Here is a 55,697-nt window from a genome sequence, read left to right on the forward strand (position 1 = left end):
GTCCTCGTCTCGATCAATACGACACCGAGAAAATGCCTCGGCTTCGTCACGCCTCTCCAAGCCATGCTCAAAGAACTTGGCAAAGACGTCCAAATCCGCTTCTCATGATCACGTTGCACTTCACCCTGGAATCCACCCAGGGCTCAAAAATATCGCGAGACTATACTCTTAAAGGATCGCCAGCCGAATTCCGTAGGCGACGACCGCAAGGATCGCGACGCTCGCAAACCAGTAGAATGCAAACCAGCTCAGGCGTTTTGCCAGAGGGCCCGCCGCCCTGTCTTCCTTTTGCCGGGACTCGGCGGAATTCAGACGTTCACTTTCAATGCGCGGCATCAGTGATATCCAGTGTCAGCCGAGACCTTCCCGCGGAACACCCAATAGGCATAGGCGGTGTAGATGAGGATGAGCGGGATCAGCACGCTCGCCCCAACGAGCAGGAATATCTGCGCGTTCTCGGGTGCCGCCGCATCGTAGATCGTCACGGTCGGCGGGATGATGAACGGCCAGAAGCAGATGCCAATGCCCACATAGCCCAGCACGAACAGCGAAAGCGCCGAGATGAAAGGCCGGATTTCGCCGCCTGTCAGCAGCGAATGGAACAGGCTGAAAGCCGCGAAGGCCGTGAAGAGCGGAACCGGCATCACGTAGAAGAATTCCGGCAGCGCGAACCAGCGCGCGAAGAACTCGTCCTCTAGGAACGGCATCCAGAGCGATACGCCGCCGATCGCACAGAGCGTGATGACCCCGAGGAGCAGCGCGTAACGCCGCGCGATGCTGGCGATCTCGCCTTCCGTCTTCATCACCAGCCAAGTGGCGCCGAGAAGCGCATAGCCGAAGACGACCGCAAGCCCGGTCGCGATCGAGAACGGCGTCAGCCAGTCCCACCAGCCGCCGGCATAGGCTCGTCCGTCGATCTCGATGCCCTGCACGAGCGTGCCCAGCGCGATGCCTTGCGAAAAGGCGGCGAAAAGCGATCCGATGAAGAACGAGACGTCCCAAAGCCAGCGGCCGCGATCGGTCTTGAAGCGGTATTCGAAGGCGACGCCGCGAAAAATGAGCGCGAGCAGCATGATGATGATCGGCGCATAGATCGCCGGCATGATGATCGCGTATGCGAGGGGAAAGACCGCGAAAAGTCCGCCGCCACCGAGGATCAGCCAGGTCTCGTTGCCGTCCCAGATCGGCGCGACGGAATTCATCGCGATGTCGCGATTGGTGCGGTTGCCGAGGAACGGGAAGAGGATGCCCGTGCCGAGATCGAACCCGTCGAGAATCACATAGGTGATGACGGCAAAGGCAATCAAAAAGGCCCAGATGACGGTGAGATCGACTGAATACATCGCTTGGTCTCCCTCACTCCGCCGGTGTGCCGGCCGGATCCGGCCCACGCTTGCCTTCAAGCGCCTGAACCGGGGTGACGCCCGCCGTTCGGATCGGCTGATGGGCCGGCTCATCGAGATCCCAGGGTGAGGGCTCCTTCGACATGAGCCGCAAGATATAGAAAGTCCCCGCACCGAACAGGATGAAATAGACGACGATGAAGGCGACGAGTGAAGTTCCCACCGCTTCGACCGCGACTGGCGACACGCTCTCGCTGGTGCGCAAAAGCCCATATACCGTGAAGGGCTGACGGCCGACTTCGGTGGTGATCCACCCGGCCAGCACCGCGACGAAGCCCATCGGGCCCATGAACACGCTTGCCCGTTGCAGCCAGGTGCTTTCGTAAAGCGTGCCTTTGTAGCGTGCCCAGAGGGACCAGAGCCCGATCCCCAGCATGGCGAAGCCGAGCCCTACCATCAGACGGAACGACCAGAAGACGATTCCGACATTTGGCCAGTCCTCACGCGGAAACGCGGAGAGGCCCTGCACTTCGCCGTCGAGAGAGTGTGTCAGGATGATCGAGCCGAGATAGGGAATGGAGACGCCGTGCCTCATTTCGCCGGCTTCCATATCGGGCATGCCGAACAGATAGAGCGGCATCGCGCCATCGGAATTCGTCTCGAAATGACCCTCCATGGCAGCGATCTTCGCCGGCTGATGCTCCAGCGTGTTCACGCCGTGCAGGTCTCCGGCCATGATCTGGATCGGCGTGACGATCGCCGCCATCCACATCGCCATGGAGAACATCGTTCGCGCGGCCGCATTGCTCCGGTTGCGCAGCAGGTGAAACGCCCCGACGCCGCCGACGATGAAGGCTGTCGTGAGATAGGCGGCGAGCACCATGTGGACGAGCCGGTAGGGGAAGGACGGATTGAAGACCGCCACCCACCAGTCGGTCGCGATGAACTGGCCGGCCTCGTTCATGCCGAAGCCTGCCGGCGTATGCATCCACGAGTTCACCGACAGAATCCAGAACGCCGATCCGAGCGTGCCGATCGCGACCACCCATGTCGCGATCAGGTGCAGCGTCGGCCCCACCTTCTTGCGCCCGAACAGCATGATGCCGAGGAAGCCGGCTTCCAGGAAGAAGGCGGACAGCACCTCGTAGGCCATAAGTGGCCCGAGGATCGGCCCGGTCTTGTCGGAAAAGACCGACCAGTTCGTGCCGAACTGGTAGCTCATGGTGATGCCCGAGACGACGCCCATGCCAAACGCAATCGCGAAGATCTTCACCCAGTAGCGGAAGATGTCCATGTAGACTTCCCGCTTGGTGATCGTGTGCAGGCTGAGCACCACGGCGAGGTAGGAGGCGAGGCCGATCGAGAAGGCCGGAAAAATGATGTGGAACGACACCGTGAAGGCGAACTGGATGCGGGCGAGGAGGACGGGGTCGAAACTTTCGAGCATGGCGATGGCATCGTATCCGGAGCTTAAGGGCCGGCGAAACACCTTTTGGGGCGTCGCACCGAACTGGAGATAGTTGCCCGAATGGCCGCAAACAGCCGCTTGCGACGATTTAGAACAAGGCCTTGTTTGACAGCATAGTCGGTTTTCAAGCCTTTCGCGCAAGCGGCCGGACATCTTGTCAGTACTGCTGATTGTCCACAGGTCTTGTCTGTGGAAAGCGCGCTCCGGGCGAGGCGAAATGGCAAGCAGATGCTACAAGGCTTGCGTCGCAGGCGTGGTTGGTGGACCCCGTATCGTCACTTCCTGACATGCGGAACGACGCATAAATCGGCACCATTCGACCGGCCCCTTCGGGACATCAAAACTGTCCCGAGGGGTCGTTTCGTTTGCGCGATGTCCAGTGCGCGGCAATCAGCTGTGGATGGAGACGCTGACGAGCCCGAACGCGACGCACTCTCGTGCTAGACGATTATGTGGCGGCGCCCGGCTTTGGGTGAGAGGTCGCCGATCTCCGCTTTCGTCCATCATGGAGCCTTCAGTCTCGTGACAGTCGCCGTCGATCTCGGAACCACGCATACCGGCGAACCGGCAGAGCTCGATCTAGAAGAGCTGTTGTCGACGCGGCTTCTGGTTCAGGGCAATTCGGGCTCCGGTAAATCCCACCTTCTGCGCCGCCTTCTGGAGCAAAGCGCGGGCTGGGTGCAGCAGGCGATCATCGATCCTGAGGGCGATTTCGTCACGCTGGCAGACCGCTACGGCCATGTCGTCGTCGACGCCAACCGCACGCCGAACGATCTGGCGCGAATCGCCAATCGTATCCGCCAGCATCGTGCATCCGTCGTTCTGACGCTGGAAGGCCTCGACGCCGATGTCCAGATGCAGTGCGCGGCGGCCTTTCTGAACGGTCTCTTCGAAGCCGACCGCGCCTACTGGTTTCCGATGCTGATCGCCGTCGACGAAGCCCATCTCTTTGCACCTGCTATGGCCGGCGAGCATTCCGAAGAAGCCCGCAGAGCCTCGCTCGGCGCGATGACCAACCTCATGTGCCGCGGCCGAAAGCGCGGGCTCGCCGGCGTCATCGCTACCCAGCGCCTCGCCAAGCTCGCCAAGAACGTCGCGGCGGAAGCGTCCAACTTCCTGATGGGCCGGACCTTCCTCGACATCGACATGCAGCGGGCGGCAGATCTCATCGGCATCGATCGGCGCGGCGCGGAACGCTTCCGTGATCTCGAAACCGGCAATTTCATCGCCCTCGGCCCCGCGCTCTTCCGCCGCCCGATCCCCATCCGCATCGGTACGGTTGAGACGGCCGCGCGCTCCGGTCGCCCGACGCTGATGCCGCTACCCGACGTCTCCCCGGACGATCTCGCCGATCTCGTGCTGACGACGCCCGAGCCCGAGCGCAATGCTGAGCGCGCTTCGATCCGACGCATCGAGAAACCCGCGCCGCAACCCGCCTCGGCCTGCGAGACGGAGCGTGTGGAGACGTCCGAGCTTCTCTCGCAGGTCATGTCGTCTGCCCCGGCGAATGATGCTGGTCCTCCGATCGACGACGATCCGAGAACGCCCGAGGAACGCGCCGAGGCCGTCGACACGATCTTTGCCGAAATGCTCGACGATCCCGACGCCGCCTTTCGGCCGGTTCCGATTCTCTATCAGGAGTTCCTCACCCATTGCCGTCTGAAGCGCCTGCGCGGGGCCGAGACGGATATGGGCGCCTTCCGCCGCCGGCTGTCGCTCGCCCGCGCCGGGATCGCCGGCGACGAGACGGACGGCGAATGGGCCGATGTGGTCGCGGTCTCGTCGGAGCTTCCCGAGGAAATGCAGGGCGTCTTCATGATGCTGGCGCGTGCCGCGCGAGACGAAGCCGAATGCCCGTCCGATGCCATGCTGGCCAAGGCCTATGGCAGCCATTCCCCTTCGCGCGGGCGATTTCTCCTCTCTTTCATGGAAGAGCGCGGCCTGATCACGGTCGAGAAGGATTTCCGTGGCAATCGGATCGTCGCGATCTCAGCCACCGGCTGGCGCACGAAACTGCCCGAAGTCACCCTCGACAGCATCGACGAAGCCCGCGCTCGCCGTGCCGCCCGGATGGCGCGAACGAGATAGAAGAGTCGGATTTTCGATAGGGCGATCCGAAACTCGACAAGCGAATTAAGGACCCCGCGCTTCGAACCAATAACATCGGATTTCATTCGCTAGATTGCGATGATAAGCGACTGCTGCAAGATTTTGACCGGGGAGATATCTCTCGAAATGGCTGAAATGCGCAGCTTCAATCTGGTTTTCGCGGTCGAGGATGAACGTTGGGTGCCTGCGCTTGGCAATCCAGAGGCATTGATTTGCGAAACATTGGATTGTGCAGCGCAAGCACTTGGCTTCTCCGGCGGTCTCGAAACTGAAGTATCCATTACGCTTTCTGACGACGATGCGGTGCGCGAGATCAATCGGGAGTGGCGCGGACAGGACAAGCCAACCAATGTCCTGTCCTTCCCGATGGTCGATCTTGAGCCCGGCGAACGCCCAGGTCCGCTCTTGGGCGATTTGATCCTCGCCTTCGAGACCTGCGAGCGGGAAGCTGCGAGCGAAGCTAAACCTTTTGTGAATCACGCCCGCCATCTTCTGGTCCACGGCTTCCTGCATTGTCTTGGTTACGATCACATCGAGGATGACGAAGCCGAAGAGATGGAAGCCCTCGAAACATCGATCCTTGCGGGCCTAGGTATCCCGGACCCATATGCCGTTGCGGATCATAGCCCTTCGCGCGATACTCGCGACGAGGGGGAGACCGGTGTTGCATGACGGCCGAGCCGCCACGGCGACGAAATGACACGACGATCAAACGAGAAATGAACACTTCAACGAATGCCACCGCGCAGTCCGGCGAAGCCGGCGATCGAGGCGGAGACGAGCACGCTGGGCCTCAAGCCGAACCGGCTTCGGGCGAAGACCGAAGTCGGCCGCAAGGCGAGGCGAAGAACCGCGACGGCTTCTTCTCCAACGTCTTGTGGCGATTTCGCCCGCGCATGCCCAAGCTCATGCGCGAGGATCTGACTCAGGCGCTCTCCCAGCCGAACGACGACGAGGACGGCACCGACAGCTTCTCGCCCGAAGAGCGGGCGATGCTCAACAACATTCTGGCTCTGCGCGAGGTTCGCGTCGAGGACATCATGGTGCCGCGCGCCGATATCCAGGCTGCCGACATCAACATGACCCTCGGCGATCTGATGAAGCTGTTCGAATCGAGCGGCCATTCGCGCATGCCGGTCTATGGTGAGAGCCTCGATGACCCGCGCGGCATGATTCACATCCGCGACGTCGTCGGCCACATCACCCGCGTCGCGCGGCCCGCACGCGGCCGCAATGGCGGCGGGCACGGCCGCTCCAACGGCAATGGGAACGGGGGCGGCGGCTCTACCGGCTCCGACAAGGACAAGAAGCCGAAATCCGGCCTCGACCTTCGCCAGATCAATCTCGCACGGACCGTCGAGAGCCTCGGTATCCTGCGCAAGGTCCTCTTCGTGCCGCCGTCCATGCCGGCCTCGGACCTGATGGCGCGTATGCAGGCGACGCGCACCCAGATGGCCCTCGTCATCGACGAATATGGCGGCACGGACGGTCTCGTCTCGCTGGAAGACGTCATCGAGATGGTCGTCGGCAATATCGAGGACGAGCACGACGACGAAGCGCCGATGATCCGCCAGGCGGGTGACGGCATCTACACCGCCGATGCCAGAGCAGGCCTCGACGAGGTGAAGGCAATGATCGGCGAGGATTTCGACGTTTCGGAATATGAGGAAGAGGCCGACACGATCGGCGGGCTTCTCTTCTCCGAGCTCGGCCGCGTGCCGACGCGCGGCGAGGTGGTGCAGGCCGTGCCCGGCTTCGAGTTCCAGGTGCTGGAGGCCGATCCGCGCCGCGTCAAACGGGTCCGTATCGTTCGCTTCCGCCAGGGCGAGAAGCGCCGGCGCATCGTCGAAGGTCTCGCAGTGGCCTCGTAATCACAGCCGACCGGTTTGTTTCGCAAAAGCTCATGCGCTTAAAGACGAACCCATCGTGGCGATTCATGCCATGGAGTGGGCCCATCGAGCGAAGCGGAAAATCCGGGTGAGAAAACGTGGCTAGTGCCGGCGCAATCGAAAGGCGGTCCCTGTTCGACCGTCTTGCGGGCCGATTGATCCTGGCGTCCGGATGGCGCCGGGCTCTGATCGCGCTGCTTGCAGGCGCGACCGCGACCGCTGCCCTCGCGCCCCTCGACTTCCCCTTTGCCGGCTTTATCGCCTTCCCGACCCTCGTCTGGCTGCTCGATGGTGTGGGCGTTGATGTCGAGGCGGGCCGCATTCGCCGTCTCGGCCAGCCCTTCTTGATCGGCTGGCTGTTCGGCTTTGGCTATTTTGTCGCCGGCCTCTGGTGGCTAGGCGCGGCACTGTTGGTGGACGCCGGCAGCTTCATCTGGTTTCTGCCGCTCGCGGTTCTGGGCCTTCCGGCGATCCTCGCGATGTTCTTCGGCCTCGCAGCCGTCCTCTCGCGTCTGTTCTGGTCGGATTCGGCCTGGCGCATTCTCGGGCTTGCCGCCTGTTTCGGCCTCGCCGAATGGCTGCGCTCCTTCGTTCTCACAGGCTTTCCGTGGAATGAGATCGGCTACATGGCGGCAAGCCACGCCGTTCTGATGCAGAGCGCCAGCGTGACCGGCATCGGCGGCCTCACGATCTTCGCCGTCTTCGTCTTCTCCGCCCCTGCCGTCCTCGTCGACCGTCACGGCCGCCTTCCTGTGATCGGGCTCGCAGTTCTAGCGGTTGTCGCCCATCTCGGCTACGGCGTCTGGCGGCTTGAGAGCAGTTCGACCGCATTCAACCAGACCGTCGCGCTGCAACTCGTTCAGCCGAACATCGTCCAGAGTCTCAAATGGGACCCGGAGATCGCCGATCAGAACTTCGACAAACTCATCGATATGACGCTGTCGAAGGAGGCTTCGCCCGGTTCGCCCGAGGGGAGGGGCGCCGGAAGCGAAAACGCACCGCGCCGGCTGATCATCTGGCCGGAAACCGCCTTTCCCTTTGTGCTGACCGACCGGCCGGACGCCATATCCCGCCTCGCCGACACCCTCGCATCCGGAGAAACGCTGATCGCGGGCGCGGCCCGCGTCGACCGCTCCGAAGAGGGGCGCCAGCGCGTCTACAATACGATCTATGTCATCGACGACGAGGGAACGATCAAGAACGCCAGCGACAAGGTGCACCTCGTTCCATTCGGCGAATACCTGCCATTCCAGGATCTTCTCGAATCTTGGGGCATCTCGAACCTCGTGAACATGCCGGGCGGCTTCTCCGCCGGCCCCATGCTGGAGCCCGTGCCGCTGGAGGATGCGCCGCCCTACCTGCCGCTCATCTGCTACGAAGTCATCTTTCCGTCTGAGATTAAAGTCGGCGAGCCTTCGCCGGGCTTCATACTCAACGTCACGAACGATGCCTGGTACGGCGAGACGCCCGGCCCATACCAGCATCTGCGCATGGCGAACGTCACGGCAGTTGCCCTCGGCCTGCCGCTCGTCAGAAGCGCCAATACCGGCATTTCCGTCGTCACCGACGCCTTCGGCCGCGAGATCGGCGGGCTCGGCCTCGGTGCTACCGGCAATCTCGTGGCGAGCCTTCCTTCGGATACGGTCACGACGCTCTACCGCTCCTATGGCGACCGGATATTCTTCGGGCTTCTCCTCGCATTCGCCGCTATCTCGATACTCGCGAGGCTGGCCCTGCGCTTTGGAAAACGCTAAGCGCTCTCTCCATGAAGGGCGGGACGCTTTGACGAGATTTGGATGCTGACGATCGCGGCAGAGGCCCTCATGGTCGGACGCGGCCGGACGGTGGCCGCCGGGCCACTGGATTTTGCTCTGTCGGCAGGCGAGGGGCTCGTCGTCACCGGTCCGAACGGCGCCGGCAAGTCGACCTTGTTGCGCACGCTTGCTGGCCTCCTTCACCCTCTCGGCGGCAAAATTGCCCTAGAAGGCGCGCTGGCCGCCGATGGCGAAAACGCCCGATCGATCGCGGAGATCGCCCATTATGTCGGCCATCGCAATGCAATGAAGCCGGGCATCTCGGTCGGCCGCAATCTCGATTTCTGGCGCAAGTCCCTGCGGCTCGGCGCCGATGGTCTCGCCAATGCGGATGCCCTTGGCGCCGTCGGCCTGCCGGACCTCACAGCGCTTCCCTTCGGCTATCTCTCGGCCGGTCAGCAGCGTCGGGCATCCCTCGCACGTCTCCTCGTCGCGCCCCGCGACGTATGGGTTCTCGACGAACCGACCGCCGCGCTGGACGCCGAGGCCCAGGATCTCTTCGGAAAGCTCATGGAGCGCCATCTCGCAGCAGGCGGCGTGGTCATCGCAGCCACTCATCAGCCGCTCGGCCTCGAAACCGCCAAGCGGCTCGATCTGGCGAAGGCCCAGAACGCAGCGACACCAGCCCAACCAACCGCGCTCACCGACGACGAACTCGCCGAAGCCGAGGGCTGGCTGTGAGAGCGCTCTCCGCCCTTTACGTCCGAGATCTGAGGCTCGCCATATCCGGCGGCGGCGGGGCGATGATCGGCGTCATCTTCTTTCTCGCCGTCATCGCGACAGTGCCCTTCGGCATCGGCCCCGACCTCAATCTTCTGTCGCGGATCGGCCCGGCCATCCTCTGGATTGGCGCGCTGCTCTCGACGCTCCTCACCCTCGACCGCTTGTTCCAGGCCGATCGAGACGACGGCACGCTCGATCTCCTCATCATGGGCCAGACGCCCATGCCTGCAGTTGTCTTCTTCAAATGCGCTGCGCTCTGGACCGCGAGTGGCCTGCCGCTCGTCGTCGCGGCACCCTTCCTTGGGCTGTTTCTGGCGATGGAACCGGACGCCATCGCGGCCGCCACCCTCACACTGCTCGTCGGAACGCCCGCCATCACCTTTATCGGCGCCGTCGGCGCGGCCGTCGCCGTCGCCCTCCCGCGCGGCGGGCTTTTAGTCTCGGTGCTGGTGCTGCCGCTCGCGATCCCCGTGCTGATCTTCGGTGTCTCGGCGAGCTATGGCGCGGTCAACGATCCCGACCCGTTCCTGCCGCCCTTCTTGATCCTCACCGCATTGACGCTCTTCTTCGGCACGCTCGGACCCGTCGCGGCCGGCGCTGCGCTTCGAGGGAGCGCCGATTGAGCGCTCAGTAGCGCCCGCGTCCGCCCATCTTCAGCACCCGCATGATGATGAAGATCGGCACGACGATTACCGCGCCGAGCAGGAAATAGGTGATGACATTGTCGATCGAGCCGAACGCGACGTCGACGATGCGGTTGAAGGCGTCGACGAACCAGTTGATCACGCTCCGTGGCGAGATCTCGAACCAGGAAAGCAGGAGCCCGACGAGGATCGACATGAGGATGAGGCGGATGCCGACGCCCAGAGGCGAGCCGCCGAGGAACCGTTCCAAACGGTAGGAAACGCGGCCGCGGCCATAGCGCGGGCTCTCGTCGTGTTCGGAAATGTCTCGCATCGGTCTCGCTTTGCTCATGCCGGTGTGGTTTGACGCTTCTCACGATATAGGGAATGGACTTGGCGAAATTCAGCCCGTCCGCCCGGTACGACTTTCAAATGCCGCGAAGACCGCCGATATGAAGCGGGAAACGCCTTTCAGACCGACGAGATTTATCCATGGCCGATCCCATCATCGAACGCGGTCCGAACAATCCCGCGAAGAAGGAGATGAACCCGCTCCTCAAATTCGCGCTGGAGCTGGGGCCGCTTCTGGTCTTCTTCTTCGCCAACAGCCGCGGCGAACAGCTGGCGGCGACCTTCCCGGCGCTCGAGGAGCTCGGCGGCCCGCTCTTCATCGCGACGGCGCTCTTCATGGCGGCGCTGGCGATCTCGCTCGGCGTCTCATACGCCATCCAGAAGACTCTGCCGATGATGCCGCTCATCTCGGGCGTCGTTGTCCTCGTGTTCGGTGGGCTCACGCTTTATTTGCAGGATGAGACCTTCATCAAGATGAAGCCGACCATCGTGAACGGCCTCTTCGCGGCGATCCTCCTCGGCGGCCTCCTCTTCGGCAAATCTTTGCTCGGCTACGTATTCGATCAGGCCTTCAAGCTGAATGCCGAAGGCTGGCACAAGCTCACGCTCAATTGGGGCCTGTTCTTCGTCTTCCTGGCCATCGTGAACGAGGTCGTCTGGCGCAACTTCTCGACCGATTTCTGGGTCGCCTTCAAGGTCTGGGCGACGATGCCCATCACGGTCGTCTTCATGCTCACCCAGTTCCCGCTGATCAAGAAGCATTCGCTGGAGCCGATCGGCGAGGGTAAGCAGTAGGCGCGCTCGATCGGGCAGCCGCCCGGTATTGCCAATCGCACCTGTCATTTCGATATCGGGGGTCAGTGATCGACTATTCGAGGACCCGACCCCATGGATATCCAGCGCCTTCTCTCAGATTTCCTCGGCAGCCAGACGCCGGGTTCGTCGCCCCGCCGCGATCCCTATCGCGCGGGTGATGTGCCGCGTGGCGGCGCCAGCTCGGGCGGCTCGCTGATCGATCAGGTCGGCGGTATGTTGCAGGGCAGGGGCGGTTCGATGGTGACAAGTGCCGTCGTCGGCGGTCTGGCCTCCCAGCTCTTCAAGAAGAAGCGCGCAAAATCCTTCGGCAGCAGTGCGCTGAAGCTCGGCGGCGCCGCGCTCGTCGCGGGCCTTGCCTACAAGGCCTACCAGAACTACCAGACGAAATCGGGTGCAACCGCATTGCCCGGCGCCGAGCCGGTGCGCAGCCTTCCCTCGACCCAGAGCCCGGACGAGGTGCCTGAGCCCCATGGCACCGCTTTCATGCCATCGGGAGAAGAGGACGATCGCGCCCGGCTCATGCTGTCCGCGATGATCGCCGCCGCCAAGGCCGACGGCTATATCGACGCCGAAGAGGAAAAGGCGATCTTCGGCAAGATCGACGACATGGATATGGCGAGCGACGAGAAGGCCCTCGTCATGGACGAACTCCGCCGCCCCAAAACTGTCGACGACCTCGCCGCCGAAGCGACGACCCCGGAAGTTGCTATGGAAATCTACACCGCATCCGTACTGGCGATCGACGCGGATCACCCGGCGGAGCGTGCCTATCTCGATCTGCTGGCGGCGCGGCTGAAACTGCCGGCCGAACTTGCGAGGGAGATCAGGCAGACGGCGGGTGCCGAGTAGCTGGCATCGGCAGGATTTGAGAGCGAGGTTGCGAATTCGGATTTAGCTACTTCAATCCGCGGCACAGCGCCCGGCATTGAGATTTCCGAAGAAGCATCGACTGTCACGAAAATTCTTGTACGGAAGTAAGCATTCCCGCATGTGATCTTATAAAGGCCGCGAACCGATCGCGCACCTCTTCGCCACCGACCGGCGTCGTACCGTATAGACGAACGGGTTCGTTGCAGAAGCCCACCGGCTCGTGGGCTTCAAGATCGTCGTGGCAGCCTTGAAGGCCTGGAAAAAGGGCGAGCTTCGCTTGCGGTGACTATCGTAGGCGTCTCATCAACCGGTGGTGTCTCGTACACCCCTGCAGTCGATGATCGTGCCGCCTGATACGCTCTTCACCCCAACTCCGCCGTAGCTTTACGGCCACGGCCTGCGACGGCTATGCTGCGTAGGCGAGGCGCTTCGCCTGGGTTGTTTTCTTGGAAAGCTCGAAACCGGCTACCTTGTCGCTGAGAATCCAGGCTTGTTCGGCAATACTCATGCTGGCGGCGGTGGACTCCTCGACCATTGCGGCGTTTTGCTGCGTCACCTGATCCATCTCGCGGATGGCCTGATTGATTTCCGTCAGTGCTGTCGACTGACTGCGAGCCGCTGAGACGATCGCGCCCATCTCTGTCTTCACAGACCCAATCTGCTCCAAGATGCCTTTCAGCGCAGCGTTGGTCTTTTCCGACATCTTTACTCCGTTTTCGACCTCTTCCTCCGAACGGCCAATCAATTCCTTAATCTCCTTGGCGGCGTTGGCGGAGCGCTGCGAAAGCTCACGTACTTCACTGGCGACGACGGCAAAACCCTTGCCGAACTCACCGGCTCGCGCCGCCTCGACACCGGCATTAAGAGCAAGAAGGTTGGTCTGGAATGCAATCTCGTCGATGACGGTTACGAAGCGCGCGACTTCTTGGGAAGAATCGGCGATGGCGCGAATGGCGGCTACGGTGCTGGCAACGATCTCGTTCGAGTCCTGGGTATAATCAGCGGTCTTGGCAACGATCGCTCCAACCCTTTCGGCGCGCTGCGAGCTTTCGTTCACAGTGTCCGAAACTTCGCTGAGAGCTGCGGCGGTCTCTTCGAGTGATGCCGCCTGTTGTTCCGTGCGGCGCGAAAGATCGTCTGCCGCAGTCTTCAACTCGTCGGTATTGCCGCGTAGCGATTGCGACACGTCGACGACGACGGCGAGAGCGCTATCGAGTGAGGCGAGCGAACGATTGAAATTGACCCGCAACGGTTCAAATAGCTCGGCGAATTTGGTCTCGATACGATAGCTGAGATTGCCTTTCGCGAGGTGCTGAAGGGCCGTGCCCAGTTCGTTGACGGCCAGCATGGAAGCAGCTTGCGTTTCTGCCCGCTCGGCCTCGGTCGCGGAGCGAAGCTGCTCGCGCTCTCTCACCCGCGTGGCTTCTTCCTCTCGCTCGCGGACTACCCGCTCCTCCGTCTGGACCACGAAGCCCTGAACGGCCCGCGCCATCTCGCCGATCTGGTCTTTCCGCGTAACGTCGACACCGTCCATCGACGTGTTGCCCTGAAGGAGAGCGCGCATACAGCCGGTAAGCGTCTGCAAAGGATTAGTAATGCTGCGGGCCAGTACGAAGGTCAGCACCGCGACCGCAATGCTCGTCAGCGCAACGATGATAGCAAGCTGAACGAAAGCCGAGTAGCTGGCGTTGCCCATTGCGACTGCCTTCGCGACGATGCGCACGATGGTCTCCTCGCCAAGGGCGTGAATAACGTCAATTCGGGCGGTTGTCTGCTCGAACCAGTCTTTTCCGTTGAGGGAAGAAAGATCCGCGCCGAGGCCGTTTTCTAGCAGACGCTCCCTTAGACCGTTTACTTGCGGCGTGACATTACCCAGCCTTGCAGAAACGTCTTCGGCCGTCTTCGGATCGATGCCGAGCTCGTAAAGTTCGAGCAGCCCGGCTTGGCGACCGCTCAGCTCAGCCATTCGGAAATAGGATTCCCTGGTAAAACGACCCGCCTCGATAATGCCGGCACCAAGCCCTCGCTCCTGGCCGGCGAACTCTTTCGCCATCAGCAAAAGCGAGTAATTCGTCAGCGAGGTGTCGAGCTCCGGCTCATCGACTCCTTGATAGAAAGACACCGCAAGCCCGCTAAGTCCGCTTACCAGGTTGGTATAAAATCCAAATGCCTCCTTGCCCGTCAGGGAAAAGGCGTCGATGCGTTCACGTATCTGCGAAATCTCATCGCGGAGCATGGGCTCGATCTTGGCCATGAGACGCGGCGCCTTCTCGTCGCCGATTCTGACAATGACATGATCGGTAGTCAGGAATTCGGCATGCACAGCATTCGTCGCCTGCCGGGCCTTCTGCATGGCTTCACCCATGCTGGCCCCACGGCTGCCAATGAAGCCTGCCGTCGTTCCTCGCTCGACTTGAAGCGTGTGGATCAATTTTCCAATGATCTCGAGCTCCGCAGTTGCATCGCGTACCGAGTTCATCTGCTGGTAACCGGCCCAGGAGCTGCGTACTTCCGATTGCGCAACGATCAAAAGAAGTGCGACGGGCAAAACCAGTGTTGCAAGCAGGCGAAGACCAACAGGGATGTCTTTCAGGCGCATCTTTTGTTCCGGGCATAGGCGATGAGAGCGGTCCGTTGTCAAAAGTGTATGCAGTTCCGCCTTATTTTCCGTTAATCTACGATGCCAATGACCGGCCAATAAACTTTCATTTGTCAGTATTCAGGGGCTCGTCCGCAGCCGCTCTTCGCCTGGCATCACGTTTCCGGTCTCGCCCGCCGGATTCGTAAACGGAACCGGCGGTGCCCCACCCTCAGCCTCGGCGTCGTGCCCGAGCGCCCAATGGACCGACGGAAAGGCGAGCTCGTCATAGGGGATATCTGCCGGCGAAAAGAGTTTCACCTCAAGGCTCTCAGGCCCCGGCGAATAGTCGGGCTGTGCAAGCCGCGCACGGTAGATCAGCTGCACCTGACTGATGCGCGGCACGGAATAGACCGCAAGCAGGCGCTCGATGTCGAGGGTGATGTTAGCCTCTTCCGAGGCCTCGCGGCGGGCGCCGTCCTCCGGCGCCTCGTTCAGCTCCAGATAGCCGGCCGGGATCGTCCAGAACCCTTTGCGCGGATTGATCGCTCGGCGGCAGAGCAGGATTTGCCCCTCGTGCCGCACCACCGAGCCGACCACGATCTTCGGATTTTCGTAGAGCACGAAGCCGCAATTGTCGCAGACATGGCGCGAGCGATCGTCGTCTTGCGGCACTGTCTGGGTGAAGGATATCTCGGTCATGGCCGATTAAATGGACGCGGAGCCGCGTTCGGAAACAGGCGCCGCATGAAATCTGGGGCGCCTGCGAGCCCTCATCCCTTCCGGTTGAAGAAGGCTTCAAACGCCTGCCGCGCTTCTTTCGAGACGAGGCGTTTGGCGAAGATCTCGATCTCTGCATCGATTCGCTCGATCACGTCGTTGCGATCGCCGCGGATGAGGCTCTTCGTCAGCTTCACCGCCTCGCGTGGCTTGGCCGCGATCGCCTTTGCCGCGGCAAAGGACGAGTCGTCTACATCCTCCTCCACGATCTCGGTCACGAAGCCGCATTCTCGGGCGAACTCCGCGTCGAAGGGACGTCCCATGGCGAGCATCTGGAAAGCGCGCTGATTGCCCATGAGGCGCGGCGCGATAAGGCTGGAGGCCGCCTCCGGCGTCAGGCCGAGATCGACGAACGGCGTCTTGAACTCGGATTTCGGGGTGGCGAGCACGAGGTCGCAATGAAACAGCATGGTGGTGCCGATCCCGATGGCAAGCCCATCGACGCCCGCGACAACCGGCTTCTCAGCCTTGGCGAGAGAATGCAGGAAGTCGCGAACCTCGGTCGGAAGCCCGCCGCCCTTGGCGATCTCCATGAAGTCGGCGAGATCGTTGCCCGCGCAGAACGCGCCGGGAGAGCCAACGAAGAGGATCGAGCCGATCGCATCGTCGGCTTCCGACACCTGTAGCGCCTCGGTCATCGTGCTGTACATCGATCGCGAAAGTGCGTTCTTCTTGTCCGGCCGGTTCATGCGGATGGTTTGGACGCCATCTGCAACGGTGGTCTCGATATGGTCGGTCATGCTGCCTCCAGTCCAAGCGCGATGCGGCCCGCTTCCAGGCTGTCCGCGCCCTGGCACACCTGCGCGGAAAGCCCCGGCGCTTCGGTGAGCAGGTTTTCGGCCATGAAGCGCGCCAACGCCGTGCGTCCACCTTCCGGATCGCCTGCGAGGGCACTTTTGACGAGATAGACGCCGCCGGCAGTGAGGCCGAAGAGCCGCAGATATGGTGTCGCACCGGCAAGCGCGGTCTCCGTCTCGCCTCGTGCGATCGCCTCGGAGAGGAAGCGCGTCGCGGCCTCCAACTCCCGCAAGGCCGCGTCTATCATCGAGGCGGAGCGACCGAAGTCCGGCAGGTTGCGGGCTTCCAGCGTCTCTAGCACGGAGCGCAGTTCGAGGATGTAGTTGGTCACGGCCCCGCCGCCCGAAAGCCCGATCTTGCGCATCACGAGATCGATCGCCTGGATGCCGTTCGTGCCCTCGTAGATCGGCGCGATGCGGGCATCGCGCAGGAGCTTCGCCGCGCCGGTCTCCTCCACATAGCCCATGCCGCCATGCACCTGAACGCCGAGCCCGGCTACATCAACTCCGACATCGGTGGAAAAGGCCTTTGCGACCGGCGTCAGCAGATCGACGCGATCCTTCCAGGATTTCATGGCTTCGGTATCGCCGGCTTTCGCGTAGTGCTTCGCCATGTCCCCGGCATGGCCGCAGGCATAGGAGATCGCGCGGGCGGCGCCGGTCAGCGCCTTCATGGTGAGAAGCATGCGCGTCACGTCCGGATGGTCGACGATCGGCGCCATCTCCCCTTTCGGCTCGGCGCCCTTTGCGAGACGCGTAGAGCGGCCCTGCCTGCGATCTCGGGCAAATTCCAATGCCTTCTGGGTGGCGGCTTCCGCGATCCCGACGCCCTGTATGCCGACCAGAAGGCGCGCATTGTTCATCATCGTGAACATGCAGGCGAGGCCCCGGTTCTCCTCGCCGATCAGCCAGCCGATGGCGCCGGCCTCGCCAGTCTCACCCTTGCCGTCTCCATAGATCATCGTGCAGGTCGGCGAGCCGTGAATGCCGAGCTTCTTTTCGAGCGCCGCGCAGAACACGTCGTTGCGAGCGCCGAGGCTACCGTCGTCGTTTACGAGGAATTTCGGCACGAGAAACAAGGAAATGCCCTTAACGCCCTCCGGCGCACCCGGCAGGCGCGCGAGCACGAGATGAACGATGTTGTCGGTAAAGTCCTGCTCGCCATAGGTGATATAGATCTTCTGGCCGAAGATGCGGTAGGTGCCGTCGCCGGCCGGTTCCGCGCGCGTCTTAAGGCCCGAGAGATCGGAACCTGCCTGCGGCTCGGTCAGGTTCATCGTTCCGGTCCATTCGCCGGAGACCAGCTTGTCGAGATAGCGCGAGCGAAGGTCGTCCGACCCGTGCTGGAGCAGCGCCTCGATCGCGCCCACCGTCAGCGTCGGGCCGATCGCAAAGCCCATCGAGGCCGAATTCCACATCTCGAAGAGTGCGGTCGAAAGCGCCATAGGCAGGTCCTGCCCGCCATGGGCTTCGGGCCCTGTCAGCGCGTTCCAGCCGCCCTCGCACCATTCGCGGTAGATGGCCGGCCAGCCCTTGGGCGTCGTCACGACGCCATCCTTTACGACCGCGCCTTCATGGCCGTCATTGGTAAGGTCCGGCGCCATGCGCTCGGTGGCAAAGCGGCCTGCCTCGCCGACGATCGCGTCGAGAAGATCGGCATCGAGATCGCCGGAGGCCCCGTTTTCCATCGCTTCGTCGAGACCCGCCACATGCCTCAGAACATGGACGATCTCCTCGGTGGGAGCCTGATACATCGGTGCGCCTCCTAGTGGTCCTGCCGGCGTCTCGTGTGCGCCGGTCGGGTCATGCCATCAACTTAGGGCATCCTGCGCCCGGCCGCGATGAGGGGAGATCCGGAAATCCGACGGAAAATCGCGAGATGGCCGCGGCAAATCGGTCGAACCAAGAAAAAAGGCGCGCCCGTTGGGACGCGCCTTTCCAGTGTTCGGGAACCGTAGACCGGAAGGATTATTCCGCCGCCTCGAACTGGTTCATCGTGTTGTCGGCACCGCCGGCCTTAAGGGCCGCATCGCCGGCGAAATATTCCTTGTGGTCGTCGCCGATGTCGGAGCCGGCCATGTTCTGATGCTTCACGCAGGCGATGCCCTGGCGGATTTCCTCGCGCTGCACCTGCTTCACATAGCCGAGCATCGCTTCGTCGCCGAAATAGCGCTTGGCGAGATTGTCGGTCGAGAGGGCCGTCGTGTGGTAGGTCGGCAGCGTGATGAGGTGGTGGAAGATGCCCGCTTCACGAGCCGCATCCGCCTGGAACGAGTTGATCTGGCGATCAGCTTCCTGGCCGAGCTCGGTCTCGTCGTACTGGCTCGACATCAGCTTGCCCTCATCATAGGCGCTGAGATCGCGACCCTCCGCCTGCCACGTGTCGTAGACGTGCTGGCGGAACTTCAGCGTCCAGTTGAAGGACGGCGAGTTGTTGTAGACGAGCTTGGCGTTCGGCATGACCTCGCGGATACGGCGCACCATGCCGCCGATCTGCTCCACATGCGGTTTTTCGGTCTCGATCCAGAGAAGGTCCGCACCGTTCTTGAGAGACGTGATGCCGTCGAGAACGCAGCGGTCCTCTCCCGTGCCTGGCTTGAACTGATAAAGGTTCGAGGCAAGGCGCTTCGGACGCATCAGCTTGCCGTCGCGCTTGATGACGACGTCGGAGCTCTTGAGGTCTTCGACGGAGACTTCCTCGCAATCGAGGAAAGAGTTGTACTGGTCGCCCAGATCGCCCGGTTCGGCCGAATAAGCGATCTCCTTGGTCAGCCCCGCGCCGAGCGAGTCCGTGCGGGCAACGATGACGCCGTCGTCGACGCCCATTTCGAGGAACGCGTAACGCAGCGCGCGGATCTTGTGGATGAAGGCCTCGTGCGGAACGGTCACCTTACCGTCCTGGTGGCCGCACTGCTTTTCGTCCGACACCTGGTTCTCGATCTGGAGGGCGCAGGCACCTGCCTCGATCATCTTCCGGGCGAGAAGATAGGTCGCCTCGGCATTGCCGAAGCCGGCATCGATGTCGGCGATGATCGGCACGACATGGGTTTCGTGGTTGTCGATCGCGTTCTGGATCTGGCGAGCCTTCACCTCGTCTCCGGCCTCACGGGCCTTGTCGAGGTCGCGGAACAGCATGCCCAGCTCTCGGGCATCGGCCTGCCGCAGGAACGTGTAGAGCTCTTCGATCAGCTCCGGCACGGTGGTCTTCTCGTGCATGGACTGGTCCGGCAGCGGGCCGAATTCGGAGCGGAGCGCCGCGACCATCCAGCCGGAGAGGTAGAGATACTTCCGTTTGGTGGAGCCGAAATGCTTTTTGATGGAAATCATCTTCTGCTGGCCGACGAAGCCATGCCAGCAGCCGAGCGACTGGGTGTACTGCGAGGGATCGGCGTCGTAGGCCGCCATGTCCTCGCGCATGATCTTCGCGGTGTATTTCGCGATGTCGAGGCCGGTCTTGAACTTGTTCTGCGCTCGCATGCGCGCAACGGCCTCGGGCTCAATCTCGCCCCAGGAGTCGAACTTTCTCTTGAGGTCGATGATGTCCTGGATATCGGTCTGGTAAGCTGACATGGTGGCACCCTCGGGCTTTTTGTCTCAGTTCTGTAAAATCTTTGACGATGCGGTGTCGATTTCGAACGAAGGATGGGAGTTCGTGGCAAAGTCGTCCGCGTCGTCTTCCTTCGCAATATCGGTCTAAAATCTGAGAAGGGCTACATTTCTGCGGTCTCTGAACTGTCAAAAGCGGTCACGATGTCGAACCTTGATATGACAGAATGAGATAGATTGTAAAAATTTTTACAACCTTGATTGGCTACGCTTCAATAATTGCCGAAGCCAGATGAGATCTCGCAGGATCGAACCGCGGCGAACGAAGCATTTTCGCGTTCCCATCATGAAAACAATGGCTCGGCACCTTCTCTCGACTGTCCGGCGAGACTAGGTGGCCCGATCTCGGTCCGCTCCAGGCAAAACGACGATGCGCGCATTTCTCATCCAGACCTACGAACGGCTGAAGGGCTCCTACTGGTTCTTTCCCGCTCTCATGGCCTCGCTGGCGGCCCTGCTCGCTGTGGTTCTGGTCCAGCTCGATTCCGTCGTCCCGCCGGCCTTCTTCGGCAGCAATCCGTTCTTCTATGCAACGCAGCCCGATGGGGCCCGGTCGCTCCTCGGTGCAATCGCAGGCTCGATGATCGGAGTCGCCGGCACCGTTTTCTCCGTCACGATGGCCGCGGTCGTCTTCGCCTCCAGTTCCTACGGGCCGCGGCTTCTGACGAACTTCATGAACGATCGCGGCAACCAGATCACTCTCGGTACCTTCGTCGCCACTTTTGTTTACAGCATTCTTGTTCTGCGTTCGGTCCGCGATGCATCAGAAAACGATGCGCTATCGGCGATGTTCGTACCGAACCTCGCAGTCTACGGCGCAATCGCGCTTGCTATCGCGTCGATCGGCGTGCTCATCTTCTTCATCCATCACGTTCCGTCGAACATTCATATTTCCAACGTGATCGCTGAGATCGGCCAGTCCCTGGTCGCCCGGATCGACACGATGTTTCCCCAGAAGGTCGGCCATCCGCCGAAAGCGGAGAACCACGAGAATGTCCTTTGGCAGGTGCCGGATTGCTTCCGCCTGAATGGCGAGACCGCCGACCCGCCGGCCTATGCGGAAGTCCGCGCAAAGCGCTCAGGCTATCTGCAGGTCCTCGACCACGAAACGCTGATGAATGCGGCCCGCGAACACAACATCATCATCCGCCTGAACTGCCGTCCCGGCACATTCGTGCATCCGGGCGTCTATATTTTCGACGTATGGCCGGCCGAGCGGCTGACCGATGCGGCGGATGATGCGCTTCATTCGGCACTCGCCCTCGGTAGTATGCGTAGCCCCTCCCAGGACCTCTTCTTTCTCATTGACGAACTCGTGGAAATCGCAGCGCGGGCGCTCTCGCCGGGCGTCAACGACCCCTTCACGGCGACGACCTGCATGGACTGGTTGAGCGCGGCCTATTCGTCCTTCGTCGGTCGCGATCAGGTCGATCCGTTGCGCACGGACGGGGAAGGGAAATTGCGGCTGATCGCGCCGTCCTTCGATTTCGCCGGCTACCTCGAACAGGGCTTTGGAAATCTAAGACAGTATGCCGCGAGTGACCGCATCGCAGCGGTTCACTTCCTCAAAGCGCTCGGCGATCTGCTCTCGATCGCCGAACGTCCTTCGGAGATCGAAGCTCTTCGTGACCAGAAGCTTAAGCTGCTGATCTTGTCACGCAAGGCGCTGACGGACTCCAATCTCCAGGCGGTCGAGGCGGAGGCGGACGCCTTCGATGCGCGCGATCGGCATCCGCGGCACAGGTCGGACAGGAACGCCAGCTCGATCGACTGACGATGAACGGGCGATGCGCCGTCGATCAGGCCCGTTCTGCGCGTGAGCGGCCGAGAAATCCGCCGGCAATGCTGACGATCGCGCCGAGGAGCAGTGCGACGAAGGCGGAGAAGGCTGCCGCCGCCACCGAACGTGCGGCATCGTCAGCCGTCTGTCTTGCGGTGCGGACCATCTCGTCGAAGGATTGCTGATAACCGGCGAGCCGCTGCTCGGCCGCCGGCTGCGAGAGACCACCAAGCTCCTGAATTGCCGTCACGGCCGCCTGGCGTTCCTCGTCGCTTGCCGTTTCCGAGAGCGCCGCAGCGATGGCCGAGAAATTAACTGGGCTGTCGCCCGTATTTTGAGTGGCCGCGGCAGCGTCTCCTGACTCGGGGTCTTCACCTGTCGCCTCTTGGGCTGCGCTCTCGCTTCTCGCAAAGCTCAGGGCCCGAAGATCGGCCGCAACGCTGGCCGGCAGGCTCGGTCCGGTGCTGACCGGTGTTGCGAGATTGCTTGCGGCGGTGGAAAGACCCTCTACCGAGGCGCCGACTGCGCCGAACGCACCGCCGAGGACGGAAGATGCCGTTCCGCCGAGAACGACGACGACGAGTAGGGTCGCAACGGCCCAGGTGACGAGCCCATGGAGGATTGAATCCACCTTTTCCGAAAGGCCGGCGAACCGCGCTGTGGCGAACGCACCGATGAACAATCCGACCAGAGCTGCAATCAGCGAGTAGATGCCGGCCGCAGAGGCGAGGGCGGTCACGGATCGATCTGTTCCGGGTAGGCCACCGAAGCCGAGGCCGAGGCCGAGAAGCCCGAGCATCAGCTGGATTGCGATGGCGAGAATGACGCCCGCGATCACTGCGCCCCACACGATCGTGCGCGAACGTGTACCGCCTGTGCCGCTACCGCCCGAGTAGCGTTCTCTCCGATATTCGCCGATTGCCATGCGTTCTTTACCCACTCTCGCGACCTGCCCCGAAAAACGGGATACCACCAGCACGAACGTAAGGTACAGGCAATATGATCGGGTCCTGGCTCGACGAGATTCTTCTTTGTTGAGCTATCCTTATTGCCGAAGGCGCCCTTTGCTCTGGATTCAGGCTGCTATAGCCGGCATTCACTTGCGCTTGGACAGGTCCGAGGTCCGGCATTACGGCCGATCTCGACAAAACTGATTCGATCTGCTAGAGGCGCGCGACCAAATCGAAACCGGACGGCGTTATCGCTGAACGAGCGTCCTGACCACACATTAGCAGAAACACTGGCGGAACAGTCCTTGCAGATCATCGTCCGAGACAACAATGTCGAGCAGGCCCTGCGTGCTCTTAAGAAAAAGCTCCAGCGCGAGGGCGTTTTCCGCGAAATGAAGCAGCGCAGCTTCTACGAGAAGCCGTCCGAGAAGCGCGTTCGCGAAAAGGCCGAAGGCGTTCGCCGCGCCCGTAAGCTGGCCCGCAAGCAGGCCCAGCGCGAAGGTGTCCTGCCGGGTCGCGGCCGCTAGGGCTTTTCAGCCTCCAAAATCGAGACTTTCCTTTGAGGCAGCAGTCGATTCAGATGTCGGCTGCTGCCTTTTGCGTTGCCCGTAAGCCACAATCTCGCTTTCCATCCGGGTCGACGTCTTCACGGTCTCCAATTCGGCGTGATCGCCCATTAGGAAGAGGACGTCGTCCAAGAGAGCAATCGCATCCGGAGCCCGTTCGAACCGTGAAGGTGCAGCCCGCCATCGCCCGCCGTCCCCGCATTACTCTCGTACCGGCATTTGTCGCCGTTGCTGCCGCAGTCGCCCTCGCTGGTTGCCAGACCGGCAGCGAGCCGATGGTGAATGCAATCGCGCTCGACGCCAATCAGGGTCTCGATCAGAACATCTCCTCGCTGACCCAGACGGTGAATGCCAATCCGCAGGACCCGGAAGCCTACAATGTACGTGGCACCGCCTATGGCCGCTCAGGCCAGAACGAGGCTGCGATCCAGGATTTCACGACTGCGATCTCACTGGACCCCAACTTCTATCAGGCCTACGCGAACCGCGCACTGATCTACCGGCAGACCGGGGAGCGACTGAAGGCGGTCGAGGACTACAACCGCGCCCTCCAGATAAATCCGAACTACACCTCGGCCTATATCGGCCGCGGCAATATCTACCGCCTTGCCGGTCGCAACAAGGAAGCGCTCGTCGATTTCCAGCGTGCCATTGATCTCAACACGACCGATCCGCGCGCCTACCACAATCGCGGTCTGCTCTATCAGCTCGACGGCCAGCACCAACAGGCGATCGAGGATTTCTCCAAGGCGATCTCGCTGCAATCGACCGCCGCCGAACCCTATTCCGGCCGCGGCGTCTCCTACCTCGCCCTCAACGACGTCGAGAACGCCGCCGCGGATTTCCAGGCCGCGTTGAAGCTCGACCAGACGAAGGCGGAATACTGGGTCAACCAGGCTATCCTTCTGGAACAGCAAGGCGACCGCCAGAAAGCCTTCCGCTCTTACTCGCGCGCCGCCCAGCTGGACGGCAACTACGCCCCCGCAAAAGAGGGCATGAGCCGCACGCGGGGGTGAACGAGCCCGGACGGATTTGTTCCGCCTGACCACCTGCGGTGCCGACTGTCTGAAAGTGAGCGTGTGAGCTTCTCTCCGCTTTGCCATCTCGTCATCAAGGCTTCGTTTCCGATGACGCTGCCGCGATCTTTTCTGCGTGCCACGCCGTCTTTTCCTGACCGAGATCGATGGCGAAACGCAGCGCCGCGATGTGCTGGCGATGCCAGGGCTCGTCCCTGAGTGCTGAATCGACGGTCTCGTCGGCTTCGCCTCTGTCCGGTCTCTCCTCTTGAAGGCAAGCAAAGACCGGCTTGCCGTACCGCTTCCAGCCATCCCAGTTGGCCGTCACAGCGCCGTCCCAGTAGAGCGTATGAGTGAAGAAGCGTCTGATCCATGCCGGCCCGGTCGGCCTGCGGATGGTGACCTTCATGTCCCGTATGCCAAAGCCGAAGCCGGGTTCGTGCCGGCCGCGCTCGCGCTCAATCTTTGTCTCGCCCTGCTCGCGCACCTTGATGAGGCGCTCTGCCGAGAGCCCGCCGACCGGGCCGGACACAAAGTCGCCGAGGACGATCCTGGAGGGCTGGTCGTAGATGTTCGTCCACCGCGTGGCGGCGAACATGGACGCGTGTTGCGGGCGGAGATCGAGCGTTGTCGATGGATCGTTGAATCGGCTCATGACCACCTTGGGCTGCCCCGTGTCCCCGTTCGTCGCCGGGGTTTCAGTCTGGGCCGATTGAATTTTCACATCCTTGCGGATGACCGACCCATCCTTTTCTTTCGCGTCAGCAAAATCGGCCTGCGTCGGATTGCGGACTTCACCGCTCTCTTCGACCACGAGCCGGAACTCCGCCGATCGCTGTCGATCGGGGCGGTTGGTCCGGGCATTGCTCATATCCTCGACGACGGTCGGCAGGGGTGGGGAGATCGGCAGCTGCCGATCGAGAACCTTCTGGGCGAGTTCGAGATGATCCTTCGCGAGCAGGAACTCGCAATGGGTGAGGGGGCTTCCGAGCGTCACGAAATCGGAGATGCGCCAGACCATCGGGGCAGGCTTATCGTCATCCTGTGTGCGCCTGCGCTCTTCCTCGTCCAATCGAGCCTTGGCAGACAAAGCTTCGAAGACGCCATACTGGGCATTCTGATACGCCATGAGGTGTTCATCGCGCCATGGATCCCGCTGGTCCATCCCGTCCGATCCTTGCGGTGCAGGCGTCTTGCTCTTGGGCCGTGACTCCCGCTCCAATTCCGCGAAGGTCGCGGCCTCGACCACCTTGTCGATCGCCTTTGCGACCTCGTTTGTCTGGTTATTCTTTCTTTGGAGTCCGGCCTCGAGCCAGAAGAGACGCAGGAGGTCGTAGGCGATAATGCTTCCAAGGCTGTGCCCGACCACGACGATCCGTTCATAGGCCGGCGGCGGCGTCGCACCCTTCCGAACCTTCTCGCCGTCTTCTGGAGGCTCGATCCGATGGAGAGCCCGCAGCAGGCCGAGCCCGCGCTCGTGGATCGCTGCACGCTTCTGGATGTTGGCTCCGGTGACCAGGACATAGCGGGCGACGTCCCCCAGATAGGGAACTACGACAACCTGAAGGACGAGGCCGATGCCGGCACCGATGATCATCGACCAAGCTCCGAGGGCGGTGACGGCCCAGAGCGTCAGATAGACGACAAAGCCGACGAAGCCTGCCCAGAGAAGGACGGCGCGCCTGTCTCGTCTGTCGGGAAGCCATGTCGGATCGACCTCTTTTGCGTCGAAGGCGTTCTTGCGCGCCCTGAGCTTCGATCGCGAGATGGACACGGCGCCAATGGCGGCCATCACGCCGGCAATGGCGGCGAACAGGTGGCTGCCGAGAGGCGAGGGATCTCCTTTCCCGTCCCAGTTGAAGGGCGTCGGGATATGTGAAACGAAGCGGGCGATCGAATTGTGGGTGTTCCCGGTCATCTCCGCGACGGCCTGGATCATGCCGACGAAGAAGAAGAGGCTGGCGACGACGGTCAGAACCCAGAGGGCGACCCATGCGGAGACGACATTGGTCGGCACCTGATAGGGCCAGCGTAGAAGCAGGCCGCGCACCCAGGACTTGAGATGATCCCAGGAGGTGCCCTGCATGATGTCCGCCCAGTAGAGTTCGTAGAAATCAGTGCGGATTCCCCGGTCGTCGGGCGGCGTGGTGATGCGCGAGAGTTCGGCCGAACCCGTGCGTCCGTCGGGAACGATCCAGAGATGGTTCAGCCAGAGATTGGGCGCGAGCTCGAAGCAGGGTTTCGAAATCCGGCCTTTCTCGCATTGGTCGGCATCCTTGCCACGCTGCTGAAACTTGCGCGTCAGCCTGGTGTCTTTCTCCCAGACCTCCCGCACGAACGATCGTAGCGTTTCCATGGGCCGCTGTTCGCCCATGCCGTGGATGACGAGGACGGCCTGACGGCGAATGTCGGATGAACTCGCGGATGACTTCGAAGCGTCGATGTTCCGCGATTGTCTGGTCGAACCGGCGTGGTCCGCCCCTTCTTCCGAGCGAGCGTCAGCAGCGTCTTGGTCTTCGATGACCATGAGAACCTCCTACGCCCCGAGACGTAAGAGTTGCCGAATGATGGCGTTTCGTCAACTCAGAGATTTCCGGGGCGGGATCCAAGACTTCATCCGAGGCTCAGAACAGCGTTGCTTACTCGCTGTCAAGCTGGGAGACGAAGTTGTTTACCTGCTCGCAATGCGCGGCGAGAACGGTTTCTTCCATTTCTCCGATCTTCGTGACGTAAGGCATCACGATATCGTTGAAGCTGAGAATGCCGCCGAGCGGGTCGTCGGTCACTAGCCCCTCGCGATATTTGTCGAGGAGCGCGGCCGGCTCTTCGACACTGCAATCTTCTACCGAGGCCATGATGATCGCCAGCTGGTTCTTCGTCAGCTGCTGACCGTCAACGAGAACTTCGCTGCCCTCCTGTGCCATAGCGGTCGAAAGGGGGAACAGGCACGAGAATGCGACAAGAAGGATGCGCTTCATTTCAACATTTCTCCCGAGTATGCCTTCGCCCGAAAGCGGCATGAAGGCTCTAACGGAGAAGTAGTATAAAGGCCCGTTTTCCAAACATAAATTCAGTTAGCCGGGCTGTGCGCAGCGAGCGAGAGGCGACGCGATGTGGCGCCTTACGCCGCCCCGATCAGCCGATAGCTTACCTTGGTCGGATCCGGCACATAGGCCGATTCCGAGCGGGCCGTATCGCCGATCCTATCGTGATGCGGAGACTTGACGCAGGCCGGGTCTGTCGCGGCGGCATCGCCTACGAGTGCGAGGGCCTGGCAGCGGCAGCCGCCGAAATCGATGTTTTTCCTCTCACAGGAGCGGCAGGGCTCCTGCATCCAGTCCGTGCCGCGGTAGGCCTCGAACGCAGGGCCGTTGTACCAGACGTCGGCTAGGTCGTGGTCCCGCACAGACCAGAAGTCGAGATGCTCGATCGTCTCGGCCGCATGGCAGGGCAGCACCTTGCCGGACGGCGTGACGGACAGCGTGCGCGTGCCCCAGCCGCCGTTACAGAGCTTGGGATATTTCGCGTAATAATCCGGGAACACCGCGTCGATGACGAGTGTGCCCTTCAGCCGTTCGCGGGCTTCTTCCACCTGCTCGATCGTCCGGTCCACATCGGCCTTGGTGGGCATCAGGTGCGCGCGGTTCTTCAGCGCCCAGCCGTAATACTGGGTATGGGCGATCTCGATGCGTTTCGCCCCGAACTCCACCGCCTTCTCGATCATGGTCGGGACCTGATGGATGTTCTGGCGATGGATCACCGAGTTGAGCGTCAGCGGAAACCCGCGCTCGACAACCTGCTTCGCGAAAGCCTGCTTTCGCTCGAACGCACCCTTCATCCCGGCGACCGCGACCGTGATTTCCTCGTCTGCGCCCTGCATGGAGAGCTGGATGTGGTCGCAGCCGGCTTCGAGCAACGCGTCGAGTTGGCTCTCCTTCACGCCGACGCCGGAGGTTATGAGATTGGTGTAGAGGCCGACCTCCGCCGCATGGCGGGTCAGTTCGACGATATCCTTGCGGGCGCAGGGCTCGCCCCCGGACAGATGCAGGTGGATGACGCCGAGTTCGGCGGCTTGGGAGAAGACCCGCTTCCAGGTCTCGGTATCGAGTTCTGCCGAGCGGCTTTCGAGTTCGATCGGATTCGAACAATAGGTGCAGCGGAGCGGGCAGCGATGAGTGAGCTCGGCCAGAAGGCCGATCGGCGGCTGGGGTTTAGGCTTCGCGCTTGCCTGCGGGCGCTCGTCGAGTAGGGTCTCGCTCATTCGTTTCCTCCGTTCGGTGACGGGCCTGTCGCGTGTTTTTTGTCCGCGCTCGGTTGCCCGCCAGTTTATCTTATATCTGTCCCTTGCCGCGACGCGAGTTCAAGCCGTTTTATAGGAGGAATGCTCGCGGCAGAATGCGAAGACCTCCGGTATACGTAGTCGTCATGCTCGGGTTCTGTCCCGACCATCCAGAGGACTCTCGTCTTCTCTACGGCCTCGTGGCTCGACCAGTGTCCGGTGCCCAACGATTATCCGCGCCGGATCCTCGGGGCAGGGCCTGAGGCTGACGAGCGAGGGAAATTACAGCGTCACCATCTGCTTGTCGCGGAGATCGATCAGAAACGCCTCGACATCGGGCCGGATCACCGCTTCATCGGCCGTAAAAACTGTCGCGAGATCAGTGATGATCCCCGCGAGATGCGTCTTCCCGTCGACACGCTTCAAAATCTCCACCGAAACGCCGTCGATGTTGTAGATGCGCTCCGGCCCGACCAGAATATACCCGCCGCGCGCCTTGTCCTCGCGAAACCTGACGCCATGCGGCAGCTTCGGGACCGTCTCGTCTGCAAGTTCGCTCATTCGGCCGCCTGGCGCGCTTCTGCGGCGAGCATGGTTCCGGGTTTCCAGGCATCGAAGGGCAAGTGACCCGGCTCCACATAGGCGTGGTGGACCGCGTCGAGCTGCGCCCACAGCACCTGACACTTGAACTTCAGCGCATCGATCACCGCCTGCTGCTGTTCCGGCGTTTGGGCATTTTCCAGACAGTAGTTCAATGCGAAATCGGAATCGCGCTTGGCCTGAACTGGACGCTTGTCGAAATAGGCGAGGGTGTCGCGTGTGATGAAGTCGTAATGCTCCAGCATGCCCTTGGTGCGGATGCCGATCACGTTCGGCGAGAAGAGCTCGGTCAGCGAAGAAGCGATCGCCTCCAAGAGCGTGCGGTCGCGCACGAAATGCACATAGGCATCGACCGCGAACCGAGTGCCGGGAAGGATGCCTGCTCCGGACATCACATAGTCCTTGTCGAGCCCGACACCCTCGGCGAGCGCGATCCATTTCACGATGCCGCCGCGTTCGGTTTCGGTGCCGTCATGGTCGATGATGCGCTCGCGCCATTCCTGACGGAGGGCCACCGTGTCGAGCCGAGCGAGGATATGTGAATCCTTCACCGGGATCATCGACTGATAATAGTATCGATTCAGCGCCCAGGCCTGCACCTGTTCGCGCGAAAGCCGGCCTTCCTGGAGCATGATCTGGAAGGGGTGGTTGGAGTGATAGCGGGTCTTGCCGATTTCGCGAAGCGCCGCTTCGAGGTCTGCTTTCGACATCATTTCGGTCATAGGCTGAGATCCATCCCATCATAGGCGACCTGCCAACCTGCCGCCTCGACTGCTGTCTTTTCCTCCGACCCCTCGATCCAGATCGGATTGGTATTGTTGATGTGAATATAGACGCGTTGGCCGATCTTCGCACCGTCGAACGCGCTGAGGCTCCCGCCTTCGCCGGAAATCGGCATATGGCCCATTCGCCTGCCAGTCTTGATGCCGACGCCCGCGTTCTTCATTTCCTCGTCGACGAAGACAGTGCCGTCGAAGAGCAGCGCGTCCGCCTCCGAAACCCGCGCTTCTAGGCTCTCAGGCACATGAGCGCAGCCGGGTATGTAGAACAGCGTCTTGCCATGCGCCGAGAGTTTGACGCCCACGGTCATCTCGCTTTCCTCGCCCACATCCACGGTGTCGGTTTCGAGGTAGAGCGGCACCTTGCCGGGCACCGAGAACAGTTCGGCGGTCAGGCCCGGAACCGGCTCGAACGGTTCACCGACCGCGATCTTGCGCTTGGCGACATGGTTGGGATCGAGGACCTGAAACACAGGATTGGCTGCGATGATGTCGTGAACACCGCCCGTCGCATAGAGCGCGAAATCCTGCTTTTCCCGAAGCGTCAACAGGCCGGCGGTATGATCGACGTCGCCATTGGTGATGAGAACAGAGGCAATCGGTGACGATCGTTTCGCACCGTCTCGCGCGCTGCCTGTCGCGCTCGGCCGCATCGGTTCGAGATGCATGACCTGTTGTCTAAGATCGGGCGAGGCGTTGAGGAGAAGCCAGTTCTCGTCATCGGCCGTGACGGCGATGGAGGATTGTGAACTTGCGCGAACTCTCTCGTCTCCCTCCCAGAAGAGGCGACAGGTTTCGCAAAGGCAATTCCACTGGGGGTATCCGCCGCCTGCTGCGGCCCCTAAAACCAAAAGCCGCAGGCGAGGTTTCCCCCGCCCGCGGCTATCAGACATGGTCTGCAACTTAGAATTCGATCGGCATGTAGCCGTTGATTTCCATTGCGACGCAAACTTCAGTGATAACGGGCTTATTCCAGGCCATTATAGTCTCCCAATTGTGTCCTTTGCGAGCATACTGATGCTCACCACCAGTGCCCAGCCACACCTGATATAGCAAAGCGAGACCCAGCTTTGAAGGGTCATTCACGCGCGACTAAAAGATAAGGGAAAAAGTCCCTCCTCTGTCGGAAACCCGTCAAAGCCCGGCATTTCGGGATTCGGGGGCTCGCTCCGCGTCTTGTATCCGTTTGGTCCCCAAAAGCCGTCGCTTCGTTCCCGTCAGGCTCATCCCTGCGCAAGCTTGAGACCCGATAAGGGTTAACCGGTCCTTAACGAATGGCGGGCGGCGATACCGCGTGCGTTTTTCGCTTCGGGCCAGACCAATTTGACTGCTGGTACCGAAAGCGAAGGCAAAAGCCATGGCGATCGACACGATGAAGAGCGCGCCCATCGCTGCAATCGGCTCTGACGGTGGCGCCGCACCCACCAAAGGTGGCCGCGAAATCATCTTCGCCATGGCGGTGGTGTTTGTCCTCACCGTCCTGTTCGTGCCCATCCCGCCGATGCTCATCGATATGGGGCTCGCCCTGTCGATCGCGCTCGCGGTTCTCATCCTCATGGTGTCGCTCTGGATCGAGAAGCCGCTGGAATTCTCCGCCTTCCCGACGGTTCTGCTTCTCGCGACCATGCTGCGCCTCTCACTCAACATCGCCACGACGCGCGTCATCCTTTCGGAGGGCCATGAAGGCGTGAACGCCGCCGGCTACGTCATCGGCGGGTTCTCGAACTTCGTCATGGGCGGCGATTTCTTCATCGGCATCGTTGTCTTCGTGATCCTGATCGTCGTCAACTTCATGGTGATCACCAAGGGCGCGACCCGTATCGCGGAGGTCGGCGCACGCTTCACCCTCGACGCGATCCCCGGAAAGCAGATGGCGATCGACGCCGATCTCTCAGCCGGCCTCATCAACGACAAGGAAGCTCAGTTCCGTCGCAAGGAGCTGGAGGAGGAGTCCTCCTTCTTCGGCGCGATGGACGGTGCCTCGAAATTCGTGCGCGGCGATGCGATCGCCGGTCTCATCATCACCGCCGTCAACATCTTCGGCGGCATCATCATCGGCATCATGCGCCACGACATGGATGCGGGTGCGGCAGCCGACGTCTTTACCAAGCTGTCGGTCGGCGATGGTCTGGTCTCCCAGATCCCGGCTCTCGTCATTTCGCTTGCCGCCGGTCTTCTCGTCTCGAAGGGGGGAACCCGCGGAGCGGCCCAGCTTGCCGTCGTCGGCCAGCTCGGCAAATATCCGCGCGCTCTGTCGGTCGCCGCCGGTCTGATGGTTCTACTCGCCATCATGCCGGGCTTGCCCTTCGTGCCGTTCACCGCGCTCGGCGGAATGCTCGCCTTCGTCGCCTATGTGATCCCCAAGCGGCGCGCCGAAGCCGTTGCCCAGGACGCAGCCCAGAAGAAAGCCGAGGAAAAGGCCGCTGTCGCGACCGAAAAGAATTCGGTCAAGGAAAGCCTCAAGATCGTCGAGATCGAGCTGGTTCTCGGCAAGCAGATGTCAGCCCATCTGCTTCTCCAGCGCGACGAGCTTGCCCACCGAGTCCAGAAGATGCGCCGTCGCTTCGCCTCGCGCTACGGTTTCGTTGTCCCCGAGATCAAGCTGTCCGACGATCTCGCGATCGGTTCGAAGAACTACGAGATCAAGATCCACGGAACGACGGTCGCCACCCAGGAGATGCGCCTTGGCGAGCTCCTCATCGTGCTCGGCGACCTGCCCCCGCCGGAAGTGCCGCACGACATGACCAAGGAACCGGCCTTCGGCATGAAGGCCGCCTGGATTTCAGAGAGCTTCTCCTCCGAGGTCAAGCGTCAGGGTCACGAGCCGATCGACACGCTCACCATCGTGCTCACCCACCTTTCGGAGATTCTGCGCAACAACCTCGCCCAGCTCCTGTCCTACAAGGACATGCGCTCGCTGATCGATCGGCTGGAGCCGGAATACAAGCGCCTGATCGACGAGATCATCCCGACCCACATGTCCTATTCGGGTCTCCAGTCGGTGCTGAAACTCTTGCTCGCCGAACGCGTCTCGATCCGGAACCTCAACCTGATCCTCGAAGCCATCGCCGAGATCGCCCCCCATGTCAGGCGCTCCGAGCAGATCGTCGAGCATGTGCGCATGCGCATGTCCCAGCAGATCTGCGGCGACCTCCTGCACAATGGAACTCTTTCGGTGCTGCGCCTCGGCAATCAGTGGGATCTTGCCTTCCATCAGGCCCTCAAGCGCGATGCCAAGGGCGACGTCGTGGAGTTCGACATCGATCCGCGCGTCGTCGAACAGTTCGCCGAGGAAGCGACAAAGATTATCCGCGAGAAGATGGATCAGGGCGAAGTCTTCGCGCTCGTCGCGGCGCCCGACGCACGTCCATACGTGCGCATGATGATCGAGCGGATCTTCGTCAATCTGCCCGTGCTCTCCCATGTCGAGATCGCGCGCGGCGTCGAGCTGAAGTCCATCGGATCGATCTCGTGAGCGAAGCCGCCTCAGCGCTCGTCTTTGCGCATTTTCTGATCTTTTGCCGGATCGGCACCTGCCTCATGCTGCTGCCCGGCTATTCCTCGAACCGCATTCCGGCGCAGGTTCGTCTCTTTCTCGGCTTCGCGATCTCGCTTGCCCTGTCACCGCTGCTTCTTCCGCTCATCGAGCCGCTTGTCCTCGGTGCGAGTGATGCCGATCGCCTGAAGCTGATCTTTTCGGAGATAATGACAGGGTTCTTCATCGGCCTGCTTGGCCGGTGTTTCCTGATCGCGCTTTCCTTCGTGGGCTATGTCATCGCCAATGCCATCGGAATGGGCCAGCAGCTCGGTCCGGTCTATGAAGACGCTCCCGATCCGGTGATCGGAACGTTGATCACTTTGACCGCCACAACGCTGATCTTCGTTACGAATCTTCATGCCGAGATCGCTCGCGCTCTCGTTGATTCTTACAGCGCGCTTCCGGCGGCAGACGGTTTCGGTGTGCAACCGAGCCTGATCAGTCTTACCGACAATCTCGACCTCACCTTCGTTCTGTGCCTGCGCATTGCGAGCCCGTTCGTGCTCTATGCGATCATCGTCAATTTCGCGATCGGCCTCGCAAACAAGCTGACGCCTCAGATTCCGGTTTACTTCATCTCGCTCCCCTTCGTCCTTGCCGGTGGTCTCGTCCTCTTTGGCTACGTGATCGGCGACTTCCTAATCATCTTCATGAACGGCTTCGAAGGTTGGGTGCTGAACGGATGAGCGGCGATTCGAGAAAGAAAGAAAAACGGCTCGAGCGCGTCCTCAAGGTTCAGATCCAGAAACGGCAGATCGAGGAATGGGCCTTGGCGCAGCTCAAGCAGAAGCGCTTCGAGATCGATCAGGTCGATCAAGCGATCCTCGAAAGTCTCGATCCCAAATCCGACCTTCATGGCCTCTTCGTCGAAGCCAAGGTCAAGAGCCTGCGCCGCAACGATGTCGTGCGCCGGGAGAACGAGGCGAACCTCAAGGAAGGCGAGACCCGCCTCGCCGAAGCGCGCCGCCGCGAGAAGGGCGTCGAACGCAAGGTGAAGCGGGCAGGGCGGGATGCCGCGGCCGAGGAAGACGCTGCCGAACTCGACGGCCATATCGAAAGCTTCCTCGCGCGGCTTTCAAACAGTCTCGGATAAGCCGACGCGCTTAAATTCCTTAACAAGACGTTTCCGCCGCGAAGAGAAAGGCGCCATCCGCCATGAGTTCATCGCCGATCGAAGGGATCAAGCCCGTTCAGATGGCCGATGCCGAGCCCGTGGCCCGCATGGCGCCGCGCGTCGCGCACGAAGTCGATAAGCTAAACCCGATGCAGGAATTTGAATCCTTCGCCCTGCGCAGCTTCGTGGAATCCATGCTGCCTTCCGAAGCATCGAACTTCTTCGGCTCGGGCACGGCCGGTAATATTTGGCGCTCAATGATGGCCGAACAGATCGGCGAGCAGATTGCGCGGGCCGGCGGCATCGGCATCGCGGAGACGGTCGCCAAGGATCGCGGCATCGAAACCGAGGCAAAAAGCGAAATCCGAACTCAGGAAGGCCAGAGCGCGCGGATGCGCTTCGACGCCGTCCTCGCTTCGACCACGAAGCTGTAAATTGAACCTACGGGGAGAATCACCTCATGCAGACCGCCCTTACCAACGCTGTCGATCGCCTCGAAGCGGTGCTCACGCGTGAAAACGATGCCCTGGCCCGTGGCAGCCAGATCGATCTCGTCGAAACGGCGGGCCGCAAGAACCAGTCGCTGCTCGAACTGACGCGGCTGACGCGGGGACTCACCGCCGAAAGCTTCGACGGAGAAACGCGCGCGCGCCTCACGGATCTGCGTCAGCGCCTCGATGACAATCAGGCAGTGCTTGCACGCCATGTGAAGGCGAGCCACGAGATCTCGGCGATCATGGCGAAATCCATCGAGGCTGCCGACTCGGACGGCACCTATTCCAGCCGGCCTGAATTTGCAGGACGTGTCCGGTGATCAAGTTCATCATCGTCGGCGTCTGGGCGACGATTGTCGCCCTCGGCTCCAGCTACACGGCAATGACGCTTTCGGGCAGCGACGAGGAAGTCGCAGGCGAAGATAAGGCGGATTACTATGCCGGGCTCGATTATCGCTCCACCGACGCGATCACCGTTCCGATGATCGCGGACAGGAAGCTGCAGGGCTATATCATCGCGCGATTCGTCTACACCATCGACGGGAAGGTGGCGTCAAGGCTTGCGGTGCCGCCAGAACCCTTCGTTTTGGACGAGGCCTTCCGGCGGCTCTACGCCAGCGAGGATTTCGACTTCGAAAATCCTTCGCGCTACGACCTGCCAGCCCTGATGAATACGATCAAGACCTCGGTCAACGAGCGCTATGGAGAGGAGCTGGTCAATGAAGTGCTGATCGAGCAGTTCGACTACATCCCCAAGGGATCGACCCGCTCTCCCGCCTGAGGAATTCCCAAACAGATCAAAACAGAAAGCCGGGACGTCCTCGTCCCGGCTTTCTTGTTTCAGATTGTCTTGTCGTGGTTTTATCAGCCGCCGAAGATGCTGCTCAGCAGACCTGCTGCGCCGACGCCCGTCTCACGATAGACGCCGCGACCACCTTGGCCCTCCGGGCCGATCACGACGACCTTTGTGCCGTTTGGCACGCGGTTGTAGAGATGCGCCACGTCCTCGTTCATCATGCGGATGCAACCCGACGAAAGGCGCCGGCCGATGGTCCAGGGCTGGTTCGTGCCATGGATGCGGAACAGCGAATCCCGGCCGCCCCGATAGAGGTAGAGCGCGCGGGCGCCGAGCGGGTTCTTGGGCCCGCCAGCCATGCGTGCTGGTAGAATATGGCCCTTGCGGCGCTCACGTGCGATCATTTCCTTCGGCGGGATCCAGGTCGGCCATTCCGCCTTCCGGCCGACCTTCATGTTGCCGGACCAGCCGAAGCCTTCCTTGCCGACGCCGACGCCGTAACGGGTCGCCCGGCCACCCTGCTCGACGAAGTAGAGATAACGCCGGCGCGTATCGACGATGATCGTTCCCGGCCGCTCGCGCGTCTCGATGCTGACATTTGTGCGATTGAAAGCGGCCGAAGGACGGCGCTGCTGCATCATCGTGCGACGCATCACGCGCGGATTGTCCGCCGACTCCCAGGTTCCGGTCGCGTAGTTGTAAACACGCGAGTCCGCATTGGCGCTGACGACAGAGCCGAGCGCCACAGCACCGCAAACAGCGGCGCCGATAAGCCACTTTGCAAGGGACATCAGTTTTCTCCAGCCGATGGTCAGACCTTTTTGCCTGGTCTTTGACCTATTTTAAACACAATTTAGCCGTTTTTCCAATTCGCTAGGGCGCTGGAAGTTCCGTCTATCCGAAAAAATTTACGCAAAGGTATGTACGGGCTCTCAGAGCACGACGACCTTTGTTCCGACGCGGGCCCTCTGATAGAGGTCTTCGACATCCTGATTGCGCATCCGGATGCATCCCGAGGAAACGGCCTGACCGATTGTCCAGGGCTGGTTGGTGCCATGGATACGGTAGAGGGTGGAGCCGAGATAGAGGGCGCGCGCGCCGAGCGGGTTTTCAACGCCGCCCGGCATGAAGGCTGGCAAAATCCGGCCTTTCTTCTTCTCGCGGGCAATCATCTCCTTCGGCGGGGTCCAGCTCGGCCATTCCTTCTTGGCCGTGATCTTGTGCGTTCCACGCCATTCAAAACCCGGTTTGCCGACGCCGACACCGTAACGCATGGCCATTCCGTTTGCTTCGACGTGATAGAGGAAGCGCGCATTCGTATCGATGACGATCGTACCGACCGACTGATGGGTTTGATAAGGGACGCGTTGCGGCAGGAATTCCGGCGATATCACGCGCCGCGGCGCGACCTCGCGGACCGGCGCCTGCCATGTTGCGGCCGAGCGCGGATAACGCGGCTGGGCCGCCTGACGCGGCGCGGGCGGCTGCGGTGCATAGCGCGGGGCGGGCGGTTGCCGGCGGATCACCTGACGTGTGCCGAACGGGTCGGGCGAGAAGATGCTGCGCCCGCTGCGGACATGCTGGCGCGGCGGTGCGCCGCCGAAAACGACGCCGGCTGCGTTGACCCGTTGCGAGCGCTTCAATTGCTGCAGCCAAGCGTTGCGCGCATGTTGCGGCGCCACGACCGGCTGTCGCTGATAATAGCGCTGGTCGGCCTCGGCCGGTGAGACTGTTGTGCCGAAGGAGGCGGCGGCAAGAAGCGCCGCGAGGGTCAGGGCGATTTTCGGAAGATGGTGATGCATGCGGTCCGTCCAATCGAAGCGCCGGCTCTGAGCCGGCTGAGTGCCTTCGATTGTGTCCGGCGTGGGAAACCGAAACGTTAAGCGTCTTCTTCCAGCATTCGGAAAGGTTAATTTTCCGTTTCCAATTGGTGCGGCGCGGCTGTCACGCCACGGTGTGTCCGATCTCGGCGTTGAGAAACGCTTCCGCATTCGCAAGGGACTTCTCTCCGGTCGACGTGCCAAAAACCTCGAAGACGTGGCAGCCGCCGTTGTAGAGCGAAATCTGAGCGGCATTCCCCGCCGCCTGCCAGCGCATCGCCATGAAAAGCGTGTCGTCGAGCAGCAGATCCTTCGTGCCGCAGGAGAAATAGGCCGGAGGCAGCGAGCTGAGATCGGCATAGAGCGGAGAATTCTTAGGATCGCGCAACGCCGCCGGGGAGGGCACGGCGAGCGAGGAGAACGTGGCGACGTCCCGCGTGTTCAGGATCAGTCGCTCCTCGCCGAAATTCTTCACGCTCGGCGTCATCCCCATGTCGTAGCACCCGGCCACGAGCAGCGCGGCCCGAAACGGCTGGGCTCCGGCTTCGTCACGCATGCGGATCAGCGTAAGTGCCGAGAGATGTGCCCCGGCCGACTCGCCTCCGATAGCCAGCCAATCACTCGGCAGGCCAGCAATTTCGCCGGCTGAAAGAGCGAGAGCAGCCTCGAAGCAATCGTCGCCAGCCGCCGGAAACGGATACTCCGGCGCCAGCCGGTAGTCGACGGAGACTGTTGCAAGCCCAGTCGCTTCGGCGAGACGGCGGAGACGAGGATCGTTCTCGACCGTATTGCCAAAAACCCAGCCGCCGCCATGGATGTGAAAGAATGTTCCGCGGGCTTCCCGTGTCTTCGGCCTCAATACCCGCAGGGGGATTTCGTGACCATCTTTGCCTGAAACGTTGAGCATTTTGGCATCGGGGTCCGGATCGCGCAGGGGAAAGATACCTTTGCCCTCCAGCCGTGCCTGTCGAACCGTCTCGATCGGCACCGACCACGTGTCCGGGCGGCTTTCATGCTCGCGGCGGAGATGGGCATTGAGGTCGCGCAGATCGTCCGGGATGCGATCGGGATCGAAGGTGGAGGCGTCGGGTAGAGAGGACATTGAGGGTCGGATGGCCTGCCATTTGCGAGGTGTCTGCTGGCGCATCATCTAGACCCGGCGCCAAAGCTGGCCAGTTGAGGATGCGGATGTCAGCACGGCCCAAAAAGAGGACGCGATGCAGCAGCATATCGAAACGATCGAAATCGCAACGCGCGGACAAGGTTTTACCGATGTGACGTCGGAAATTGCCAGCAGTCTGAAGGCTGCGGGAGCCAGGGACGGGCTGGTGACCCTTTTCATCCGCCATACATCGGCCTCGCTGACGATCCAGGAAAACGCCGATCCCGATGTGCGGCACGATCTTCTGAACGCGCTCGACCGGCTGGCTCCGGAGGATGGCGTTTACGTCCATACCATCGAGGGACCGGACGACATGCCGGCCCATATCAAGACCATGCTGACGGCTACGAATCTCGCCGTTCCCGTCTCAAAGGGACGGATGATGCTCGGCACGTGGCAGGGTATCTACCTCGTCGAACACCGCGCCCGCCCGCATCGGCGTGAGGTCGTCATCCATTTCGCCGGCGAGATCGCGAACGGCTGACCGGCCGAATCTTCGCGCCGCTCCATCGATCCTATCGTGAACCTCGCCGTTATCGAACCAGATCGCCGTCTGCGGCATTCGAGTGTCGACAGGATATCGGCGCCGACCGCGCTAGAATTGTCCTCATCAAACCCAGCGAAGGCCTATCCCAATGGAATTCATCACCCTCCAACCCCTCGTCGCGCTGATCGCGGGCGTCCTGATCCTCATCATGCCCCGGCTTCTCAGCTATATCGTTGCCCTCTATCTGATCTTCGTCGGGCTGACTGGTCTGTTCCCCGATCTCCTCAACCAGATCGGAGCGGGTGGCTGATCGATGAGTAAGAGCCAGGAACGCGTCGTCGTCCTCGGTGGAGGGGCAGGCGGCCTTGAACTCGCCTGCCATCTGACCGGAAAAGAGGGCATATCCGTCACGCTTGTCGACGCGAACGGCTCGCATGTCTGGAAGCCTCGCCTCCACGAATTCGCTGCCGGCACGGTGGATTCGACACTCTCCGAGATGAGCTTCTACATGCTTGCGGCGATGCGTGGCTTCACGTTCGAGCAGGGGCGGGTCATCTCGATCGACCGGCAGGCGAGGACGGTTCGCCTCGCTGCCGTCCGCAGCCAGCACGGCTCCATCGAAGGCCCCGAGCGCGATGTCGAGTATGACAGGCTGGTCGTCGCCCTAGGCGGCGTTACGCCGGATTTCGGAACCGAGGGCGTTGCCGACCACGCCGTGCGGCTCGATGATAAATCCGATGCCGACGATTTTCGCGATCTCTTCATCGCCGCAATCCTGCGCGCCCGCCAAAATGGCGAACCGGCAAAAGTCTCGATTGTCGGCTCAGGCGCGACCGGAACGGAACTTGCGGCCCATCTGAGAGTCTCGGAACGCGGCTTCATCAACCAGGCGGTTCTTGAAAGCCATCAGCGGCTCCTCGACATCACCATCCTGGAGGCAGCGCCTGAGATCATGCCGGGCGCATCGGACCAGCTCCGCAAGGCCGTGCTCGATCGTCTTTCCGCGCTCAACATCGATACGAGAGCGGATGCGAAGATCGCGGCCGTGGAGAAGAATGCCGTCGTCGCTGCGGACGGCGAGCGTTGGCCGACGGACATCACGGTCTGGGCCGCCGGCCTCGTCGGCAATCCCTGTCTAGAGGGCCTCTGCGATTTCGATATGGACAGCAAGCATCGAATTTCCGTGGACACCAAGCTGCGCACCACGGTTGACGAGCGCATCTATGCCCTTGGCGATGCTGCGAGCTTCAAGCCTGCGCCGGACGCCGCGCCTCTGCCGCCGACGGCACAGTGCGCCAGCCAACAAGCGACCTATCTCGCCAAAGCAATTCCCAAGGCGATCGACGGCGCAACGCCCGACGATTTCAAATACAATGATCAGGGCCGACTTCTGTCACTCGCACGCGGCGGCTCAGTCGGCAGCATCAGCCCGTTCCGATCGAAGAATGACATTCTCGTCCACGGCCAGTTCGCGCAGGCGGCTTATCACTCCATCCAGCGGCGCCACCAATGGTCCGTGCTCGGCTATCTGAGGGGAACTGTGGCGATCTTCGCTGATTCGATCTCGCCGGCCAAGGGACCGGCCCTCAAGCTGCACGGCTGACGCCGTATTGGCGTTTGGGCGTCAGATCGATGGGCCAGTAAGTTTCTCGGAGAGCCGCCCCACGGCATCCTGCGCCGATTTGAGTGCCGGATAGACGTCGAGCACCTCTCGATAGACTTCGAGCGCCTTCTCGTCCTGCTTGGTGCGCTCCAGAATGAGCGCGAGTCCCATCAGGGCACCCCAATGGCGCGGTTCGCGCACGAGGGTCTGTTCGATATCGGAGATTGACTTTCCATACTGGCCGCTCGCGAAATGCGCGGTCGCGCGGCGGTTCCACGCTTCGGCATAATCCGGTTCCAGCACGAGAACCTGATCAAGGAGATCGAGCACGGTCTCGCTCTCCTTTTGTCCCATGGCCCGGGTTGCGCGTCGCATCAAAAGATCGATCGTGTCACTGCCGCTGTCGTGCCAGCGCCGCTGGATCTTGCGCGCCGTGCGCTTGGCTTCATTCTCGTCGCCGATCTTTTTCAGTTCGGCAAACAGCGTATCCAGCGTCTCGGGCTGCTGTTCGCCGGGTTCTGCAAGATCGGTCGAGGGAGCCTCTTCACCTTCCTCGGGCGGCATCTCGGCAGTGCCGTCCTCATCGTCGTCGAGGGGGCCGCCGAATGCTTCCGGGGGTATTTCGGGGTCCGCGTCCGGCGCGGGCCTTACCATCGGGCCTTCGTCGCCGGATTCGGGCGGGAGCGGCAGCTCCGGCATCGTGCCGGGCGCGCCCTCGTCGGGATTGATGACCGACGGATCGTCGGTTTCCTGCGCGGTGGCTGACATCGGTGTCAGGCCGAGAGCGGCCGCGAGAAGGATGGCGGACGGAAAACGAAAAACGGCTTTCATGAGCCCGAGACTATCGACCTCATGAAAGCCGTCAAACTGAAAATGCCGTGAGACGTGTCGAAAAGACGATACGCCTCAGGCGATTTTCCATACGCGGTATCAGCCCTGGCGGGCCTTGAAGCGCGGGTTCTGCTTGTTGATGATGTAGATGCGGCCCTTGCGGCGCACCATGCGGTTTTCGCGATGGCGGGACTTGAGGGCCTTCAGCGAGTTCTTGATCTTCATATCGGTCTCCCGGTCGTCTCTTTAGCGACGGGATCGAGTTTACCTGCCGCCGCGCAAACAAAAAACGCGCCGTAAGACGCGTTCGTCCATTCAGATGTGTTGACAGCGATTTATCCAGCGCCAGCCCGAATGTCAACGCCGTCGGCGTGTTCCGACGGCAAACTATGACATCTTCACGACAGCCGTTTCAGCCGCGTGAAATGGCCCATCTTCCGGCCCGCCCTCACATCGATCTTGCCGTAGTGGTGCAGCACGACGTCGCTTTCGCCAGCGAGCGTCTCGATCTTCTTGATCTCGTTGCCGATCAGGTTTTCCATCACGCAATCGGAATGGCGCTTCGGATCGCCGAGCGGCAGGCCGGAGATCGCCCGGATGTGTTGCTCGAATTGCGAGATTGCGCAGGCAGCTTCGGTCCAATGCCCGGAGTTATGAACCCGCGGCGCAAGCTCGTTGACGAGAATCGTCTCGTCGTCGCGCACGAAGAATTCCACGCCCACGACACCGACATAGTTCAGCTTTTCGAGAATCTTCCCGCCCGTCTCGACCATCCGCTCCGAAACGAGCGGCGTCACCCGTCCCGGCACTGTCGAGCGCCTGAGGATGCCGAGGCTGTGTTCGTTGTCGGCAGGATCGTAGCAGGCGACGCTGCCATCCTTGCCACGAGCCGCAATCAGCGAGGCTTCGTAGGCGAAGGGTACCTTGCCTTCGAGAATCGATGGCTTGGAGCCGAGGCTCTCATAGGCGTCGGCGACCGGGCCTTCCTTGCGGATGCTCGCCTGTCCCTTGCCGTCATAGCCGAAGCGGCGGGTCTTCAGGATGCAGTCGGTGCCGATGTCGATGAGGGCGTGGCCGAGTTCCTCCACGCTGTCGATCGCACGCCAGGGCGCCGTCTCGATCCCGATGCCATTGAGAAACGCCTTCTCGACCACGCGGTCCTGCGCGACTTCCAGCGCCTCGGGCGGCGGGAAGAGATCGGCCTCGACGATCGCCTGCCGGGCAGGGGCCACGGGCACGTTCTCGAACTCATAGGTTACGACGTCGGAATGGCTTGTCAGTTGGGCGAGGGCGCGCAGGTCGTCATAGGCTGCGACGATCGCCTCGTTCGCCACCTGGAAGGCCGGCGATTCCTTGTTGGGATCGAGAACCAGCGTGCGATATCCAAGCCGTGCTGCGGCCATGGCGAGCATCCGGCCGAGCTGTCCACCGCCGAGAATGCCGATGGTCGATCCGGGGCCAAGAGCGCTCATCGGGCCTGCTCCTCGTCGACAGGGGTTTCTGCGACGCGCTCGCTCTGAGCCTTGCGGTATGCGTCGAGGCGCCTCGCTATGCCTTCGTCGGCCAGCGCCAGCACGCTCGCCGCCATCAGCGCCGCATTCACGGCGCCCGCGCGCCCGATCGCGAGGGTCCCCACGGGCACACCCGCAGGCATCTGAACGATGGAAAGCAAGCTGTCCTGACCCTTCAGCGCCTTCGACTCGATCGGCACACCAAACACCGGAAGCGGCGTCATCGAAGCCGTCATGCCGGGCAGATGCGCCGCACCGCCGGCACCGGCGATCACCACATGGTAGCCGTTCGCCTTGGCGTTGTTCGCAAAGTCGTAGAGCCGGTCCGGCGTGCGGTGAGCCGAGACGATCTTCGCCTCGTATCCAATCTCAAGCTCGGTCAGCGTATCGGCGGCGTTCTTCATGATCGGCCAGTCGGACTGGCTGCCCATGATGATGGCGACGCGGGGCATGGTGGTCTCGTCGGTCACGCGATGATGTCCGGAATGATCTGGTCTTCGAGTTCCTGCAGGCGGTCCTTGATCAGGAGCTTCTTCTTCTTCATGCGCTGAATCCGCAGCTTGTCGCAGCCATGAGCTTCCATGGCCTCGATCGCGGCATCGAAATCGGCATGCTCCTGGCGAAGCTTTGCGGTCTGCAGCCGCAGCAAAGCCTGTTCCTGGTCCGCCATCGCATCCTCTTTTCGTCTTTCGGCGCAAACGCGAATCGTTCGCGAAAACGTGTTCGCGTCAAATCTGGCGGCTGTTTAGCAAAACACCAACATTCACGATAGCGGGCACGAAACCAAGTTGCTCGAAGCCTTATGGAAAGGTTCGACAGCAAGACAGTTTTGTGACACGCTTTGACTGTTCTGCCCGGATGGGTTCAGGCCCGCCGGGCGCCCAACGGAAGGAGATTCTAATGTCCTTGGAAAACCATATCGCCAAACTTGAACAGCGCCATTCGGCGCTCGACAACGAGTTGGTCGCCGCCATGACGACACAACCCGCGACAAGCGATGCGGAAATCAAGGAAATGAAGCTTAGGAAACTTCAGTTGAAGGATCAGATCGAGCGGCTGCGCGGCAGGGTACAGTAAGACCGCGCAAGGTCCGGGAGGAGCCGGATCACGTTAATTCGAACGAGGAAAGGTCGCGGCAAAGCCCGCGGCCTTTTTCGTTTGGTGCTACGGTTTTCATATGCGCGCCTCGAACCGGCCTTATCCGAGAACGCCACTTACCCCGTCGTAGACCAGCTTCAGCCCCACCGGGATCAGTAGCCCGTAGATGATCCGGTAGAACAGCTGCGGCTCGATCCGCTTGACGAGCCAGACGCCGAAGAGCGTTGCGATCGGCGCGACGGGCAGAAGCATGAGTGAGGTCAGAAGGTTCTCGTGAGAGAATTGGCCGAGCGCGTAATAGGGGATCAGCTTCACCGCGTTCGTCACTGCAAAGAACACGACGGCCGTTCCGGCATAATCCGTCGGGGCGAGACGAAGCGGCACCACATAGACCTGAAAGGGCGGCCCGCCGGCATGAGCGACGAAGCTGCCATAGCCGGCCCCCGCACCCCAGAAAAACGCGCGGCCCCGGTTCTCACGCGCCGGCTCCACGGCATGGCGGGTGCGGAACCACCAGTTGGCGACGAAACCGAGCGACAGAAGCCCGACGACGATGCGGATCACCTCCGGCGGCGCATAGGCCGAGGTGAGATAGCCAACCGCGATCCCGACGACCGAGGCCGGCAGCATCTGGATGAGCACCGATTTTGCGAAGGTGCCGCGCCAGGCGTAAAGCGCGATCAGATCCATCAGGATCATGATCGGCAGAAGAATGCCGGCGGCTGCCACGGGCGAGATGGCGAGCGCCATCAACGGCACGCCGATCAGTGCAAGCGTGCCGCCGAACCCGCCCTTCGACATGCCGACGAGAAAGACCGCCGGAATGGCGGCGCAGTAGAACCAGGGATCGGTGATCATGAATGCCGGCGGGATAAGACGTGTCGGGCGTTCCGCTAGCACCGATCTGCCCTGAGGGCGAGGGCAGGCGTGGGAAACGGCTTTGCCTGAAACCCAGTTGTTGGTTTCGTCGCAATGTCTAAGTCAGCCGACCGGCATTTTTCGAGCTGTGCAATCGGACCACGGCTGTTTCGCTCGAACCCCGAAGCGAATCTTGCTTGCTCCATGTTACAGCCCATTCCCGTAGGTTGAAGTCGGATATGGCAAGGTTCGTTGTGACATGCTGATCGTGTTCGGAGGACTGCCCGGAACCGGCAAATCAACGATAGCTAAGGCATTGGTCGCGAATAACGCATTCGCATATGTTCGCGTCGACGAAATCGAGAACGCACTCGCGCTCAAATCCGAGCCGAAGCGCGAGGTCGGGGCGAAAGGTTACCAAGTCGCCTTCGCGGTCAGCCTGTCCAATTTTCGGCTTGGCAACTGCGTGGTAGCCGACAGCGTCAACCCGGTCAGAGCAAGCCGCGACGGGGGGAGACATGTCGCTGAGCAGGCCGGCGTGCCTATCGTGGAAGTCGAGTGCGTTTGCAGCGACGAGACCGAGCATCGTAAGCGGGTCGAGACGCGCGTGAGCGATCCGACCGGATGGGTGCTTCCATCATGGGCCCATGTGCGCTCACGGGAGTACCAGCCTTGGGACAGGAATCCGCTGGTGATCGATACGGCCCACACAAGTCCTGCGGAAGCAGTTCGGACGATCGATACCCGGATCGCAGCGGCCCAGGTGACGGCTCCGCCTTCCTCCTGATTGGCTTTTTTCTAATGGTTTTAGGGCTGCTACCTCAAGGAATCGGGCCGGAGCTTCCGTGCCAGTGACGAGCTTCAGCCGATCTCCGGAGAAATCGAGAAGTTCCAGAAAGCGATCAACGATCTAACAAAGCGGAGGGGCCTCGCTGGGCCTGCTGCGCTATTACATTCTCATCGAAGGCCCTTCCAAGGACGCGACCGACGATCTCATCATCGAGTTCAAGCGTGCCCGGAAATCGGCTCTCGATGGCTTGCCCACGGCGATGTCTTCTACGGCGATGTCGAAAATCGATGGGACAAGCTTCATGAGCCGCGAGCGCGCGCCGTTCCGCGACGATATCGACCTCGACGAGCTGAGCTTCGGCACCTGGAAGGATTATGCTCGCACCTGCGGTGTGGCATTGGCAGAGGCTCACGCCCTCTCGGACGATCTCGGCCAGATCGACTACGACGTCGAACCGTCAATCATCGCGGCAGCGAGCCCCCATGCACTTTTCAAGGCCGATCTCGTGCGTTGGACTGAAGAAGCGGCCGACAGGCTCGACGCTGACCACAAGTTCTTTCGCAAAGACCACGCCATGGGCGCCTTCGACAATGTTGATATGGTCTATCGCTGACCGTGGTGATGGAGGAGCAAGCTATAAGGGGAAAAGCGCCACCCGCACTGCCGAGCAGGTGAGCTCCGCAACCATCTTTGGCGTCCGGCAAACGCCGCTATGACCGAACAGACATCGGCCTCCGCTCCTCCGCATAAATCCGATTGATGAACGCACCCGCGGGCCGTTCGCGGAATTCACGGATCACCTTGGCCATAGCGAGCGGCACGTCCTCGATCCTCGGGAGATGGCCGCCATAGCGCTCTTCCAGCACCACAGGCGCGGCGGATGCGCAGAAGGCGAGATCGGCGAGGGTCAGCCGCTCACCGACGAGATAGGCGCGTCCGTCGGCAAGCAGCGCGTCGACCTGATCGAAGCCCTTGCGCACCGCCGTCAGCCCCTGAAGCGCCACTTCGGCGTTGAGGCCAAGACCCTTCGTCATGCCGAACCGGATCACCGGATATGCGGCTGCGACGAAGGCCTTCTCCCACCACGGGACGCCTGTCGTAAAGCTCGGCCAGGTCAGGTTCTTGAGCGGCAGAAGCGTGTAATAGGCCCAATCCACAGTGCCGTTGCCCATCTCCCAGCGGAAATAGTGCTGGCGCTCCATCACCTCGTCATGCAGCGCCTTCTCGGTCTTTGCGTCGGGCACGAGCCGGTTCTCGGGCGGGGCGTGCGCGTCGAAGCGGGCGACCAACTTCTCGATGGTCGGCACTTTCTCTGTATCGGTGACGAGCAGCGGATAGTCGTCTTTGCCCTGTCCGTACCAGGCGAGCGCCAGAATATGGAACAGCGGCGCGTGCGGATGCTCGGTATAGGGCATCTGCCAGTGCTGAAGCAGCCAGCGGCCGAGATCGACGTCCGTGCTGGGCAGGAGCGTCACCAGAAACGGCTTGTCGGACATCGCGCATGCTCCTTCGGCTTATGGTGTGATGCCCCTCAAGTCGGATCGAATGCGATCCGGAAATGCTGCGGAAAGGGCGTTCCGCCCGTGTCGATCTCGCCGGCATTGCCCTCGGCCCGGCGGAGCCCCTGCTGCTTCAGAACCGGCTTCAGGATCGCCGGAATGACGGCGCGGTTGATCGCATCACCGAAGCACAGATGCATGCCGTAACCCCAATGGATGTAGGACTCCCAGGGCCTGTCAGTGCGGAATTCCTCGGGCGATGGCACGGCGTAGCGATCGAACATCGCCGAAAAATTCGAAGCGAAGACCATCGAGTTCTTTCGAACTGTCCGCTGGCGAAGTGTCGAAGCGGCGATCACGGCATCTCGGGCGGCACGACGATAGATAATCGGATTGTGCGGATTGAAGCGCAGGGCCTCCCAGATGAATTGCGCCATCAGCCTGTCGTTCCCGGCCCGCGCCGCCGCCTGCGCACCCTTCAGCTGATCGGGACGGCGAAAAAGTTCGTCCAGCGCCAGGCAGGAGGCTTTCGAGATCGTCGGGATGGCGCCGATCAGCAGACCGAGCAGATTGTTGCGGATGCCGAGATCGCTCATGCCCGGCGTGCCAGACGATTGCAGCGCGAGGCAGCGGTTGAGGATGTCCTCGGTCTTGGTCGGGTTTGCCTTCCGCTCGGCGACCGCCTCATCCAGATAGGCGCGCAGCGCGGCAGCATTTTCCATCGCCCGCGCGTCAAGCTCGGCATCGGCGCCGAGATCGATGAAGAGATATTGAAAGAGCGTCGTCGTCCACGCCTTCATTTTCTCGGGTTCACCCCCGGTCCCGAAATAGCGGTCGGTCATATCCCAGGGCACCTGAAGCGTCAGATCGACCGGCAGGTCGAGCCGGCCCATGGATTTGTTGACGATCTCCTCTGAACGCTCACTAGCGCGTGGAACCACCAGCGTCTCGACATCGCTCCTCCGGGCTGCGAGCCGCATCGTGGAGGTATCGCGGGTGTAGTCCCAGCCCGGCTGCATGCCGAGGAAGAAGTTGTCGCCGCCCGTCAGTTTGCGCATGCGCGGGCCGTAGACGACCTCGAAATCGTCGTCGCGCGAGAGGACCTCGATTACATCCTCATGCCGCGTGATGACGGCCGTTCCCTTGCTTGGAAACGCGCGAACGAGAGTTCGTGACAGAATGAGGTTCGGCCAGAAGCTTCTAAGAACGCTCAGGACAAGCCGCTGGTTGGAAGGGATGATCAGCGCGGCCTTTGCCCGGTCCGCAAACGTCCCAGGACCTGAGCGCAATGCAAATCCCATGCGGATCAGCCTGCCGAGCGCAACGATACCCTCGCCGAGATTGGCCGCGATGCGGGCGGGAACGCGAACCAGGTTGGAGAGGGCTGACAGCATTCACGGTATCCGTTCTTCGGCATGAGACCGTTGCATTTTCCATGGCGCGAGGCGTTCGTCAGGTCGGATCGACGATCCCCATGCCGAGCATGCGGAGCGCGCTCATCGATGGGATGAAGAAGTATTCGCCCCCGCGCGTCTCCACGAAGGTTTTCAGCTTGCTCATGATGTAGGGCGGCTTGCCGGACTTCGGATCGGCCGGGATCGCGTGGCGCTTGTGGATATCGTGATTGCCGAGCAGCGGGCAGGTGTTGTTGCCCTCGTTGAAATCGAGCCCGTACTGGATCCACTGCTGCTGCACGAACTCGAACTGACGAAAAATGTTCGAGCAGATCACCATGAAGACGACGCCCTGCTCGGTCTCGTCCGTCGCGTTCCCCAGCTCCGTCGGGCCGTAGGGCAGGCCGCGCCGCATGATGCGCCTGCGCTTGTTGAGGGCGGTGTTGGAGGCGGGGTTATCGCCGCTCCGCTTGTTGAGCGGGGCGAGATAATCACGCGTGTTTACGCGCCTGAGATGAGCGCCGACCGGGCATTTCAGTCCCTGCATGTCCTCGCCGTAGCGGAAGTCGTCGACCTCCTTTCCACGTAGGTAGTCGACATAGGCCATCGGCGTTGCGGGATTGTCGAACCCCTTGTCCTTCCGGAACTGCTGCCACTCGGCATAGGTCGGGGCCACCATAAGGGGCACGCCATCGCGCCAGCGGCCGACCATTTTGCCGATCAGCGTCTCGCGCGCCTCCTCGAAGGGCACGTCCATCACCTTCGCAAAGGTCTCGGCCTCTTCGTCGAGCACCTGGTTGAAGCTCGCCACGTTCTCATGCAGCTTTCGGTAGACGAGGAAGCTGCCATTGTTGGTGAACTCCGGCGGCTTTGAGGCCGGCGGCAGCTCCTGGCTCTCGTCCGGGTGGCCGAGCAGGAATTCGCCTGTCGCCAGCGGCTCCCAGCCCTTCTTGGCGTCCATCCACTTGCCTCGCCCGACGACGTTCGAGGCTTCCAGCTTGTCGGCGTGCTGCCCGTAGAACACCGGATCGCCGATCCCGTCGGTCAGCCCGAAATGCTCCTGCGGCGTCGGCGTCTTGGTGCCGTCCGGCAGCGTCATGAAGACCGCATTGCCGGCCTGATATTCCTCGTTTCCCGCCTTGCCGTTCTTGGCGAGGATCGAGACCTTGTTCTTCAGCTTCTTGCAGATCGCCCTGAGGTTCTCGGTGGCCTCTTCGAGCTCCGGCACCGGATCGCTTGTCCCCTCCAGGCACTGGGCGTTGAGCGACATCCAGATGTGAACGTCCTCGTTCTCCAGCGTGTTCTCGTCGAAGCGCCTGCGATTGTCGCGCCAGATCGGATCCCAGTGCGCGCACCAGTTCGTATCCTTCGCCCGCACCTTGTCGGGGCTTGAGTCGCCGAGAACGAAGGCCCGCTCCTTCATGCCGTCGATGAACTCGTCCGGCATCGACTTCAGCGTCCGCGTCGAAAGCCCGAGCGCCAGAAGCCCGATCCAGCTGAACGCGATATTGTGCGTGACGAGCGGCTTGGTCTCGGGCGTCCACCGCGCGCCGGTGGTGATCAGCGGCCGGACTTCTTCCACGAAGTCCCGCCCGGCCTTGCGGTCCGAGATGTGGAAGAAGAAGTAGCGCGAGAACGGGAAGCTGTAGCGCCCATAGGCCCGCGTGATGTTGCCCTGGATATCGTCGAGATTGAGTTCGCGGTTCATGACGCCGCCCTCTCGCCAGCTTTGACGATGGCACCCTTGCGATTGATCGCGATGAAGCCCGGCCGCTGGCTCGGCGTCATCCGATCGTCAGGTTTGTGCTTGTCGCAATATTTGCCGAACGCGTTGTGCAGCGCCTCGTCGCTCAGGCCCTGGCTGTCGATCGCGAATTGCGAAAAGGTCTGCTGGACATAGAGCGATTTCAGCACGCCCGGCAGATCGGCATAGGGTCCGGGCGGCATCGCTCTCATGCCTTCCTTCAGCGCGAACTTGTAGGAGAGCCAAACCGCCAAGGCGGTCAGCAGCGCCGCGACGATGAAGGTCCAGCCGGGCGAGGGCAAAACGAAGAGAACACTCCCCGCGCCGATGAGCCAGCTGATCAGCGCGAGCACGGTCACCACGGCCGGGATGCCCACTGCCGCCAAAATCGCCGTCACGTTCAGCGAAGGCAGCTTCGGCGTCTCCAGCCAGTAGTCGTTGAACGGCATGGTCGTCTCGACCTGGCATTTGCGGATATAGGCGACGAAATCGCCGCGCGACTTTACGTTCTCAAAGCCGTAGCAATGGCTGAAAATCTCCTGAAGTTCGGCCTCCATCGCGGTCCAGGCACGCCGCAGATAGGCGTCCCGAACCTCGTCCTGCTCCTTTTCGGTAAGCGTGGTGGGAAGCGGATCGCCGATCTCCCTCACTGCGTCGAAGTCCACCGTCCAGAGCAGATAGCTGCTCGAAAGATTATCGACTTTCTGCGGACTCAGCGGATCGTGTCCGCCCAACGCGTCCACGATTGGATTGCGGTAGGTTCGCCCGTTGAAGACCACGTCGTTGATCACGAGCATGCGCGAAAAATGCGTACTCATCTCGTTCGCGAAGGGCGAGTTGATGCCGATCTGTTCGGTCGCCGGCGATTGCAGGGCGGTCGGCAGGATTGCGAGGCGTTGGCGCAGCTGCTGCACATAGGACGTGTTGTAGGACTGCTGCTCGGTCTCGCCGCTGGGCATCGCGCCGTTCTTGATCGGAGCGAGAACCGTGAGGAAGTAGTGGCCGGTGTCGAAATTCGGCATGTCTCAAATTCCTTGGATCAAAGCCCCTTCCGGCATCACTCCGTTGCCAGCTCGTTGCGCGCCTTCAAGACCTGCGCGGCCTTCTTCACGAAGGCCTCGCGGTTCACATCCGCATATTCGGTGTCGAGGCTGGCGATCGGGCCGTAGCCGGGCTCTCCGAAACAGCCCTGAATGCGCAGCAGCGCGTCCCGGTAGGCCCGGGCGAACTCTTCCGGCGAGCTGTCTCCGTGCATTTTCTGGAGTTTCAGAACCGCGTCGTAGACCGCAAAGGCGCACTTGATGTCACGCTGGGCCGAGCCGGGCGTCGCATTGTAGTAATAATCTGTCTGAATCTGATTATGCGTGATGTATTGCTTGAACGGCGAGATCGGAATCGAGGCCGGATATTTCAGCGCCGAATACCAGAAGAAATCGAGGCCTGAAGGAATCCCGTCCGAGAACGCGTCGATATACTGATCCCAGGTTCCGTTGAAGTTGGAATTGAAGATCATGTAATCATAGGCAAGGTTCTGCTGGCCTTGCCCGAGGTCCGGCCATTCGTCACATTTGACGATCGTCCACCGCGCGAAATGGATGATGGAAAGGCCCAGAAGCCCGCCCAGGCGAGCGGGGAGGGCGCGGGACACCATGAAGATGAGGTTGTTCAGAAACGTCCACCGCGGCTTGCTCGGCGTAACGACATTCATGCCATAGGCTTTGCCCGCAAGATTGGACATTCAGCAATCCTCGATGAAATGTCGTTCCGCTTGGTCAAGGTAGCATGGGGGCTGCCGTCTGGCTACAGCAATTGTGGCGCAGGTCGGTGAGGCTTCGCAAACGCAAAGCCATGCCAACGGGATATCCTGTTCGGACGCCTTATGAATTACCGTTCATGACAACCGAATGGTTATCATGTCGCCAGAAAATCGAGGATCAGTCGTGGCAGTCCCGCCGTTTCGAGGAAGGGCGCGTGGCCCTGGCCCTCGACGACATGCACCCGGCAATCGGGATGGCGAGCGGCCATCTCGTCCGCCGTCTCGACCGAAAGGATGTCCGAATGCTCCCCGCGCAGCACGAGGAGGGGCTTTTCCTTTAGGAGATCGAACAGCTGCCAAAGTTCCGGCAGAGGCTTGCCCGGTTCAAGCGTGTCGAGTGTTTTCAGAAGCTTCGGATCGAAGTCAGGAACCCAGACGCCTTCCCGCTCGACGAGGAGCGCGCGCGTCTGGCGTTCGAAATCGGCGCGGTCGAGTGCAGGAAAAGTCGGGCCGAACAACGCCTCGATCGCGTTCGCGGCCTTGTCGAGGCTCTCATGCGCCTTCGCGGCGCCGAGATACTCTCGAATGCCGAGGAGGCCGTCCACTTCGATGCGCGGTCCCGCATCGTTGAAGACGACGCGAGCAATCCGGTCGGCGGCCATCGCCGCGATCAGATGGGTCACGATCACCCCGCGCGATGTGCCGACGAGATCGACTGTCCTTACGCCCAGATGATCGAGGCCGGCGAGAACGTCCTTGGCCTCCTCGGCGGCGTTGTAAGCCTCGGCCTCCAACGCGGCGTCGGATAGCCCGCGCCCACGGTAATCGAAAGCGATCACCGTTCTCTCCGGATCGAGATCGCGGATCGCATTTGCGAAGGCGGTGAAGTCCCTGCTGTTCCGGGTAAGACCCGGCAGGCATACAATCGGTGCCTTCTGGGTCTTGGTGGGTCCGAAAACCCGCATCGCGAGGTTTAGTCCCTCACGCTCGTAAGTGACGATACGTCCTTCGTCCCGCACGCCTTCTTCAGTCGTCATTCAAACGCCTCCTGGCACTTTCCGGCCTTTGTTTCCGTTTGGACTCAAACGCCGCTTGCTTCCGGTCATGGGTCAGCTAGGCTGCTTGAAAACACAAGAGGAAACATCATGAACGCGCCCTGGCTCCAGCAATACCAAGAGGGTGTGCCCCGCGAACTGCCGCAGCACAGTTATGGATCACTTGCCGATCTTCTGGACGAAGCATTCACGAAGCACGGGAACATCATTGCTTTTAGCCTGATGGGCTCGGAGATGAACTTTTCCGAACTCGACGAGAAGTCCCGGCATTTCGCGGCCTACCTTCAGTCGATCGGCCTCAGGAAGGGTGACCGGATCGCGCTGATGATGCCGAACGTACTGGCCTATCCCGTCGCGGTCGCAGGGGCTCTGAGGGCTGGTCTCGTCGTGGTGAACACCAACCCGCTCTACACGCCCAACGAGCTCACCCATCAGTTGAAGGATTCCGGCGCGAAAGCGATTATCGTCCTCGAAAACATGGCGAAGACGGTCGCGACCTGCAAAGAGAAGACTTCGCTGGAGCATGTCATCGTCACCACGATCGGCGACCTTCAGTCAACGGTGAAGCGGTTCGTCACCAACTTCGTCGTGCGCAAGATCAAGAAGATGGTGCCGGACTACGATCTGCCGGGGGCAATCGCTTTCAAGGACGCAATAAAAGAGGGAAAGTCAGCGAAATTCACCCCGGCCGCGGGGCAGCTCGACGACGTTGCGGTGCTGCAATATACCGGCGGCACGACGGGCGTTTCGAAGGGCGCAGCGCTTACCCACGGCAATGTCATCGCTAACGTCCTCCAGGTCGAACTCTGGTTCGGGCCGGCGCTCACCCAGATCAAGCCGGGTAACACGATGACGATGGTCTGCGCCCTGCCGCTCTATCACATCTTCGGATTCACGGTGAACATGATGCTGTGCATGCGCATGGGCGGCACCAACATCCTGATCCCCAATCCGCGCGATTTGCCTGCCCTCCTGAAGGCGCTCAAGGGCAAGACCTTTCACAGCTTTCCGGGCGTCAACACGCTGTTCGGTGCGATCGCCCGCCACAAGGATGCGAAGTCTGTCGACTGGTCGCCGCTGCTCCTATCGGTCGGTGGTGGGATGGCGGTGCAGAAAAAGACCGCCGAGTTGTGGGAGGAACTGACCGGAACCTCCATCTGCGAGGGCTACGGCCTTTCCGAAACCTCGCCCGTGGCCTCGGCGAACTACACCCTCGGCACGGAATATACCGGGACTGTCGGCCTGCCCCTGCCGGGCACGGAAATGGCGATCCTTTCCGAAGACGGCGAGAAATTGCCCCAGGGCGAAGAGGGCGAAATCGCAATCAAGGGCCCGCAGGTCATGGCCGGCTATTGGGAGCGGCCGGAAGAGACCGAGAAGGTCATGACCGAGGACGGTTTCTTCCGCACAGGTGATATCGGCGTGATGGACGAGAACGGCTGGTTCCGGATCGTCGATCGGAAGAAAGACATGATCAATGTTTCGGGCTTCAACGTCTATCCGAACGAGATCGAGGATGTCGTCGCTTCGATGCCCGGTATCGTGGAAGCCGCGGCCGTGGCGGTTCCGGACGAGAGTTCCGGCGAAGCGGTCAAGCTGGTCGTCGTGAAGGACGATCCGTCCATCGACGAGGCGGCTGTGAAGGCCTATTGCCGGGAAAAACTGACCGGCTACAAGCGCCCGCGCGTCGTCGAATTTCGCGACGAACTGCCAAAGTCCAATGTCGGCAAGGTCCTCCGCCGCGAATTGCGCGATTGATCGGGCGGCCTGATTAAAATCCCTCGATTGTGGTTGGTGACCGACCGAGGCAAAGACAATTATTGTGCGGCTTCGCTCTCACGCTCGCGGCGCATCGCGCCCACACGGGCTGCAAGGCTCTTGTAAGTGCCGGCCGCGCTCTGCTGATCGTCTTCAGCCGAGGCCAGTATGGCTTCGATCGGCGAAGAGGGGCCTTCCTGCCGGGCTGTCCGATCGATGACCTGAGCGGCGATGTCGGCGACCTCTTCACGGAGTTTTGCCGGATCATCAATTGCTTCCAGCGACGCGTGGTCGGCCGATCCGTTCGCCTCGAAGCGCTCAGGCTTCTCCTCGGCAATATCGTCGGCGACCTCGGTATTTTCGTCGCCGTCTTCAGCATTCGCTTCCGCTTCAGCTGAGCGCCTCAGCCTGTATTCGGCACGCTCTTCGGCGTTGATGGCCCGGCTCGTTGCCGTCGCCCGTTCACCTCCGCCGCGCGAGAAGATGCGTTCCAGCTGGTCGTCGCGATCGGAAAGCTGGCCGGTCAGACGGGTCACCTTGGCCTCCAGGCGCTGGTTCGTCGACCGCTCTTTCGAAAGCTGGGCTCGCAGACCGTCGACTTCGTTCGAGAGCCGGTCGACTGAATTGGCGCTCTCACGCGAGCGCCGCTCCA

The 55,697-nt window shown here is 61.5% G+C and carries 57 protein-coding genes (1 of these 57 running past the window's edge); 24 read left to right on the forward strand and 33 right to left on the reverse strand.

Features of this window, described 5'->3' with window-relative positions; translation table 11 throughout:
• Window positions 1–168: 168 nt before the first annotated feature.
• The 3 genes from ABRA89_RS11770 to ABRA89_RS11780 are packed head-to-tail and all read right to left on the reverse strand — an operon-like array spanning window position 169 to window position 2,790.
• Window positions 169–336 (reverse strand): DUF2474 family protein, encoded by a 168-nt coding sequence (locus tag ABRA89_RS11770; protein WP_349941676.1) that lies wholly within the window; start codon window positions 334–336, stop codon window positions 169–171.
• Window positions 336–1,343 (reverse strand): cytochrome d ubiquinol oxidase subunit II, encoded by a 1,008-nt coding sequence (gene cydB, locus ABRA89_RS11775; protein ID WP_349941677.1) that lies wholly within the window; start codon window positions 1,341–1,343, stop codon window positions 336–338. The genes ABRA89_RS11770 and cydB overlap by 1 nt, the downstream gene beginning before the upstream one ends.
• 13 nt (window positions 1,344–1,356) lie before the next feature.
• Window positions 1,357–2,790 (reverse strand): cytochrome ubiquinol oxidase subunit I, encoded by a 1,434-nt coding sequence (locus ABRA89_RS11780; RefSeq protein WP_349941678.1) that lies wholly within the window; start codon window positions 2,788–2,790, stop codon window positions 1,357–1,359.
• Window positions 2,791–3,333: 543 nt separating this feature from the next.
• On the opposite strand from ABRA89_RS11780, the gene ABRA89_RS11785 reads away from it, so the two are divergent.
• The 6 genes from ABRA89_RS11785 to ccmB all read left to right on the forward strand — a co-directional run bounded on the left by ABRA89_RS11785 (window position 3,334) and on the right by ccmB (window position 9,969).
• Window positions 3,334–4,899 (forward strand): ATP-binding protein, encoded by a 1,566-nt coding sequence (locus ABRA89_RS11785; protein ID WP_349941679.1) that lies wholly within the window; start codon window positions 3,334–3,336, stop codon window positions 4,897–4,899.
• Window positions 4,900–5,055: 156 nt separating this feature from the next.
• Window positions 5,056–5,592: an rRNA maturation RNase YbeY gene (gene ybeY / locus ABRA89_RS11790; protein WP_349941824.1), complete on the forward strand. Its 537-nt coding sequence runs from the start codon at window positions 5,056–5,058 to the stop codon at window positions 5,590–5,592.
• A 47-nt stretch (window positions 5,593–5,639) separates the two neighbouring features.
• A complete protein-coding gene (locus tag ABRA89_RS11795) occupies window positions 5,640–6,791 on the forward strand; it encodes a hemolysin family protein (protein ID WP_463671287.1) in 1,152 nt (383 codons plus the stop codon).
• Between the two features lie 116 nt (window positions 6,792–6,907).
• The gene (gene lnt, locus ABRA89_RS11800) at window positions 6,908–8,563 is read left to right on the forward strand and encodes an apolipoprotein N-acyltransferase (protein WP_349941680.1); all 1,656 of its coding nucleotides are present in this window, start codon (window positions 6,908–6,910) and stop codon (window positions 8,561–8,563) included.
• Window positions 8,564–8,608: 45 nt separating this feature from the next.
• Window positions 8,609–9,304 carry a heme ABC exporter ATP-binding protein CcmA gene (gene ccmA / locus ABRA89_RS11805; protein WP_463671291.1) on the forward strand — a complete coding sequence of 232 codons (696 nt, stop codon included), beginning with the start codon at window positions 8,609–8,611 and terminating at the stop codon, window positions 9,302–9,304.
• A complete protein-coding gene (gene ccmB / locus ABRA89_RS11810) occupies window positions 9,301–9,969 on the forward strand; it encodes a heme exporter protein CcmB (protein WP_349941682.1) in 669 nt (222 codons plus the stop codon). Before ccmA ends, ccmB begins: the two co-directional genes overlap by 4 nt.
• Window positions 9,970–9,973: 4 nt before the next feature.
• Here ccmB and ABRA89_RS11815 read toward each other — a convergent pair whose 3' ends face one another.
• Window positions 9,974–10,303 carry a DUF6460 domain-containing protein gene (locus tag ABRA89_RS11815; protein WP_349941683.1) on the reverse strand — a complete coding sequence of 110 codons (330 nt, stop codon included), beginning with the start codon at window positions 10,301–10,303 and terminating at the stop codon, window positions 9,974–9,976.
• 158 nt (window positions 10,304–10,461) lie between these two features.
• On the opposite strand from ABRA89_RS11815, the gene ABRA89_RS11820 reads away from it, so the two are divergent.
• Window positions 10,462–11,115: a septation protein A gene (locus ABRA89_RS11820; protein ID WP_349941684.1), complete on the forward strand. Its 654-nt coding sequence runs from the start codon at window positions 10,462–10,464 to the stop codon at window positions 11,113–11,115.
• A gap of 93 nt (window positions 11,116–11,208) precedes the next feature.
• The gene (locus ABRA89_RS11825) at window positions 11,209–11,985 is read left to right on the forward strand and encodes a tellurite resistance TerB family protein (RefSeq protein WP_349941685.1); all 777 of its coding nucleotides are present in this window, start codon (window positions 11,209–11,211) and stop codon (window positions 11,983–11,985) included.
• A gap of 427 nt (window positions 11,986–12,412) precedes the next feature.
• Here ABRA89_RS11825 and ABRA89_RS11830 read toward each other — a convergent pair whose 3' ends face one another.
• The 5 genes from ABRA89_RS11830 to ABRA89_RS11850 form a co-directional block, all read right to left on the reverse strand.
• Window positions 12,413–14,605 carry a methyl-accepting chemotaxis protein gene (locus ABRA89_RS11830; RefSeq protein ID WP_349941686.1) on the reverse strand — a complete coding sequence of 731 codons (2,193 nt, stop codon included), beginning with the start codon at window positions 14,603–14,605 and terminating at the stop codon, window positions 12,413–12,415.
• Window positions 14,606–14,725: 120 nt separating this feature from the next.
• Window positions 14,726–15,286, reverse strand: coding sequence for an NUDIX hydrolase (locus tag ABRA89_RS11835; protein ID WP_349941687.1), 561 nt, complete (start codon window positions 15,284–15,286; stop codon window positions 14,726–14,728).
• Between the two features lie 71 nt (window positions 15,287–15,357).
• Window positions 15,358–16,104, reverse strand: coding sequence for a crotonase/enoyl-CoA hydratase family protein (locus tag ABRA89_RS11840; protein ID WP_349941688.1), 747 nt, complete (start codon window positions 16,102–16,104; stop codon window positions 15,358–15,360).
• Window positions 16,101–17,915 carry an acyl-CoA dehydrogenase family protein gene (locus ABRA89_RS11845; protein WP_349941689.1) on the reverse strand — a complete coding sequence of 605 codons (1,815 nt, stop codon included), beginning with the start codon at window positions 17,913–17,915 and terminating at the stop codon, window positions 16,101–16,103. The genes ABRA89_RS11840 and ABRA89_RS11845 overlap by 4 nt, the downstream gene beginning before the upstream one ends.
• Window positions 17,916–18,129: 214 nt before the next feature.
• Window positions 18,130–19,731: an isocitrate lyase gene (locus ABRA89_RS11850; protein ID WP_349941691.1), complete on the reverse strand. Its 1,602-nt coding sequence runs from the start codon at window positions 19,729–19,731 to the stop codon at window positions 18,130–18,132.
• A gap of 406 nt (window positions 19,732–20,137) precedes the next feature.
• Here ABRA89_RS11850 and ABRA89_RS11855 point away from each other — a divergent pair, with 406 nt between their 5' ends.
• The gene (locus ABRA89_RS11855; RefSeq protein ID WP_349941692.1) at window positions 20,138–21,541 is read left to right on the forward strand and encodes a DUF2254 domain-containing protein; all 1,404 of its coding nucleotides are present in this window, start codon (window positions 20,138–20,140) and stop codon (window positions 21,539–21,541) included.
• 25 nt (window positions 21,542–21,566) lie between these two features.
• On the opposite strand, the gene ABRA89_RS11860 is transcribed toward ABRA89_RS11855, so the two are convergent.
• Window positions 21,567–22,472: a hypothetical protein gene (locus ABRA89_RS11860; protein WP_349941693.1), complete on the reverse strand. Its 906-nt coding sequence runs from the start codon at window positions 22,470–22,472 to the stop codon at window positions 21,567–21,569.
• Window positions 22,473–22,802: 330 nt separating this feature from the next.
• On the opposite strand from ABRA89_RS11860, the gene rpsU reads away from it, so the two are divergent.
• Entirely contained in the window at window positions 22,803–23,024 is a 222-nt protein-coding gene (gene rpsU / locus ABRA89_RS11865; protein WP_349941694.1) for a 30S ribosomal protein S21, read from the forward strand.
• Between the two features lie 203 nt (window positions 23,025–23,227).
• Window positions 23,228–24,079: a tetratricopeptide repeat protein gene (locus ABRA89_RS11870; RefSeq protein ID WP_349941695.1), complete on the forward strand. Its 852-nt coding sequence runs from the start codon at window positions 23,228–23,230 to the stop codon at window positions 24,077–24,079.
• A 94-nt stretch (window positions 24,080–24,173) separates the two neighbouring features.
• On the opposite strand, the gene ABRA89_RS11875 is transcribed toward ABRA89_RS11870, so the two are convergent.
• The 7 genes from ABRA89_RS11875 to pqqA form a co-directional block, all read right to left on the reverse strand.
• On the reverse strand, window positions 24,174–26,606 hold the full coding sequence (locus ABRA89_RS11875; RefSeq protein WP_349941696.1) for an MFS transporter: 2,433 nt from the start codon (window positions 26,604–26,606) through the stop codon (window positions 24,174–24,176).
• Between the two features lie 112 nt (window positions 26,607–26,718).
• Window positions 26,719–27,057, reverse strand: coding sequence for a hypothetical protein (locus ABRA89_RS11880; protein WP_349941697.1), 339 nt, complete (start codon window positions 27,055–27,057; stop codon window positions 26,719–26,721).
• 143 nt (window positions 27,058–27,200) lie between these two features.
• On the reverse strand, window positions 27,201–28,340 hold the full coding sequence (gene pqqE, locus ABRA89_RS11885) for a pyrroloquinoline quinone biosynthesis protein PqqE (protein WP_349941698.1): 1,140 nt from the start codon (window positions 28,338–28,340) through the stop codon (window positions 27,201–27,203).
• A 300-nt stretch (window positions 28,341–28,640) separates the two neighbouring features.
• Window positions 28,641–28,919, reverse strand: a complete 279-nt coding sequence (gene pqqD / locus ABRA89_RS11890) for a pyrroloquinoline quinone biosynthesis peptide chaperone PqqD (RefSeq protein WP_349941699.1) — start codon at window positions 28,917–28,919, stop codon at window positions 28,641–28,643.
• On the reverse strand, window positions 28,916–29,680 hold the full coding sequence (pqqC, locus tag ABRA89_RS11895; protein WP_349941700.1) for a pyrroloquinoline-quinone synthase PqqC: 765 nt from the start codon (window positions 29,678–29,680) through the stop codon (window positions 28,916–28,918). The genes pqqD and pqqC overlap by 4 nt, the downstream gene beginning before the upstream one ends.
• Entirely contained in the window at window positions 29,677–30,597 is a 921-nt protein-coding gene (pqqB, locus tag ABRA89_RS11900; RefSeq protein ID WP_349941826.1) for a pyrroloquinoline quinone biosynthesis protein PqqB, read from the reverse strand. The genes pqqC and pqqB overlap by 4 nt, the downstream gene beginning before the upstream one ends.
• A gap of 43 nt (window positions 30,598–30,640) precedes the next feature.
• Complete coding sequence (gene pqqA / locus ABRA89_RS11905; protein ID WP_007067894.1) at window positions 30,641–30,718, reverse strand: pyrroloquinoline quinone precursor peptide PqqA; 78 nt, start codon at window positions 30,716–30,718, stop codon at window positions 30,641–30,643.
• Between the two features lie 376 nt (window positions 30,719–31,094).
• On the opposite strand from pqqA, the gene flhA reads away from it, so the two are divergent.
• From flhA to ABRA89_RS11935, 6 genes are all read left to right on the forward strand, one after another.
• Window positions 31,095–33,212 carry a flagellar biosynthesis protein FlhA gene (gene flhA, locus ABRA89_RS11910; RefSeq protein WP_349941701.1) on the forward strand — a complete coding sequence of 706 codons (2,118 nt, stop codon included), beginning with the start codon at window positions 31,095–31,097 and terminating at the stop codon, window positions 33,210–33,212.
• Entirely contained in the window at window positions 33,209–33,961 is a 753-nt protein-coding gene (locus ABRA89_RS11915) for a flagellar biosynthetic protein FliR (protein ID WP_349941702.1), read from the forward strand. The genes flhA and ABRA89_RS11915 overlap by 4 nt, the downstream gene beginning before the upstream one ends.
• A complete protein-coding gene (locus ABRA89_RS11920; RefSeq protein WP_349941703.1) occupies window positions 33,958–34,368 on the forward strand; it encodes a hypothetical protein in 411 nt (136 codons plus the stop codon). Before ABRA89_RS11915 ends, ABRA89_RS11920 begins: the two co-directional genes overlap by 4 nt.
• A 62-nt stretch (window positions 34,369–34,430) precedes the next feature.
• Window positions 34,431–34,823: a rod-binding protein gene (locus ABRA89_RS11925; RefSeq protein ID WP_349941704.1), complete on the forward strand. Its 393-nt coding sequence runs from the start codon at window positions 34,431–34,433 to the stop codon at window positions 34,821–34,823.
• A gap of 26 nt (window positions 34,824–34,849) precedes the next feature.
• Entirely contained in the window at window positions 34,850–35,203 is a 354-nt protein-coding gene (locus tag ABRA89_RS11930; RefSeq protein WP_349941705.1) for a flagellar protein FlgN, read from the forward strand.
• Window positions 35,200–35,664 carry a hypothetical protein gene (locus ABRA89_RS11935; RefSeq protein WP_349941706.1) on the forward strand — a complete coding sequence of 155 codons (465 nt, stop codon included), beginning with the start codon at window positions 35,200–35,202 and terminating at the stop codon, window positions 35,662–35,664. Before ABRA89_RS11930 ends, ABRA89_RS11935 begins: the two co-directional genes overlap by 4 nt.
• An 83-nt stretch (window positions 35,665–35,747) precedes the next feature.
• On the opposite strand, the gene ABRA89_RS11940 is transcribed toward ABRA89_RS11935, so the two are convergent.
• The 3 genes from ABRA89_RS11940 to ABRA89_RS11950 form a co-directional block, all read right to left on the reverse strand.
• Window positions 35,748–36,470: a L,D-transpeptidase gene (locus tag ABRA89_RS11940; RefSeq protein WP_463671288.1), complete on the reverse strand. Its 723-nt coding sequence runs from the start codon at window positions 36,468–36,470 to the stop codon at window positions 35,748–35,750.
• Window positions 36,471–36,611: 141 nt separating this feature from the next.
• Window positions 36,612–37,481, reverse strand: a complete 870-nt coding sequence (locus tag ABRA89_RS11945) for a L,D-transpeptidase (protein WP_349941707.1) — start codon at window positions 37,479–37,481, stop codon at window positions 36,612–36,614.
• 142 nt (window positions 37,482–37,623) lie between these two features.
• Window positions 37,624–38,601, reverse strand: coding sequence for an alpha/beta hydrolase (locus ABRA89_RS11950; protein ID WP_349941708.1), 978 nt, complete (start codon window positions 38,599–38,601; stop codon window positions 37,624–37,626).
• Window positions 38,602–38,716: 115 nt separating this feature from the next.
• On the opposite strand from ABRA89_RS11950, the gene ABRA89_RS11955 reads away from it, so the two are divergent.
• From ABRA89_RS11955 to ABRA89_RS11965, 3 genes are all read left to right on the forward strand, one after another.
• Window positions 38,717–39,145, forward strand: coding sequence for a secondary thiamine-phosphate synthase enzyme YjbQ (locus ABRA89_RS11955; RefSeq protein ID WP_349941709.1), 429 nt, complete (start codon window positions 38,717–38,719; stop codon window positions 39,143–39,145).
• 151 nt (window positions 39,146–39,296) lie between these two features.
• Entirely contained in the window at window positions 39,297–39,458 is a 162-nt protein-coding gene (locus ABRA89_RS11960) for a DUF3096 domain-containing protein (protein WP_349941710.1), read from the forward strand.
• Between the two features lie 3 nt (window positions 39,459–39,461).
• Entirely contained in the window at window positions 39,462–40,751 is a 1,290-nt protein-coding gene (locus ABRA89_RS11965; protein WP_349941711.1) for an NAD(P)/FAD-dependent oxidoreductase, read from the forward strand.
• A 21-nt stretch (window positions 40,752–40,772) separates the two neighbouring features.
• Here ABRA89_RS11965 and ABRA89_RS11970 read toward each other — a convergent pair whose 3' ends face one another.
• The 5 genes from ABRA89_RS11970 to ABRA89_RS11990 all read right to left on the reverse strand — a co-directional run bounded on the left by ABRA89_RS11970 (window position 40,773) and on the right by ABRA89_RS11990 (window position 43,763).
• Window positions 40,773–41,582, reverse strand: coding sequence for a tetratricopeptide repeat protein (locus tag ABRA89_RS11970; RefSeq protein ID WP_349941712.1), 810 nt, complete (start codon window positions 41,580–41,582; stop codon window positions 40,773–40,775).
• A gap of 99 nt (window positions 41,583–41,681) precedes the next feature.
• Window positions 41,682–41,807, reverse strand: coding sequence for a type B 50S ribosomal protein L36 (gene ykgO, locus ABRA89_RS11975; protein WP_007067880.1), 126 nt, complete (start codon window positions 41,805–41,807; stop codon window positions 41,682–41,684).
• 173 nt (window positions 41,808–41,980) lie between these two features.
• Window positions 41,981–43,114 (reverse strand): 5-(carboxyamino)imidazole ribonucleotide synthase, encoded by a 1,134-nt coding sequence (locus ABRA89_RS11980; RefSeq protein ID WP_349941828.1) that lies wholly within the window; start codon window positions 43,112–43,114, stop codon window positions 41,981–41,983.
• Window positions 43,051–43,563 (reverse strand): 5-(carboxyamino)imidazole ribonucleotide mutase, encoded by a 513-nt coding sequence (purE, locus tag ABRA89_RS11985; RefSeq protein ID WP_349941713.1) that lies wholly within the window; start codon window positions 43,561–43,563, stop codon window positions 43,051–43,053. The genes ABRA89_RS11980 and purE overlap by 64 nt, the downstream gene beginning before the upstream one ends.
• Window positions 43,560–43,763 (reverse strand): YdcH family protein, encoded by a 204-nt coding sequence (locus ABRA89_RS11990; protein WP_349941714.1) that lies wholly within the window; start codon window positions 43,761–43,763, stop codon window positions 43,560–43,562. The genes purE and ABRA89_RS11990 overlap by 4 nt, the downstream gene beginning before the upstream one ends.
• Before the next feature lie 230 nt (window positions 43,764–43,993).
• Here ABRA89_RS11990 and ABRA89_RS11995 point away from each other — a divergent pair, with 230 nt between their 5' ends.
• Entirely contained in the window at window positions 43,994–44,170 is a 177-nt protein-coding gene (locus tag ABRA89_RS11995; protein WP_349941715.1) for a YdcH family protein, read from the forward strand.
• A gap of 120 nt (window positions 44,171–44,290) precedes the next feature.
• Here ABRA89_RS11995 and ABRA89_RS12000 read toward each other — a convergent pair whose 3' ends face one another.
• Window positions 44,291–45,049, reverse strand: coding sequence for a sulfite exporter TauE/SafE family protein (locus ABRA89_RS12000; protein WP_349941716.1), 759 nt, complete (start codon window positions 45,047–45,049; stop codon window positions 44,291–44,293).
• Window positions 45,050–45,308: 259 nt separating this feature from the next.
• Between ABRA89_RS12000 and ABRA89_RS12005 the strand changes: the two genes are divergently transcribed.
• Both ABRA89_RS12005 and ABRA89_RS12010 read left to right on the forward strand, forming a co-directional pair.
• The gene (locus tag ABRA89_RS12005) at window positions 45,309–45,836 is read left to right on the forward strand and encodes a P-loop nucleotide/nucleoside kinase family protein (RefSeq protein WP_349941717.1); all 528 of its coding nucleotides are present in this window, start codon (window positions 45,309–45,311) and stop codon (window positions 45,834–45,836) included.
• Window positions 45,837–46,113: 277 nt separating this feature from the next.
• Window positions 46,114–46,452 carry a DUF2252 family protein gene (locus ABRA89_RS12010; protein ID WP_349941718.1) on the forward strand — a complete coding sequence of 113 codons (339 nt, stop codon included), beginning with the start codon at window positions 46,114–46,116 and terminating at the stop codon, window positions 46,450–46,452.
• Between the two features lie 97 nt (window positions 46,453–46,549).
• Here the strand turns inward: ABRA89_RS12010 and ABRA89_RS12015 are convergent, their stop codons facing one another.
• The 6 genes from ABRA89_RS12015 to ABRA89_RS12040 all read right to left on the reverse strand — a co-directional run bounded on the left by ABRA89_RS12015 (window position 46,550) and on the right by ABRA89_RS12040 (window position 53,269).
• Window positions 46,550–47,335 (reverse strand): glutathione binding-like protein, encoded by a 786-nt coding sequence (locus ABRA89_RS12015; protein WP_349941719.1) that lies wholly within the window; start codon window positions 47,333–47,335, stop codon window positions 46,550–46,552.
• A gap of 35 nt (window positions 47,336–47,370) precedes the next feature.
• Window positions 47,371–48,732, reverse strand: a complete 1,362-nt coding sequence (locus ABRA89_RS12020; RefSeq protein WP_349941720.1) for a cytochrome P450 — start codon at window positions 48,730–48,732, stop codon at window positions 47,371–47,373.
• 58 nt (window positions 48,733–48,790) lie between these two features.
• Complete coding sequence (locus ABRA89_RS12025) at window positions 48,791–50,440, reverse strand: Dyp-type peroxidase (protein ID WP_349941721.1); 1,650 nt, start codon at window positions 50,438–50,440, stop codon at window positions 48,791–48,793.
• Window positions 50,437–51,498 carry a hypothetical protein gene (locus ABRA89_RS12030; protein WP_349941722.1) on the reverse strand — a complete coding sequence of 354 codons (1,062 nt, stop codon included), beginning with the start codon at window positions 51,496–51,498 and terminating at the stop codon, window positions 50,437–50,439. The genes ABRA89_RS12025 and ABRA89_RS12030 overlap by 4 nt, the downstream gene beginning before the upstream one ends.
• Window positions 51,499–51,533: 35 nt before the next feature.
• A complete protein-coding gene (locus ABRA89_RS12035; protein WP_349941723.1) occupies window positions 51,534–52,214 on the reverse strand; it encodes a hypothetical protein in 681 nt (226 codons plus the stop codon).
• A gap of 173 nt (window positions 52,215–52,387) precedes the next feature.
• The gene (locus ABRA89_RS12040) at window positions 52,388–53,269 is read right to left on the reverse strand and encodes an alpha/beta fold hydrolase (RefSeq protein ID WP_349941724.1); all 882 of its coding nucleotides are present in this window, start codon (window positions 53,267–53,269) and stop codon (window positions 52,388–52,390) included.
• A 108-nt stretch (window positions 53,270–53,377) separates the two neighbouring features.
• On the opposite strand from ABRA89_RS12040, the gene ABRA89_RS12045 reads away from it, so the two are divergent.
• Entirely contained in the window at window positions 53,378–55,045 is a 1,668-nt protein-coding gene (locus tag ABRA89_RS12045) for an AMP-binding protein (protein ID WP_349941725.1), read from the forward strand.
• A 59-nt stretch (window positions 55,046–55,104) separates the two neighbouring features.
• On the opposite strand, the gene ABRA89_RS12050 is transcribed toward ABRA89_RS12045, so the two are convergent.
• Window positions 55,105–55,697: the 3' portion of a coiled-coil domain-containing protein gene (locus ABRA89_RS12050; protein WP_349941726.1), read on the reverse strand. The gene runs 556 nt beyond the window's last position; only the last 593 of its 1,149 coding nucleotides appear in the window; its start codon lies beyond the right edge, outside the window; the stop codon is at window positions 55,105–55,107.

The sequence above is a fragment of the Fulvimarina thalattae genome (genome assembly GCF_040239565.1).
Classification (GTDB): Bacteria; Pseudomonadota; Alphaproteobacteria; order Rhizobiales; family Rhizobiaceae; genus Fulvimarina.

Coding starts and splice junctions, on each gene's coding strand:
- ABRA89_RS11950 (WP_349941708.1), bottom strand. CDS start 38,601: ATGTCCTCTCTACCCGACGCCTCCACCTTCGATCCCGATCGCATCCCG.
- ABRA89_RS11770 (WP_349941676.1), bottom strand. CDS start 336: ATGCCGCGCATTGAAAGTGAACGTCTGAATTCCGCCGAGTCCCGGCAA.
- ABRA89_RS11930 (WP_349941705.1), top strand. CDS start 34,850: ATGCAGACCGCCCTTACCAACGCTGTCGATCGCCTCGAAGCGGTGCTC.
- ABRA89_RS11940 (WP_463671288.1), bottom strand. CDS start 36,470: ATGTCCCTTGCAAAGTGGCTTATCGGCGCCGCTGTTTGCGGTGCTGTG.
- ABRA89_RS11840 (WP_349941688.1), bottom strand. CDS start 16,104: ATGACCGACCATATCGAGACCACCGTTGCAGATGGCGTCCAAACCATC.
- ABRA89_RS11925 (WP_349941704.1), top strand. CDS start 34,431: ATGAGTTCATCGCCGATCGAAGGGATCAAGCCCGTTCAGATGGCCGAT.
- ABRA89_RS11860 (WP_349941693.1), bottom strand. CDS start 22,472: ATGGCAATCGGCGAATATCGGAGAGAACGCTACTCGGGCGGTAGCGGC.
- ABRA89_RS11965 (WP_349941711.1), top strand. CDS start 39,462: ATGAGTAAGAGCCAGGAACGCGTCGTCGTCCTCGGTGGAGGGGCAGGC.
- ABRA89_RS11875 (WP_349941696.1), bottom strand. CDS start 26,606: ATGGTCATCGAAGACCAAGACGCTGCTGACGCTCGCTCGGAAGAAGGG.
- ABRA89_RS12025 (WP_349941721.1), bottom strand. CDS start 50,440: ATGAACCGCGAACTCAATCTCGACGATATCCAGGGCAACATCACGCGG.
- cydB (WP_349941677.1), bottom strand. CDS start 1,343: ATGTATTCAGTCGATCTCACCGTCATCTGGGCCTTTTTGATTGCCTTT.
- ABRA89_RS11830 (WP_349941686.1), bottom strand. CDS start 14,605: ATGCGCCTGAAAGACATCCCTGTTGGTCTTCGCCTGCTTGCAACACTG.
- ABRA89_RS12040 (WP_349941724.1), bottom strand. CDS start 53,269: ATGACGACTGAAGAAGGCGTGCGGGACGAAGGACGTATCGTCACTTAC.
- pqqD (WP_349941699.1), bottom strand. CDS start 28,919: ATGAGCGAACTTGCAGACGAGACGGTCCCGAAGCTGCCGCATGGCGTC.
- ABRA89_RS12045 (WP_349941725.1), top strand. CDS start 53,378: ATGAACGCGCCCTGGCTCCAGCAATACCAAGAGGGTGTGCCCCGCGAA.
- ABRA89_RS12015 (WP_349941719.1), bottom strand. CDS start 47,335: ATGTCCGACAAGCCGTTTCTGGTGACGCTCCTGCCCAGCACGGACGTC.
- ABRA89_RS11855 (WP_349941692.1), top strand. CDS start 20,138: ATGCGCGCATTTCTCATCCAGACCTACGAACGGCTGAAGGGCTCCTAC.
- ABRA89_RS12020 (WP_349941720.1), bottom strand. CDS start 48,732: ATGCTGTCAGCCCTCTCCAACCTGGTTCGCGTTCCCGCCCGCATCGCG.
- ABRA89_RS11825 (WP_349941685.1), top strand. CDS start 11,209: ATGGATATCCAGCGCCTTCTCTCAGATTTCCTCGGCAGCCAGACGCCG.
- ABRA89_RS11945 (WP_349941707.1), bottom strand. CDS start 37,481: ATGCATCACCATCTTCCGAAAATCGCCCTGACCCTCGCGGCGCTTCTT.
- ABRA89_RS11780 (WP_349941678.1), bottom strand. CDS start 2,790: ATGCTCGAAAGTTTCGACCCCGTCCTCCTCGCCCGCATCCAGTTCGCC.
- ABRA89_RS11880 (WP_349941697.1), bottom strand. CDS start 27,057: ATGAAGCGCATCCTTCTTGTCGCATTCTCGTGCCTGTTCCCCCTTTCG.
- ykgO (WP_007067880.1), bottom strand. CDS start 41,807: ATGAAGATCAAGAACTCGCTGAAGGCCCTCAAGTCCCGCCATCGCGAA.
- ABRA89_RS11995 (WP_349941715.1), top strand. CDS start 43,994: ATGTCCTTGGAAAACCATATCGCCAAACTTGAACAGCGCCATTCGGCG.
- ABRA89_RS11960 (WP_349941710.1), top strand. CDS start 39,297: ATGGAATTCATCACCCTCCAACCCCTCGTCGCGCTGATCGCGGGCGTC.
- ABRA89_RS12035 (WP_349941723.1), bottom strand. CDS start 52,214: ATGTCCAATCTTGCGGGCAAAGCCTATGGCATGAATGTCGTTACGCCG.
- pqqC (WP_349941700.1), bottom strand. CDS start 29,680: ATGACCGAAATGATGTCGAAAGCAGACCTCGAAGCGGCGCTTCGCGAA.
- ABRA89_RS11920 (WP_349941703.1), top strand. CDS start 33,958: ATGAGCGGCGATTCGAGAAAGAAAGAAAAACGGCTCGAGCGCGTCCTC.
- ABRA89_RS11815 (WP_349941683.1), bottom strand. CDS start 10,303: ATGCGAGACATTTCCGAACACGACGAGAGCCCGCGCTATGGCCGCGGC.
- ybeY (WP_349941824.1), top strand. CDS start 5,056: ATGCGCAGCTTCAATCTGGTTTTCGCGGTCGAGGATGAACGTTGGGTG.
- ABRA89_RS11970 (WP_349941712.1), bottom strand. CDS start 41,582: ATGAAAGCCGTTTTTCGTTTTCCGTCCGCCATCCTTCTCGCGGCCGCT.
- ABRA89_RS12005 (WP_349941717.1), top strand. CDS start 45,309: ATGCTGATCGTGTTCGGAGGACTGCCCGGAACCGGCAAATCAACGATA.
- ABRA89_RS11835 (WP_349941687.1), bottom strand. CDS start 15,286: ATGACCGAGATATCCTTCACCCAGACAGTGCCGCAAGACGACGATCGC.
- ABRA89_RS12030 (WP_349941722.1), bottom strand. CDS start 51,498: ATGCCGAATTTCGACACCGGCCACTACTTCCTCACGGTTCTCGCTCCG.
- ABRA89_RS11820 (WP_349941684.1), top strand. CDS start 10,462: ATGGCCGATCCCATCATCGAACGCGGTCCGAACAATCCCGCGAAGAAG.
- ABRA89_RS11845 (WP_349941689.1), bottom strand. CDS start 17,915: ATGTATCAGGCTCCCACCGAGGAGATCGTCCATGTTCTGAGGCATGTG.
- pqqA (WP_007067894.1), bottom strand. CDS start 30,718: ATGGCCTGGAATAAGCCCGTTATCACTGAAGTTTGCGTCGCAATGGAA.
- ABRA89_RS11955 (WP_349941709.1), top strand. CDS start 38,717: ATGCAGCAGCATATCGAAACGATCGAAATCGCAACGCGCGGACAAGGT.
- pqqE (WP_349941698.1), bottom strand. CDS start 28,340: ATGAGCGAGACCCTACTCGACGAGCGCCCGCAGGCAAGCGCGAAGCCT.
- ABRA89_RS11795 (WP_463671287.1), top strand. CDS start 5,640: ATGAACACTTCAACGAATGCCACCGCGCAGTCCGGCGAAGCCGGCGAT.
- flhA (WP_349941701.1), top strand. CDS start 31,095: ATGGCGATCGACACGATGAAGAGCGCGCCCATCGCTGCAATCGGCTCT.
- ABRA89_RS11850 (WP_349941691.1), bottom strand. CDS start 19,731: ATGTCAGCTTACCAGACCGATATCCAGGACATCATCGACCTCAAGAGA.
- ABRA89_RS11990 (WP_349941714.1), bottom strand. CDS start 43,763: ATGGCGGACCAGGAACAGGCTTTGCTGCGGCTGCAGACCGCAAAGCTT.
- ABRA89_RS12000 (WP_349941716.1), bottom strand. CDS start 45,049: ATGATCACCGATCCCTGGTTCTACTGCGCCGCCATTCCGGCGGTCTTT.
- ABRA89_RS12010 (WP_349941718.1), top strand. CDS start 46,114: ATGTCGAAAATCGATGGGACAAGCTTCATGAGCCGCGAGCGCGCGCCG.